General features: G+C 71.6%; 42 protein-coding genes and 1 tRNA gene. 16 read left to right on the top strand and 27 right to left on the bottom strand.

What is annotated here, in order from left to right; all coding sequences use genetic code 11:
* Positions 1-481 precede the first annotated feature (481 nt).
* Both AB0I21_RS49830 and AB0I21_RS49835 read left to right on the top strand, forming a co-directional pair.
* A complete protein-coding gene (locus AB0I21_RS49830; RefSeq protein ID WP_360571886.1) occupies positions 482-1,600 on the top strand; it encodes a hypothetical protein in 1,119 nt (372 codons plus the stop codon).
* Between the two features lie 268 nt (positions 1,601-1,868).
* A complete protein-coding gene (locus AB0I21_RS49835; RefSeq protein ID WP_360571888.1) occupies positions 1,869-2,096 on the top strand; it encodes a helix-turn-helix domain-containing protein in 228 nt (75 codons plus the stop codon).
* Here the strand turns inward: AB0I21_RS49835 and AB0I21_RS49840 are convergent.
* The 4 genes from AB0I21_RS49840 to AB0I21_RS49855 all read right to left on the bottom strand — a co-directional run bounded on the left by AB0I21_RS49840 (position 2,005) and on the right by AB0I21_RS49855 (position 5,616).
* On the bottom strand, positions 2,005-2,730 hold the full coding sequence (locus AB0I21_RS49840) for a hypothetical protein (protein ID WP_360571890.1): 726 nt from the start codon (positions 2,728-2,730) through the stop codon (positions 2,005-2,007). The two genes, AB0I21_RS49835 and AB0I21_RS49840, sit on opposite strands and share 92 nt — an antisense overlap.
* Positions 2,731-3,039: 309 nt before the next feature.
* On the bottom strand, positions 3,040-3,963 hold the full coding sequence (locus AB0I21_RS49845) for a tyrosine-type recombinase/integrase (protein WP_360571892.1): 924 nt from the start codon (positions 3,961-3,963) through the stop codon (positions 3,040-3,042).
* Positions 3,964-4,468: 505 nt separating this feature from the next.
* Complete coding sequence (locus AB0I21_RS49850; protein ID WP_360571893.1) at positions 4,469-5,428, bottom strand: tyrosine-type recombinase/integrase; 960 nt, start codon at positions 5,426-5,428, stop codon at positions 4,469-4,471.
* Positions 5,429-5,542: 114 nt separating this feature from the next.
* Positions 5,543-5,616 (bottom strand) — tRNA-Pro (locus AB0I21_RS49855).
* Positions 5,617-5,710: 94 nt separating this feature from the next.
* On the opposite strand from AB0I21_RS49855, the gene AB0I21_RS49860 reads away from it, so the two are divergent.
* From AB0I21_RS49860 to AB0I21_RS49870, 3 genes are all read left to right on the top strand, one after another.
* On the top strand, positions 5,711-6,118 hold the full coding sequence (locus AB0I21_RS49860; protein WP_360571895.1) for a VOC family protein: 408 nt from the start codon (positions 5,711-5,713) through the stop codon (positions 6,116-6,118).
* 95 nt (positions 6,119-6,213) lie between these two features.
* Positions 6,214-6,666 carry a response regulator gene (locus tag AB0I21_RS49865; protein WP_360571897.1) on the top strand — a complete coding sequence of 151 codons (453 nt, stop codon included), beginning with the start codon at positions 6,214-6,216 and terminating at the stop codon, positions 6,664-6,666.
* Positions 6,667-6,752: 86 nt separating this feature from the next.
* Positions 6,753-7,559 (top strand): hypothetical protein, encoded by an 807-nt coding sequence (locus AB0I21_RS49870; protein WP_360571899.1) that lies wholly within the window; start codon positions 6,753-6,755, stop codon positions 7,557-7,559.
* Positions 7,560-7,694: 135 nt separating this feature from the next.
* Here AB0I21_RS49870 and der read toward each other — a convergent pair whose 3' ends face one another.
* From der to AB0I21_RS49885, 3 genes are all read right to left on the bottom strand, one after another.
* Positions 7,695-9,080 carry a ribosome biogenesis GTPase Der gene (der, locus tag AB0I21_RS49875; protein WP_360571901.1) on the bottom strand — a complete coding sequence of 462 codons (1,386 nt, stop codon included), beginning with the start codon at positions 9,078-9,080 and terminating at the stop codon, positions 7,695-7,697.
* A 39-nt stretch (positions 9,081-9,119) separates the two neighbouring features.
* Positions 9,120-9,791: a (d)CMP kinase gene (gene cmk / locus AB0I21_RS49880; RefSeq protein WP_360571903.1), complete on the bottom strand. Its 672-nt coding sequence runs from the start codon at positions 9,789-9,791 to the stop codon at positions 9,120-9,122.
* Between the two features lie 77 nt (positions 9,792-9,868).
* A complete protein-coding gene (locus tag AB0I21_RS49885; RefSeq protein ID WP_360571905.1) occupies positions 9,869-10,417 on the bottom strand; it encodes a MarR family winged helix-turn-helix transcriptional regulator in 549 nt (182 codons plus the stop codon).
* Between the two features lie 121 nt (positions 10,418-10,538).
* On the opposite strand from AB0I21_RS49885, the gene AB0I21_RS49890 reads away from it, so the two are divergent.
* A complete protein-coding gene (locus AB0I21_RS49890) occupies positions 10,539-11,099 on the top strand; it encodes an NAD(P)H-dependent oxidoreductase (RefSeq protein ID WP_360571907.1) in 561 nt (186 codons plus the stop codon).
* A 43-nt stretch (positions 11,100-11,142) separates the two neighbouring features.
* On the opposite strand, the gene AB0I21_RS49895 is transcribed toward AB0I21_RS49890, so the two are convergent.
* Positions 11,143-12,117, bottom strand: a complete 975-nt coding sequence (locus tag AB0I21_RS49895) for a WYL domain-containing protein (RefSeq protein WP_360571909.1) — start codon at positions 12,115-12,117, stop codon at positions 11,143-11,145.
* A gap of 63 nt (positions 12,118-12,180) precedes the next feature.
* Here AB0I21_RS49895 and AB0I21_RS49900 point away from each other — a divergent pair, with 63 nt between their 5' ends.
* On the top strand, positions 12,181-13,116 hold the full coding sequence (locus AB0I21_RS49900; protein ID WP_360571910.1) for an ATP-binding cassette domain-containing protein: 936 nt from the start codon (positions 12,181-12,183) through the stop codon (positions 13,114-13,116).
* A gap of 83 nt (positions 13,117-13,199) precedes the next feature.
* A complete protein-coding gene (locus tag AB0I21_RS49905; RefSeq protein ID WP_354903962.1) occupies positions 13,200-13,970 on the top strand; it encodes an ABC transporter permease in 771 nt (256 codons plus the stop codon).
* Between the two features lie 6 nt (positions 13,971-13,976).
* Here the strand turns inward: AB0I21_RS49905 and AB0I21_RS49910 are convergent, their stop codons facing one another.
* From AB0I21_RS49910 to AB0I21_RS49925, 4 genes are read right to left on the bottom strand one after another with little or no spacing between them, the layout of a single operon-like run.
* Positions 13,977-14,777 (bottom strand): pseudouridine synthase, encoded by an 801-nt coding sequence (locus AB0I21_RS49910; protein WP_360571912.1) that lies wholly within the window; start codon positions 14,775-14,777, stop codon positions 13,977-13,979.
* On the bottom strand, positions 14,764-15,912 hold the full coding sequence (gene scpB, locus AB0I21_RS49915) for an SMC-Scp complex subunit ScpB (RefSeq protein ID WP_360571914.1): 1,149 nt from the start codon (positions 15,910-15,912) through the stop codon (positions 14,764-14,766). The genes AB0I21_RS49910 and scpB overlap by 14 nt, the downstream gene beginning before the upstream one ends.
* A complete protein-coding gene (locus tag AB0I21_RS49920) occupies positions 15,909-16,928 on the bottom strand; it encodes a ScpA family protein (RefSeq protein ID WP_360571952.1) in 1,020 nt (339 codons plus the stop codon). Before AB0I21_RS49920 ends, scpB begins: the two co-directional genes overlap by 4 nt.
* A gap of 52 nt (positions 16,929-16,980) precedes the next feature.
* Positions 16,981-17,916, bottom strand: a complete 936-nt coding sequence (locus tag AB0I21_RS49925) for a ParA family protein (RefSeq protein ID WP_203853951.1) — start codon at positions 17,914-17,916, stop codon at positions 16,981-16,983.
* 169 nt (positions 17,917-18,085) lie between these two features.
* Between AB0I21_RS49925 and AB0I21_RS49930 the strand changes: the two genes are divergently transcribed.
* From AB0I21_RS49930 to AB0I21_RS49940, 3 genes are all read left to right on the top strand, one after another.
* The gene (locus AB0I21_RS49930) at positions 18,086-19,375 is read left to right on the top strand and encodes a protein kinase (protein ID WP_360571916.1); all 1,290 of its coding nucleotides are present in this window, start codon (positions 18,086-18,088) and stop codon (positions 19,373-19,375) included.
* A 103-nt stretch (positions 19,376-19,478) separates the two neighbouring features.
* A complete protein-coding gene (locus tag AB0I21_RS49935) occupies positions 19,479-20,132 on the top strand; it encodes a SigE family RNA polymerase sigma factor (protein WP_360571918.1) in 654 nt (217 codons plus the stop codon).
* A complete protein-coding gene (locus AB0I21_RS49940; protein WP_360571920.1) occupies positions 20,062-21,261 on the top strand; it encodes a hypothetical protein in 1,200 nt (399 codons plus the stop codon). The genes AB0I21_RS49935 and AB0I21_RS49940 overlap by 71 nt, the downstream gene beginning before the upstream one ends.
* A 965-nt stretch (positions 21,262-22,226) precedes the next feature.
* Here the strand turns inward: AB0I21_RS49940 and AB0I21_RS49945 are convergent.
* Entirely contained in the window at positions 22,227-22,472 is a 246-nt protein-coding gene (locus AB0I21_RS49945) for a hypothetical protein (protein WP_360571922.1), read from the bottom strand.
* A 224-nt stretch (positions 22,473-22,696) separates the two neighbouring features.
* Positions 22,697-23,278: a TetR family transcriptional regulator gene (locus tag AB0I21_RS49950; RefSeq protein ID WP_354903968.1), complete on the bottom strand. Its 582-nt coding sequence runs from the start codon at positions 23,276-23,278 to the stop codon at positions 22,697-22,699.
* Positions 23,279-23,338: 60 nt separating this feature from the next.
* Here AB0I21_RS49950 and AB0I21_RS49955 point away from each other — a divergent pair, with 60 nt between their 5' ends.
* Positions 23,339-24,586, top strand: a complete 1,248-nt coding sequence (locus AB0I21_RS49955) for an NAD(P)/FAD-dependent oxidoreductase (protein WP_360571924.1) — start codon at positions 23,339-23,341, stop codon at positions 24,584-24,586.
* Here AB0I21_RS49955 and AB0I21_RS49960 read toward each other — a convergent pair.
* Complete coding sequence (locus AB0I21_RS49960; protein WP_360571953.1) at positions 24,556-25,497, bottom strand: site-specific tyrosine recombinase XerD; 942 nt, start codon at positions 25,495-25,497, stop codon at positions 24,556-24,558. The genes AB0I21_RS49955 and AB0I21_RS49960 overlap by 31 nt on opposite strands.
* A 234-nt stretch (positions 25,498-25,731) precedes the next feature.
* Positions 25,732-26,847 carry an alanine dehydrogenase gene (ald, locus tag AB0I21_RS49965; protein WP_360571926.1) on the bottom strand — a complete coding sequence of 372 codons (1,116 nt, stop codon included), beginning with the start codon at positions 26,845-26,847 and terminating at the stop codon, positions 25,732-25,734.
* A 188-nt stretch (positions 26,848-27,035) separates the two neighbouring features.
* Here ald and AB0I21_RS49970 point away from each other — a divergent pair, with 188 nt between their 5' ends.
* Positions 27,036-27,773 (top strand): RICIN domain-containing protein, encoded by a 738-nt coding sequence (locus AB0I21_RS49970; protein WP_360571928.1) that lies wholly within the window; start codon positions 27,036-27,038, stop codon positions 27,771-27,773.
* A 5-nt stretch (positions 27,774-27,778) separates the two neighbouring features.
* On the opposite strand, the gene AB0I21_RS49975 is transcribed toward AB0I21_RS49970, so the two are convergent.
* From AB0I21_RS49975 to arfB, 3 genes are read right to left on the bottom strand one after another with little or no spacing between them, the layout of a single operon-like run.
* Positions 27,779-28,414: an epimerase gene (locus AB0I21_RS49975; protein ID WP_360571930.1), complete on the bottom strand. Its 636-nt coding sequence runs from the start codon at positions 28,412-28,414 to the stop codon at positions 27,779-27,781.
* 16 nt (positions 28,415-28,430) lie between these two features.
* Positions 28,431-29,144 (bottom strand): hypothetical protein, encoded by a 714-nt coding sequence (locus AB0I21_RS49980; protein ID WP_360571932.1) that lies wholly within the window; start codon positions 29,142-29,144, stop codon positions 28,431-28,433.
* Positions 29,145-29,155: 11 nt separating this feature from the next.
* Positions 29,156-29,581 (bottom strand): alternative ribosome rescue aminoacyl-tRNA hydrolase ArfB, encoded by a 426-nt coding sequence (gene arfB, locus AB0I21_RS49985; RefSeq protein WP_344513280.1) that lies wholly within the window; start codon positions 29,579-29,581, stop codon positions 29,156-29,158.
* A gap of 119 nt (positions 29,582-29,700) precedes the next feature.
* Here arfB and AB0I21_RS49990 point away from each other — a divergent pair, with 119 nt between their 5' ends.
* Together AB0I21_RS49990 and AB0I21_RS49995 are read left to right on the top strand one after the other, a co-directional pair.
* Positions 29,701-30,105, top strand: coding sequence for an ATP-binding protein (locus tag AB0I21_RS49990; protein ID WP_360571934.1), 405 nt, complete (start codon positions 29,701-29,703; stop codon positions 30,103-30,105).
* Between the two features lie 10 nt (positions 30,106-30,115).
* Entirely contained in the window at positions 30,116-30,673 is a 558-nt protein-coding gene (locus tag AB0I21_RS49995) for a GNAT family N-acetyltransferase (RefSeq protein ID WP_360571936.1), read from the top strand.
* A 38-nt stretch (positions 30,674-30,711) separates the two neighbouring features.
* On the opposite strand, the gene AB0I21_RS50000 is transcribed toward AB0I21_RS49995, so the two are convergent.
* Both AB0I21_RS50000 and AB0I21_RS50005 read right to left on the bottom strand, forming a co-directional pair.
* A complete protein-coding gene (locus AB0I21_RS50000) occupies positions 30,712-31,086 on the bottom strand; it encodes a YchJ family metal-binding protein (RefSeq protein WP_344513285.1) in 375 nt (124 codons plus the stop codon).
* 1 nt (position 31,087) lies between these two features.
* Complete coding sequence (locus AB0I21_RS50005) at positions 31,088-32,011, bottom strand: AraC family transcriptional regulator (RefSeq protein ID WP_360571938.1); 924 nt, start codon at positions 32,009-32,011, stop codon at positions 31,088-31,090.
* Between the two features lie 76 nt (positions 32,012-32,087).
* On the opposite strand from AB0I21_RS50005, the gene AB0I21_RS50010 reads away from it, so the two are divergent.
* Positions 32,088-32,561, top strand: a complete 474-nt coding sequence (locus AB0I21_RS50010; protein WP_360571940.1) for an anthrone oxygenase family protein — start codon at positions 32,088-32,090, stop codon at positions 32,559-32,561.
* A 74-nt stretch (positions 32,562-32,635) separates the two neighbouring features.
* On the opposite strand, the gene AB0I21_RS50015 is transcribed toward AB0I21_RS50010, so the two are convergent.
* The 6 genes from AB0I21_RS50015 to AB0I21_RS50040 all read right to left on the bottom strand — a co-directional run bounded on the left by AB0I21_RS50015 (position 32,636) and on the right by AB0I21_RS50040 (position 40,792).
* The gene (locus AB0I21_RS50015) at positions 32,636-33,220 is read right to left on the bottom strand and encodes an NUDIX hydrolase (RefSeq protein WP_360571942.1); all 585 of its coding nucleotides are present in this window, start codon (positions 33,218-33,220) and stop codon (positions 32,636-32,638) included.
* Between the two features lie 85 nt (positions 33,221-33,305).
* Positions 33,306-35,015, bottom strand: a complete 1,710-nt coding sequence (locus AB0I21_RS50020) for a CTP synthase (RefSeq protein WP_360571944.1) — start codon at positions 35,013-35,015, stop codon at positions 33,306-33,308.
* Between the two features lie 68 nt (positions 35,016-35,083).
* Entirely contained in the window at positions 35,084-37,180 is a 2,097-nt protein-coding gene (locus AB0I21_RS50025; protein ID WP_360571946.1) for a hypothetical protein, read from the bottom strand.
* A complete protein-coding gene (locus AB0I21_RS50030) occupies positions 37,180-38,265 on the bottom strand; it encodes a glycosyltransferase family 4 protein (protein ID WP_360571948.1) in 1,086 nt (361 codons plus the stop codon). Before AB0I21_RS50030 ends, AB0I21_RS50025 begins: the two co-directional genes overlap by 1 nt.
* Before the next feature lie 2 nt (positions 38,266-38,267).
* Positions 38,268-39,761 carry a lipid II flippase MurJ gene (locus AB0I21_RS50035; RefSeq protein WP_360571950.1) on the bottom strand — a complete coding sequence of 498 codons (1,494 nt, stop codon included), beginning with the start codon at positions 39,759-39,761 and terminating at the stop codon, positions 38,268-38,270.
* 83 nt (positions 39,762-39,844) lie between these two features.
* Positions 39,845-40,792 (bottom strand): hypothetical protein, encoded by a 948-nt coding sequence (locus AB0I21_RS50040; protein WP_360571955.1) that lies wholly within the window; start codon positions 40,790-40,792, stop codon positions 39,845-39,847.
* Between the last annotated feature and the right edge of the window lie 71 nt (positions 40,793-40,863).

The following is a 40,863-nucleotide window of genomic DNA, read 5'->3' on the forward strand; positions in this document are numbered from 1 at the left end:
GGCTTGCTGTGGAACCTCCTCACCCGATGTGGGCTGTCCCAGCCGCGTAGATCGCCCCTGTCGCCTTGAGTCCGACTACGCCATGAAGATCCTTAAAACGACCATCGCCCACATCAGGGCATCGCCAACGCCCGACCGCTGCACCCACTACCCACACCGATCGCTGATCCGGACCAGATCACTAGGCTCCGCGTCCGACGACACGACCGACTTGGCGGCATCCTCCACGAATACAAACACGCCGCTTGACCTGCCCGGATGAGGTTTTCGGCAAGTACAACCCCGTGCGAGTCCGACCTCTACCAGAGCATCCTCGCCCTCCGCCACCCGAGGCCGGCCGTGGCACTCTGTGGCACCCCTTGTCACCCCTGGTACCTCGTCCCCCGCTCCAGCAAGTGGAACCATCAAGGGACATGCCCGGTTTCGGCACGCCGCTGCCGAGGCCGTACACGCAGGTTCCCTATCGCTTCTGGGGGAACACTTGACGCACTACGCGGTCGATGAAACGCACGGCAAGCTGATTGCCGTCTGGAGTGTCGGGCACGGCGAGACGGCTCGCGTCGTAGCATCCCTGCCCGCCGCCGCCGTAGCTCCCGAACAGTCCTTCGCCTTGGCGGTTACGCTGACCGGCCTCTCGCAGGTGCTGTGGCGGTGCTACACACATCCGGCGTCCGCAACCAGCAGCCATGAGGTCGACTCCGAAGGTTGGCGGCGCGCAGAATCCCGCAAGTCGTTCGAGCTCGTCGTATCGTCGCTCCGCAACCCGAACCTTCCCGATGGCGACACACTTCTGACCTCCTACGACCCGGTCGAGGAGTCCGCACATCGCATCGGGCGCGCCCTGCACGCGATCGGCGACGCCGACCTCAGCAACGCGATCACCGACGACGTCCAGAGCGAGATCGCCGCCGTCGAGGACGCCGAACGCGGAGACCTCAACGGCCGAGCTCGGCAAGCGGTCATGCTCAGCCGAGCGGATGCCTCGCCAGTGCAGGTCGCCGCAGCTGACCACCTGCTGCGACAGAACCCTCTCGGCAGCGACGACCTGTTCTTGACCATGGACCCGACCGCCGCGTCAGTGGCCGCCGCGCATTGGCTCCGAGCCGCCGCCGACGTCGTCGCAGACCTGTCGGGCATCGACCCCACGAGCGTCGTCGAAGAAGCCGACAACATCGAGGCCCTCCCCCACGCCACGCCCACCAAGGTCCTCGAAATGCTGGACCTCGGGCTGTCGCCGCGCAATGTCGTCATTGAACTCATCACCGACGCCATGCGCGTCGCCGAAGGCGAAATGCCGGACCTCGACGAGGCACGCGACGCCATCGACGATGCAGAGCAACTCGCAGATCACGATGCAGACGGCGCCGAGGTCATGCCCGTCCGCCTGACCCCGTTCGACCCCCAACGGCCGGCCCGGGATCTCCTCGAGGATTTGCTGGCCGGGATCCGGGGGTGCTGGCTGCTGTACACCGAGCACTACATCCTCAGCACCGAGCGAGCAGACGACGCATCCGACGAGTACCGCGACGACGAGATCGACACGTCGTTCATCCAGGCCGTTCGCAAACGAGCGAGCGAAGACCGGAAACGGCTGGAGTAGGCCACGTCAGCGTACGAGACCTTGTCAAAGCCTTCGAGGAGGTGGGTGAAGGGAATCGAACCCTCACTCCGGGAACCGCGACCTTGCCTGGGAGGTAACCCTGAGTCATTGCGGGCGCAGCTCCAAGTGGCGGAGTTGCGCCTCCGGTTGAGGGGACTCGAACCCCTGACCCATGGGAGGCAGCTCGTAACGCACTCGTCGCCGATCACCGGAAACGACTCCCGCCGACCTTACGCTGTGCAACGACGTTGAGGGAAGTGGGGAAGTTATGGAAGTTGGCGGCGAGATCTTCTACACCTATGCGGAGGCAGCCGAGCGTCTACGTGTGTCCGATTCATCGTTGCGCAAGTGGGTTGCCCAGAGGTTGATTCGGCACCATGTGATGGGCGGTCGTCTGATCCGGTTCACCGAGGAGGATCTTCGCTCGGCGTTCCGTGTGGTCGAGCCGGTCCCGGTAGTCCCTGCTGTTCGTCGGCGTCGCGCACGACGGAGATGAGCGAGCGTTTGCCGTTCGTGGCCACTGTCATACGCTCGAACCATCGATCTGGCGACGCGCGAAGCGCGAGGTACGCCTTGTGCAGATCCGCCACGCTTACGTCGATGGTCATTGATGCGGTTGGTGGATCGCCGAGCGGCGTGGAGTACGGCAGAAGGTCCCAGGCGTAGTCGTCCAGATGCGTTGGCAGGCCGTGGCTGGGATGGCTCGGATCGAACAGGGCGTCGTCGACCTCTTCCTCTGCTCGGTCGACGGCGAGGTGCAGGATCAGGTAGTCGATGACGCAGTCGGCGGCGAGACCGCCGCCGGTTTCGAGCTGCTGGATCAGCAGTCGACCGTGGGCCGCGGCATGCCGTCGCCATGCCTCCGGCTGCCGCCAGGTGGCGTGAGGCAGCTGGTCCAGGACTCGCCATGATCCCGTGTCGGCGCTGATGACCGGCTCGCTGCCATGGTCGTCAGTGTCGAGGGCGATGCCGTCGGTCACAAGACAGAGTCCGGTGTACAGCGCTGAGGCGGTGCGAGGTGTGAACTCGGGGTCGACTCCGTACAGGGCGGCGAAGTCTGGTCTGACCCAAGTTGCTTCGTCGTCGCCTGGCGCATCGACGGGCGTGTGACGGGGTTGGCGTCTGTCCACGGTTCCTCCTGTTGGGTTGATGGTCAGCTGTTCTCGGAGGTGCGGCGTCTAGAGCGAGCGGAGCGTTCCGCGAGTTGCAGCATGTAGGCGCGTCGTGCGTGGGCAGCCATGGCGGTCCGGGTCTCCGCAGGTAGGACGCCGAGCGGGTCCACCTGCCGTTCGAACCGGGCGAGGAAGGCGTTGGTGGCCGGGGTCGTGCGGGCGGTCCGGTCGCTGGTGTTCGCCCAGGAGGCATGCGCGGCGATCCGAGCTCGGCGAACACGCTGCTGCGGGCTCAGGCTTTCGCGACGCGGCTCCGGGGTGTCGTGGTCAGACACGTTCGCCGATGCCGATCCGGGACTGGATCTGCTGTGCGCGTTCGGCAGCGGCGCTCGCGCCGTAGTGCCGTGGCATGTCCTCCGACGTCCAGCCAAGCAGCAGCATCAGGTCGCCGGTGTCCCCGCCGGCGAGCTTCCATTCGTGGGCGTAGTTGTGCCGCCATCGATGCGCGTGGACGCCGGACACTCCGCCCTGCACACCACGGCGGCGCAGCATCAGCTTCACGCCGTTCGCTGAGAGCGAGTGGCCGCCCCGCTCGGCGAGCCACAGCGCCGGTAGCGAGAACCCGGTGTGCCGGGCGCGGGCGCGGAGGTAGCGGCTCAGCGCCCGCCCGGTTCTCGGCCCGAACCGCACCCGCCGGTCCTTGCTGCCCTTTCCCCGGTAGTGGATCGTGTCGGCGTCCATGTTGACGTCATAGATGCGCAGGTTCGCCACCTCCGACAGCCGGGCGCCGGTGTTGTACAGCATCCGGACGATGGCCTCGTCGCGCAGGTTGACGAACTGGGTTCCTTTGCACGCCTCGAGGACCCGCTTGGTGTCGTCGTCACGGATGATCGGGATCAGCTTGGTCGGGGTCTTCGGCTGCCGTACCCGTTCCATCGGCGAACGGGCGATCTCCTCGTCCTCGGCAAGCCACTTGAAGAACTGCTGCAGCCCCTTGTGCTTGTTCAGCGCGGTCGCCGCCGACCGCGTCTGCACCATCCAAGCCTGAAACTCCTCGACAGCCGCCCGTTCGACAACGGTCGGATCATCCGCCGCACCTGCAGTGCCGTCCTGCTCACCGAGGTACCGCGCCAACTGGACGGCGGCCAGGAGGTAGTTGTAGCGGGTCGTATCCGGGTGGTTCGCCGCGCGCAGGGTGCGGTCCCAATCGCGCAGATAGCTCGACCAGACCAGCGGTAGGCCGGCGGTCAACTTCTGCAGATCTATGGTCACCGTCCACTCCCCCGTCCGACGCGGTGATCCTCGCCGGTCCGAGCATCACCCACGCGCCGCTGCAAACGGAACGTGTCACCGGGTGTCACCTGTTGCCAAGGTGGCCCACGGGACCGGCGCCCGCGCAAGGCGCAGGTACGGCAGCTGCAACTCATTGCGAGGCTGCGCCATGTTCAGCACCCCGTCCACTACACGCCGCAACGGAGCGCTTCACGGCGGCATGACCCGCCAGGTCCATTGACCATCGCGGCCTACAGGTCTCCCACTGACTGACCGACCGGCTGCGATGGCACACGGGCATCCCGAGGCCCACAGTCACCAGCCACTCGCATGAGCCACCGCACCCGACTCCTCCGGGGATCGCCGGCCTGCCGACCGAGATCGGCGAGGCGAGACCCACGTTCTCAACGTTGAACCGACTGTGAGTGAACGGAGGCGGCCCCTGGCCGACTGTGTCGGCGAGGGGCCGCCTCCGCTGGAACTGTCAGACGCGTTCGCCGATGCCGAACTGCGCCTGGATCTCCTGCGCCCGCTCGGCGGCGGCGCTGGCGCCGTAGTGACGCGGCATATCCTCCGACGTCCAACCCAGCAGCAACATCAGATCGCCGGTGTTGCCACCGGCACGGTGCCACTCGTGGGCGAAGTTGTGACGCCACCGGTGCGCATGGACACCCTCGATACCGGCAGCGAGGCCGAGCCGCTTCAGCCGGATCTTGATGCCGTTCGGCAGCAGCGGCCAGGCACCGCGCTCGGCCAGCCACAGGTTCGGGACCTGATCGACGTCGCGGCGCTTCGCCCGGGCCCGCAGGTACTTGCTCAAGGCCCGGGCGGTCTTCGGGCCGAATCGCACCCGCCGGTCCTTTGCGCCCTTGCCGTGGAACCGCACGGATTCGGTGTTCATGTCGAGATCGGTCAGCAGCAGGTTGCCGACTTCGGACAGGCGGGCGCCGGTGTTGTAGTACAGCCGGATCAGCGCCTCGTCGCGCAGGTTCACGAACGACTTGCCCTTGCACGCGTCGAGGAGCTTCTTCGTGTCGTCGTCGCGCATCACGGGAATGAGCTTCTTCGGCGTCTTCGGCTGCTTCACCCGGTCCATCGGCGAGCGGTCCATCTCGTCCTCGTCGACGAGGTACTTGAAGAACTGCTGCAGACCCTTGTGCTTGTTCAAGGCGGTCGCGGCCGAGCGGGTCTCGATCACCCACGCCTGGAAATGCTCGACGTGCGCCTTCGTCACGTCGGTCGGGTCCTCGGCCGCGTCCTCCGCGTCGGGGTCCGGAGAATGCTCGCCGAGATACCGGCCCAACTGTGCCGCGGCGAGCAGGTAGTTGTAGCGGGTGGTCTCCGGATGGTTGGCGGCGCGCAGGGTCCGGTCCCAGTCGCGCAGGTGTCCGGGCCAGTCACCGGCGAGACCTTCGGTGAGCTTTTCGATCTTGAGCAGGGGCATCTCGTCACCCGTCGAGTCAAGGGGTCCAACAGCGGCGTGCTCGACCTGGACACCTTGCTCAAGAACGAAAAAAGGGCCTCCGCAGGCTTGTGACCTGCGAAAACCCTTGCGCTGTCGGGACGGCGGGATTCGAACCCACGACCCCTTGACCCCCAGTCAAGTGCGCTACCAAGCTGCGCTACGTCCCGTGCAACCGGACTCGTCCGGAGCAGCCGCTACAGACTAGCGCATAGGGTTACCGCCGCGCGCAGGAGTATCCCCTGTCCCAACTACGGTGGGGGGATGCGGCTGGATCTGGTGACGGTGGTGGTGGAGGAGTACGACCCTGCGATCGTGTTCTTCACCGAGGTGCTGGGGTTTGAGCTGGTGGAGGACTCGCCGGCGACGACGACCGACGGGGCGGCGAAGCGGTGGGTCGTGGTGCGGCCGCCGGGTGGGGGGACGGGGTTGCTGCTGGCGCGGGCTGATGGGGAGCGGCAGCGGGAGGCGGTCGGGGACCAGGTGAAGGGCAGGGTGGGGTTCTTCCTGCGGGTGGACGACTTCCGGGCGACGTTCGAGCGGCTGGAGGCGGCCGGTGTCACGATCGTGCGGCCGCCGCGGGACGAGGTGTACGGGCAGGTCGCGGTCTTCGAGGACGTCGCCGGCAATCTGTGGGATCTGCTGGGGCCGCCGGTGGGGGAAGCGCAGTGACGTAGCGCACACAACCGGTCGGCAACGGAAAGGCCGCTGAAGCACAGCCGGGTGCGGTGAACCTGATGGTCTCAACCCGTTGCAGGAGGTTCCCGATGAACACGGCCATCGCGTCCGAAGCGCAGACCGCCCGGATTCTCGTCGTCGACGACGACCCGGATCTGCGGGGCATGGTGGCGTACAAGCTGGTGAAGGCGGGCTTCGAGGTCATCGAGACCGACAACGGGCTGGCCGCGGTCGACGCCGCGGTCGCCTGCCTGCCCAACCTGGTGATCCTCGACATCATGATGCCGGGGCAGGACGGGCTCACCGCGTGCGAGCAGCTGCGGGCGGATCCGGAGACGGCGCAGATCCCGGTGATGCTGCTGTCCGCGCTGTCGCAGCCGGACGTCGTACGCAGCGGCGTGATGGCGGGGGCGGTGCACCACATGGTCAAACCGTTCAGCCCAGAGGCACTGCTGCGCAGCGTGCAGTCGCTGCTGCGGGTGCACCCGACGCCGGTGGACCCCAACACAGGCCACGATCTGGGCCGCAGCTATCAGTGGTGACCGGACATGTCTGTCGTATAGGCGCAGTCAACGTATCGACAGCGTGATCACGTGCTCTCTTCAGGTAACCACACTTGGAGGGCACCATGGGATACCTCACCCCACCGGTGGACGCTCCGCAGCGTCCCGGCAAACCGCAGGATCAGGCCGACGAGAACCTGAAGGCCAGGATCCTCTACCTGCGCTCCTTCCTGCTGATGCGCACCCTGATCGGCGTCATGGGCATTCTGCTGCCGGTGACGCTCCTGCTCGGCGACGGCTTCCTGTTCGAGGGAGGGAAGCCGCGGGGGTCGCTGAGCGCGTACTACTACTCCGGCATGCGCGACATCTTCGTCAGCTGCCTGTGCGTGACCGCGTTCTTCCTGATCTTCTACAAGTTCTTCGAGCGGAACCTGGAGAACACGCTCAGCATCGTCGCCGGCGTGACGGCGGTGGGTGTGGCGCTGTTCCCGACCGGGCGGCCGGGCGGCGGGACGGTGCCGCTGTCGCCGTTGCAGGAGAAGCTCGGCGAGCAGACGGTGCAGAGCGTGCACTACGTGTGCGCGGCGACGTTCATCCTCTGCCTGGGCGTGATCAGCTACTTCTTCGGACGCCGCGAGGGTGCCAGGTCGCAGCACCGCGACGGGCACCTGGCGCGGTTCTCCCCCGCGTTCTGGCGGTCGTTCCACTACGCGTGCGCGGCGGGGATCGCCCTTGCCGTGGTGTACATCGCGGTGACCCAGGTGTCCCACACGCTCGACGCGTACAGCCTGATCATCGGCGAGACGGCCTCGGTGCTGTGCTTCGGCGCGTCGTGGCTGGCGAAGGGCTTGGAGCTCGACATCCTGACCAGCGCCTCGGCGGCACAGGACCAGATCGAGGCGGGCACGACCGAGGAAACGGCAGCAGCCTAGGTGCGTAACGGTGCGCCGCTCAGCTGAGCGGCGCACCTGTCGAAGTCGCGGGCATGGGACTCATGATCTTCGCCGGGCTGGTCGTCGTGGCGGTGGCCGCCGAAGCGTTGCTGCCGCGGCGTGAGCCGGCGAGAACTACTTCTTCCCGCGCGGGCTGTTCTTCTTGCGGGGCTTCACGCTGATGTGGATCGGGGTGCCGAGGAAGTCGAACTCCTCGCGCAGCTTGCGCTCCACGAACCGGACGTAGCCGGGGTCGAGCGCGCCCGTGGTGAAGAGCACGAACTTCGGCGGCGACACGCCGGCCTGGGTGGCGAACAGCACGCGCGGGGCGCGCCCGCCGCGGACCGGGTGCGGGGTCTGCTGCACGAGCGCCGTGAGCCACTGGTTGAGCTGCCCCGTGGGCACGCGACGCTCCCAGTTCTCCAAGGCGGTGCGCAGCGCGGGCGCGAGCTTGTCGACGGCGCGGCCGGTGAGCGCCGAGACGTTGTGCCTGATCGCCCACGGCACGCGGCGCAGCTCCCGCTCGATCTCCTTGCCGAGCTGGTGGCGCCGGTCCTCGTCGACGAGGTCCCACTTGTTGAAGGCGATGACGAGCGCCCGGCCGGACTCGATGACCATGGTGATGATCCGCTGGTCCTGCTCGGAGATGACCTCGCTCGCGTCGAGGAGCACGATCGCGACCTCGGCCGCCTCGATCGCCGCGTTGGTGCGCAGCGAGGCGTAGTACTCGGTGCCGCTGGCGTGCGCGACCCGCTTGCGCAGGCCGGCGGTGTCGACGAGGTGCCAGGTCTCGCCGCCGAAGTCGACGAGGCTGTCGACCGGGTCGACGGTGGTGCCGGCGACGGAGTCGACGACCGCCCGCTCCTCCTTGGCCAGCTTGTTGAGCAGGCTGGACTTGCCGACGTTGGGCCGGCCGACGAGCGCGATGCGGCGCGGCCCGGCCTCGCGGGGCGGGGCGACACGAGCGGCCGGCAGCGCCTCGAGGATCTTGTCGAGCAGGTCGCCGGAGCCGCGGCCGTGCAGGGCCGAGACGGGGAACGGCTCGCCGAGGCCGAGGCCCCAGAGGCTGGAGATCTCGCCCTCGATGCGCGCGTTGTCGACCTTGTTGGCGACGAGGATCACGGGCCGGCCGCTGCGGCGCAGCATCCTGACCGCGGCCTCGTCGTCGGAGGTCGGCGGGATCGTGGCGTCGACCACGAACAGCACCACGTCGGCGGTCTGGGTGGCGATCTCGGCCTGGGTGGCGATGGCCTTGGCCCGCTCCTTGGCGTCGGGCAGCCAGCCGCCGGTGTCCACGACGGTGAAGTGCCGCCCGGTCCACTCGGCGTCATAGGCGACCCGGTCGCGGGTGACGCCGGCAACATCCTCGACGACCGCCTGACGGCGGCCCAGGATCCGGTTGACGAGGGTCGACTTGCCGACGTTGGGTCGGCCGACGACGGCGACGATCGGCACACTCAGCTCGACGTCATCGACAACGTCGACGTCGACCTCGGCACCTGCGGATGCCTCAGCGCTCACGGGGGTCCTTTGCTCAACGGCCGGGGGGCCGGCGCTCGCCTATGCGGTGACCTTGTCCAGCATCCGCTGGAGTCGCTCGACCACCTCGTCGATGCCGAGCGCGGTGGTGTCGAGCACGACGGCGTCGTCGGCTTGGCGAAGCGGATCGGCGGCGCGCGTCGAGTCAAGTCTGTCACGACGGGCCAGGTCGGCTGCGGTCGCGGCCTGGTTGGTCGCATTCTCGGTGCTCCGGCGCCTGGCCCGCTCGTCCGCGGAGGCGGTGAGGTAGACCTTCAGGTCGGCGTCGGGGGCGACGACGGTGCCGATGTCGCGGCCCTCGACCACGATCCGGCCCGCCTCGGCGATGATGTCCCGCTGGAGCGCGACGAGCAGCGCCCGCACGGCCGGGACCGCGGACACGGCCGACACCGCCTGGGTGACCTCGGTGCCGCGGATCTCACTGTCGACGCCGACGCCGTCGACGCTGATGTGCGGCTCGGCCGGGTCGGTGCCGATGCGCAGCGCCGCCGACGCCGCGACGGCGTGGATCTTCTCCGCGTCGGCGAGGTCGACGTTGTCGCGCAGCACGGCCCAGGTCACCGCCCGGTACATGGCGCCGGTGTCCAGGTAGCGGGCGTCGAGGGCCTGTGCCACCCGGCGCGAGATCGTGGACTTGCCGGACCCGGAGGGCCCGTCGATGGCAACCACCAACTGGCCGCTGTGTCCTGCCACGCCCGATCCTCCACAACACGATGAATCCCCGATGACACCTGCTGTTCGACAGTACTTGACCCGCCGGTGGCCCTACCTCACGGGAGCACGTCGTCGCAGGAGGATGGCACATCGCCCGGTGCGCCCGGTGAGGTCGGTGCGCACGGCGAGCACGGGGCGCACGGGTCGCTCACCGTGAGCAGGTGCCGGGTCACCGTCTCGTTGACCTCGATGAGGGCGTCGACGTGCTCGGGGCCGAGCGCGTCGAAGAACCAGTGCCGCACGTGCTCGACGTGGCGGGGCGCGGCGGCGGTGATCGCGTCCCAGCCGGCCTCGGTGAGCACGACGAACGCGCCGCGGGGGTCGTCGGCGCACGGCTCGCGGGCGACCAGGCCGCGTGCGGTCATCCGGGTGATCTGGTGCGTGAGGCGGGTCTTCTCCCAGTCGGCGGCGACGCGGAGCTGGAAGACGCGCAGCCGCCCGCCGGGTGCCTCGGAGAGGCTGACGAGGACCGCGTAGTCGGCGCTGGACAGCCCCGTCTCCTGCTGCAGCTGGCGGGCGATGCGACCCCTGACCGCGGCGTTGACGGCGAGGAACCCGCGCCAGGCGCGCTGCTCCCGCTCGTCGAGCCAATTGGGATCCGTCACACCCGAAGTCTACGTCCATGGGTGACACATCACCGTGGGACGAGCTAGCGTGACGGTGACGCGTCACCCATGCCAGTCACAGGCAGAGCACCCAAACGTCGCACGAGCAGAGAGTTGGACCATGACCAAGATCGGGATCATCCTCGGCAGCACCCGCCCCGGCAGGAACGGCGAGGCGGTCGCCAAGTGGGTGTACGACATCGCGAGCCGCCGCTCCGACGCGGAGTTCGAGCTGGTCGACCTGCTCGACTACAACCTGCCGCACCTCGACGAGGCGGTGCCGCCGTCCATGGGGCAGTACGCGCACGAGCACACCCGGCAGTGGGCCGCGAAGATCGCCGAGCTGGACGGCTTCGTGTTCGTGACGCCGGAGTACAACCACTCGACCAGCGGCGCGCTGAAGAACGCGATCGACTTCGTCTACTCCGAGTGGAACAACAAGGCGGCCGGGTTCGTCAGCTACGGCTCCGCCGGCGGCACCCGCGCGGTCGAGCACCTCCGGCTGATCATGGGCGAGCTGCAGATCGCGGACGTCCGGGCGCAGGTGGCGCTGTCGCTCTTCACCGACTTCGAGAACTTCTCGACGTTCAAGCCGGGCCCGCAGCACGAGGGCACGCTCGGCGTGGTGCTCGACCAGACGGTGAGCTGGACCAAGGCCCTCGAAGCGGTCCGCAAGCAGTAGCCGGCGGTCCGCGAGCAGCAGACGGCGGTCCGCGAGCAGCAGATCAGGAAGCGGCGGCCGCCCGTGCGAAGCGGGCGGCCAGTGCCGCCGTGGCCGACCGCAGCTCCGGCGGCCCGACCAGCTCCACCTCGACGTCGAACATGCCGAACCACGCCGCGAGACCTGTCCACGACCACGAGCCGGCGCTGACCCGGCACCGGTCCGGGCCCAGCTCCTCGACGATGGCCTGGCCCCGGGTCCACTCGGTGATCGCCGCCGCCGGCGCGTGCAGGATCGCCTCGCCGCGGCACGGCAGCGGGTCGTGGCCCTCGAACCGCTCCGCCACGAACGCCGCCACGTCCGCCGCCGGCAGCGGCCGGGGCGTGAACCGGGGACCGCTGGGTGTGCGCAGCGTCATGCGGTCCACCCGGTACGTGCGCCAATCCACCCGATCGAGGTCGAAGCCGATGAGGTACCACCGGCCGCCCCACGTCACCACGTGGCACGGCTCGACCCGGCGCCGGTCGCCGGCGTGCCCGGCCGCGATCTCCCGCACGCCCGCGTAGTCGAAGCGCAGCACCTCCCGCGCCCGGACGGCCTGGCCGATCGCCAGCAGGACCGCCGTGTCGACCCGCGACGGCTGCCAGCCGGCCTTCGCCACCCGGGTCACCTGCAACGCGTCGACCCGCTGGCGCAGCCGGGCCGGCATCACCTGCCGCACCGTCGCCAGGGCGCGCAGCGCCGCCTCCTCGACGCCCTCGACCGACATCGTCGCCGTCTGCAGCGCCACCGCCACCGCGACGGCCTGGTCGTCGTCGAACAGCAGCGGCGGCAGCTCCGACCCGGCGTCGAGCCGGTAGCCGCCGTCCGGCCCGCGGGTCGCCTGCACCGGATAGCCGAGCTCGCGCAGCCGGTCGACGTCGCGCCGGACGGTCCGCGGGCTCACCTCGAGGCGGTCGGCGAGGGTCTGCCCCGGCCAGTCGCGGCGGGCCTGCAGCAGGGACAGCAACGCCAGGAGGCGGGCCGAGGTCTCCAACATGCGTCCAGTATCGCCCGCACTTGAGGACAGAAGCTGTCCGCATCTACCGGCAATCTCAGCGGCATGATTCAGACGAGAGCGCTGACGAAGGACTTCGTCGTCAACCGCAAGACCACGGTGCACGCGGTCCGTGGCATCAGCCTGGACATCGCGCCGGGCGAGCTCGTCGCGGTGCTCGGCCCGAACGGTGCCGGCAAGACCACGACGCTGCGGATGCTGACCACGCTCATCGCGCCGACCAGCGGCACCGCGACCGTCGCCGGGCACGACGTGGCGACGCGGGCGGCGGCGGTACGGCGGGAGATCGGCTACGTGGGGCAGGGCAACGGCGCCGGCCACATCCACCGCGTCGCCGACGAGCTGCGCACCCAGGGCCTCATCTACGGCCTGGACCGCAAGGCCGCCGCCCGGCGCACCGACGAGCTGCTGGAGGCGCTCGACCTCGCCGAGCAGCGCGACCGCAAGGTTTCGGACCTGTCCGGCGGCCAGCGGCGGCGCCTCGACGTGGCGATCGGGCTGGTGCACGCGCCCCGGCTGCTGTTCCTCGACGAGCCGTCGACGGGGCTCGACCCGCAGAACCGCGCGAACCTGTGGCAGCACATCCTGCGGATGCGCGAGGAGCACGGCATGACGATCGTGCTGACCACGCACTACCTCGACGAGGCCGACACCATGGCCGAGCGGGTCGTGGTCGTCGACCACGGCGAGGTGATCGCCGACGACACGGCGTCGGCGCTGAAGGCCAAGCTGACCGGCGACAAGCTGCTGCTGACCGGCGACCTCCCGCTCATCGCCAAGGCGGCCGGCGGGCTCGCCGGCATGCGCGACATGACCGAGATCTCGGACACGCTGACGTTCCGGGTCAACGACGGACCCGCCGCGCTGCCCGAGCTCATCGCGGCGGTGCCGGGCGCCGTCCGTACCGCCGAGATCCAACGCCCCACGCTCGACGACGTCTTCCTGTCCCTGACCGGCCGCAACCTCCGGGAGAACGCATGAGCGGGCCGGAGCGGAGCGGAGAGAGCACTCATCATGTCGCGGTCATGGTCAGGCCGACGCCGGAGCGAAGCGGAGGTGGCGGAATGACCACCCTCGCACTGCGCGACGTCCGCATCGTCGCGGCCCGGGAGCTGCGGCCGCTGCTGCGCTCGCCGTTCTCGCTGATCTTCGGCATGATCCAGCCGCTGGTGTTCCTGGCGCTGTTCGGGCCGCTGCTCGCCGGCTCCCTGAAAGGCCAGGAAGGCGGCCTCGGCAGCGACGTGTGGCAGTGGTTCGTGCCGGCGATCCTCGTCATGACCACGCTCTTCGGCACGTCGACCGTCGGGGCGAACCTGCTCAGCGAGTTCGTCACCGGCGCGCACGAGCGCATGCTCGTCACGCCCCTCGCCCGGCACGCGCTGCTGGTCGGCCGCGCGCTCAAGGAGATGGTGCCGCTCGCCGGGCAGGCCCTGATCATCGTCGTGGTGATGCTGCCGTTCGGCTTCGAGCTGCACCCGGCCGGCGCGCTGCTCGGCCTGGCGCTGCTCGCTCTCTTCGGCGTCGGGCTCGGCTCCTTCAGCTACGCCCTGGCGGTCGCGGTCCGCCGCACCGACTGGATGTTCTGGGTCGTGCACCAGACGCTGCTGTTCCCCCTGATGATCCTCTCCGGGATGCTGCTGCCCCTGGAGACCGGGCCGGGCTGGATGCGGGCGCTGGCGCAGTTCAACCCGCTGGCGCACATGGTGACCGCCGAGCGTCTGCTCTTCGCCGGTACGGTCAGCGACCGCGCCGTCTGGTGGGGCTTCGCCGCGGCGGCCGCGACCGCCCTCGCCGGGCTCACGGTCGGCATCCGCGCGATGCGCCGCTCCACCTGACGGCGGCTACTCGCCGACGGCCTTGAAGAGTGCGCCGATCTCCGCCTGGGACAGGTGTCGCGTCCTGCCCGGGCGGAGATCGCCGAGCCGGATCGGGCCGATCTGGGTGCGGATCAGCCGCTGCACCGGGTAGCCGACCGCGTCGAACATCCGCCGCACGATGTGGTTGCGCCCCTCGTGCAGCACGACCTCGACGAGCGCGACCTTCCCGTACGCGTCGACGACCCTGAACGAGTCGACCTTCGCCGGCCCGTCCTCGAGCTGCACGCCGGCCTTCAGCTCCCGGCCCATCGCCCGCGGCACCGGCCCGGCGATCTCCACCTGGTAGGTCTTCGCCACCTCGTACGAGGGGTGCATCAGCTTGTGGGCAAGGCCGCCGTCGTTCATCAGCAGCAGCAGGCCCTCGCTGTCGAGGTCCAGGCGCCCGACGTGGAAGACGCGGGTCGAGAGGTTGGGCACGTAGTCGGCGAGCGCCTCGCGGCCCTTCTCGTCGTCCATCGTGGACACCACGCCGCGCGGCTTGTTCAGCGCGAGGTACACCAGCCGCGTGTCGGTGATCAGGCGCGAGCCGTCGACGTGGATGGCGTCCCGCGTCGCGTCGGCCTTGTCGCCGAGGGTCGCCTCCTTGCCGTTGACGGTGACGCGGCCCTCGTCGATCATCCGCTCGCAGTTCCGGCGGGACCCGAGGCCGGCCGCGGCCAGGATCTTCTGCAGCCGCTCCTCGTTGCGCGGCAGCTCGGCGTCCGGTGGCGCGTCGAACGCGGAACCCTCGAAGTCGGCTTCTGTGGACTTGTCAGCGCTGGGCATCGGCGATCTCATCAATGTCGTCGGGAAGGAACGGGGCGAGCGGCGGCAGCTGGTCGACGCTGTCCAGGCCGAGTTTCTCCAGGAACAGCGACGTCGTCCGGTACAGGAACGCCCCGCTTTCGGGCTCACTGCCGGTCTCCTCGATCAGACCCCGCGTCACCAGCGTACGGACAACGCCGTCGCAGTTCACACCGCGGATGGCCGAGATACGCGACCTGGTGACAGGCTGCTTGTAGGCGACCACGGCGAGTGTCTCCAGGGCGGCCTGGGTGAGCCGGATCTGCTGCCCGTCGAGCACGAACTTCTCCACGTAGGGCGCGAACTCCGCCCGCGTGTACAACCGCCACCCACCCGCGACGCGCCGCAGGTCGAAGCCGAGGCCGAGCTGGGTGTACTGCCGGGCGATGTCCTCCAGGACCCCACGGATCCGGTCGACGGGCTGGTCGAGCACCTGCGCGAGGGTGATCTCGGTGGCGGGCTCGTCGACGATGAGGAGGATCGCCTCGATCGCGCCGCGCAGCTCGCTCTCCGACATGACCGGCACCGGCTCCGGCTCGGGTTCCGGTTTCGGCTCTGGTACGGCGGCAGCGGGCACCTCGAACAGCGCACCGCTGTCGACCGCCGGCTCGTCGGCTTCCCCGGCGGGCGCGTCCTCGGCTGCGGCCTCGACCACCTCCTCGGCGGCGGCCTCCTCGACGACCGCGACCTCCGGCTCAGCGACAGGCGCTTCCTCGGTGGCGGCCTCCTCGACGACCCCGGCCTCCGGCTCGGCGACGGGCGCTTCCTCGGCAGCCGACTCCGCGACGACAGACTCGATCACGTCCTCGGGAGCAGCCTCCTCGACGACCGCGACCTCAGGCTCGGCGACAGGCGCTTCCTCCGCGGGCGGCTCTTCGACGACCTCGGGCTCTGGCTCGGGCTCGGTGGCGGCCTCCGCGACCGACGCTTCGCCGGACACCGCGTCCCCGGCGGCGGGCTCCTCCGCGACCTCTTCAGCGGCGGGTTCCTCGACGGCCTCGACGGCGGCGGGCTCCTCGACGGGCAGCTGCTCGGCGGGGGGCTGGGGGCGAGCCCAGGGCGGGACCCAGTTCGCTGCCTGGTCGGCGAGCGACCTCGACTGGTCGTCCTGACTCACTGGTCCACCTCGCTGTTCACTGCTTCCGCATCATCCGCCACTGGTTCGTCCTCTGCCGGGCCTTCAGCCGGGCCCTCGGCCGGTGGGGTCTCGGGCGGGGCGGGGCTGCCCTCGTACTCCTCGACCTCGATCGTGGCGGCCGCCGCATCGTCCGGGCCCGTCCAGCGGACGAGCAGCTCCCCCAGGGCCTGGACCTGCTCGAAGGAGACGAGGTCCTCGCGGTACAGCTCCAGCAGCGCCAGGAAGCGGGCGACGACCTCCAGGGTCGACTCGCAGTCGATGCACAGCGCGCTGAACGTCGCCTCGCGTTGTGCGATGAGACGGTCGCGGACGATGTTGGCGTGTTCGCGGACGCTGACGCGGACCATGTGGATGTGCGCGATCGAGACGACCGGAGGGCCCGACTTCGGGGTGAACGCCTTCAGCGCCAGCTTCAGCAGCCTCGCCGGGCCGACGCCGAGGACGAGGTCGGGCAGCGCCTCGGCGTACTGCGGCTCCAGGGACACCGAGCGCGGGTAGCGGCGGGACCCGACGGCCTCCAGGCCCGCGATGTGCGCCGCCGCCTCCTTGAACGCCTTGTACTGCAGCAGCCGCGCGAAGAGCAGGTCACGCGCTTCCAGCAGCGCCAGGTCCTCCTCGTTCTCGACGGTGGCCGACGGCAGGAGGCGGGCGGCCTTCAGGTCGAGCAGGGTGGCGGCGACGACCAGGAACTCCGACGCCTCGTCGAGGTCCCAGTCGTCGCCCATGCCGCGGATGTACGCGATGAAGTCGTCGGTGACGGTGTGCAGCGCCACCTCGGTGACGTCGAGCTTGTGCTTGCCGATGAGCTGCAGCAGCAGGTCGAACGGACCGGTGAAGTTCGCCAGGCGCACCTGGAAGCCCGAGGGGGCGGCGTCGGCACCCGGCAGTGCGGGCACATCCGGTACAGGAGCCGCAACGTCCACGACGTCCGCCACGGCGGCATCGGAAAGCGCGTCCACGGTGGAGGGATCCGGCGAGGGGTTCGCGGAGTCCATCGTGGCTGGGTCGGTCACCGGAAGACCGTAGCGCAAAGGGTCGCGAAAACCGCTACAACCGCCGCTCGGCCTGCTGGGCGATGACCTCGCGGGCGAGCTGCCGGTAGTTGCGGGCACCCGAGGACGACGGATCGAGCGTGGTGATGGGCGCGCCGGCGACCGTCGACTCGGGGAACTTGACGGTCTTGGTGATGACCGTCTGGTACACCTTGTCGCCGAACGCCTCCACGACCCGCTGCAGCACCTGGCGGCAGTGGGTGGTGCGGCTGTCGTACATGGTGGCGAGGATGCCTTCGAGCTCCAGGTCGAAGTTGAGCCGCTCGCGGACCTTGTCGATCGTGTCGAGCAGCAGCGCCACACCGCGAAGTGAGAAGAACTCACATTCCAGCGGGATCATGACGCCGTGCGCGACGGTCAGCGCGTTGATCGCGAGCAGGCCCAGCGACGGCTGGCAGTCGATCAGGATGTAGTCGTACTCCTTCAGGACCGGACGCAGCACCCGGGCCAGGGCCATCTCGCGGGCGACCTCGGTGACCAGCTGGATCTCGGCCGCCGACAGGTCGATGTTGGCCGGCAGCAGGTGCAGGCCGGCGATGTCGGTCTTGATCCGGATGTCCTCGACGGTCACGTCGGAGTCCATCAGGATGTTGTAGATCGTCAGGTCGAGGTTGTGCGGGTTGACGCCGAGGCCGACCGACAGGGCACCCTGCGGGTCGAAGTCGACGAGCAGGACCCGCCGCCCGTACTCGGCGAGCGCCGCGCCCAGGTTGATGGTCGACGTGGTCTTGCCCACGCCGCCCTTCTGGTTGGCCATCGCGATGATCCGCGCCGGGCCGTGCCGATCCATCGGCATCGGCTCGGGGATCGGCTTGCGCATCGTGTACGCCGTCGGATCCGCCGGCCCGAGCTCGGCGCCGAGGTCAAGCGATGCCTGCTCGGCGCGCATCTGCGTCGTCCAAGACTCCGCTTGGTCACCCATGCCTGTCATCGAACCTCTTCGCCCCTCCCGGCGGCTCATCTCCACCCGGGGCCGATTCGTCGTCGGCGATCTGGGGAAGCGGGACGGCCGTTGCCCGACTCTACGTCACTGCAGGGTACATACCCCACTCCGCGCGCCCGGCGTGTCGCGACCGGCTTCGTTGGGTACGGTCATCGACGTGTTGGGACCAGGAGACGTGCTCGGCGACAGGTACCGCCTCGATGAGTTCGTCGCCAGCGGCGGCATGGGGCAGGTGTTCCGCGCGACCGACAAGACGCTGAACCGGACGGTCGCCGTAAAGGTGCTGCTGCCGGGCCTGACCAGGGACGCCGAGTTCGGCGTCCGGTTCCGGGCCGAGGCGCGGATCATGGCCTCCGTCGGACACAAGGGCGTGGTCGGCGTCTATGACTACGGCGAGACACCCGAAGGCACCATGTTCCTCGTCATGGCGTTCGTCGAGGGCCGCCCCCTCGGCGAGCGGATCACCCGCGAGGGTGCACTCCCGGCCGACGAGACCATGGCGATCGTGGCGCAGGCGGCCGACGCGCTGCACGCCGCGCACAGCAACGGCATCATCCACCGCGACGTGAAGCCCAACAATCTCCTGGTCGGCCACAACGGGGCGGTGACGCTCGTCGATTTCGGTGTGGCCCGCTCGGCAGACGTGACATCCGTCACCAAGGTGAACGCGGTGATCGGCACGGCGCTGTACATGTCGCCCGAACAGGCATCCGGGAAGCCGATCTCCCCCGCAACGGACATCTACGCGCTGGGCGCGGTCGCGTACCACTGCCTGACGGGCGCGCCGCCGTTCACCGGCAACTCGCCGCTCGAGATCGCGATCAAGCACCTGCAGGACGATCCGGCGCCGCTGCCGGAGACCGTGCCGGCCGGCGTCCGGGCCGTGGTCGAGCGCGCCATGGCGAAGGACCCCGAGGACCGCTTCCCGACCGCGGCCGCCTTCGCCGCCGCCGCCCGCGACGCGCAGGTGGCGACCCTTCAGGATCAAGATCTGGCGTTCGTGCCGGCGGCGGCCACGCGACGGTCGGCGACGGTGGCCGCGAACGGCCGGCCGGGATCGTCCGGCGCGAGGCCGGACCGGCCCGCCTGGATCCCGGTCGCCATCGGCCTGGCGCTGCTCGTCATGGCCGGCGGCGTGGTCCTCGCCGCGATCGCGCTCAGCCGGGGCGACAAGAAGGGCGACGCCCCCAGCGGCGTGCCCGGCATGTCGCAGTCCCCCGTGGTCGCCACGTCGGGTCCGGCACCCGCTGGGGGCGGCGCCACCCGCACCTCGGCGGCTCCACCCACCAGCGCACCGGCGTCCGCCTCGCCGACCCCCGCCACCAGCAGCGCCGCTCCCCCGCCGGCGACGAGCGAGCCCCCGCCGCCGCCCGCCACGACGACGCAGCCCCAGCCGACGACCGGCGGCACGACACCTCCTGTCGACGGCTCGGTCCCGCCCGCGTAGCCGGTCGGCCAGATCTGGGGTCGGCCGGGATTTTCTGTCGTACCTTCGTGCAACCCTTCGTGGCGGGGCTTCGTCTACCCCGCGACGAAGGGAGCCCGAACGGGTGAACGAAGACGACGAAGCGCAGTTCCGGGAGTTCGTCGCCGCACGGTTCGACGGCCTGCGTTCGCTCGCCTACCTGACGTGCGGGGACTGGCACACGGCGGAGGACGCCGTCGCCTCGTCCCTGGCGAAGCTCTACGTGCACTGGCACCGCGTCGACACGCCCCTCGCCTATGTGCGCAGGGCGGTTGTGCACGCCCTGGTGGACGAGAGCCGCCGGCCGTGGCGGCGCAGGGAGCGCTCGGTGGGCTACAGCCTGCCCGAGCTGCCCGGCCCCGACCACGCCGAGCAGGTCGACGAGCGGATCCGGATCCGCGCCGCACTCGCCCGGATGGCCCCCGGCCAGCGCGCCGTGCTGGTCCTGCGGTACTACGAGGGGCTGAGCGTTGAGGAGACCGCCGAGGTGCTCGGCCGCCAGCCGGGGACCGTCAAGAGCCAGACCGCCCGCGGGCTCACCGCCCTCCGTGCCCTGCTCGACGCGGAGCCTCGTGACGACCCCGGTGCCCGGCCCCCCGGCGCGCGAGCGTCCGCTCCCCCACCGCAGGCGACACCCACTCACGAGATGGAGAACAGGAGGGAAGAGCATGGAGCACGACCTGCCCAGTCTGCTGGCAGCGGCCAGGGACGACGCGCCGCCACCGCGACTCAGCATTGACGACATCACCACCGCCGGCCGCCGGCTCGCCCGGCGTCGCCGCCGCCGCACCCTCCTCGCCTCCGTCGCCGGCGGCCTGGCCGCGGTGATCACCGGCGCCACCGCCGCGATCGCGCTCTTCAACCCGCCGGTCACCGCGCCCACCGCGGACCCCAACGGCACGCCCGGGCTGGTCGTCGACGCCACCCCGTCCTCCGCCCGCCCGGCCGGCTTCGCGTCCGCCGGCCCGTTCCAGACCAACTACAGCGGCTACACCTCAGGGCGGTATGCCGTCAGCGACCCCTACCTGGTCACCGCCCACTACCAGCTGTCCACGATCGACCTCAACGCCGCCCCGTCCGCCGCCCCGTCCGTCTCGCCCTCCCCGACCGTCAACGCCAAACCGGCCCGCACCACGTCGCCGGGCAGCATCGTGCCCCGCGAGGGCCGCCTCGTCGTCTTCGACACCGGCGCCTTCGAGCCCCGCGAGTTCAACGGCGGCACCAAGCTCAGCATCGGCGGCCGGCAGGCCCTGCTGATGCACGCCGGCGGGTCGGTCTCACCGACCGTCGCCGACAAGTACGGCTGCTGCACCGACCCGGTCATCCCGGCCATGGCCTGGCAGTACATGCCGGGCAGCTGGGCGGCCGTCTACTGGTCCCGGGCCGAGACCATGCCCACCCGCGACGAGCTGGTCGCCCTCGCCGAGGCCCTGCCCGCCGCCGTCCCGGCCCCCTTCCCCGTCGGCATCCAGGTCCGCGACCTGCCGAAGGGGTACCGCCTCATCGCCGCCGGCACCCGCACGTCCTCCTACGACAACACCAGCCTGTCGGTGGTCCGCCTGGGCCTGAAACCCATGGCGCCCCCGCTCACCGGCGCCACCGACCTCGACGCGTACTCGTCGCTCATCCTCACCCTCGGCATCGCCGACCACGTGACCGGCGAGGCGATCAACAAGACCACCTGCCCGCCCGCCACCAACCGCTGCGCCATCCTCATCGAGGACGGCCAGTTCTTCCTGCAGGCGGAGACCCTGGGCGACCGCGCGATGAGCACCAGCGAGCTGTCGCAGATCCTGAAGACGATGACCGCCGAGGACCCGTTCGACCCCACCTCCTGGCCCGCCGCCACCGCCGCGTACACCTCCTGACCCGTCGCCGCCCGCGATCCGGTGGACGCTCCCGCCCCACCGGATCACAGCCCGCACCCGGCCACCCAGCCAGATCAACACCGCGCGATCTTCACGGCTCCTTGCGCCCGGGGTGCATTCGGGCCTCTCGCCAACCAACCCGCATATCGGGCATTGACCAACGTCTCATCCACACGCTCCGACCCCTCCATCCGCACGAAGCCGCGGACCCGAGCCGACCCGGCCGTCGCTTTTCGGCATGCCGCGCCCCTCTCGACAGACACCCACCGACCACCGGACCGCAACGACCGACAACCCACCCCGCGGCGCCCGCTCCCACACACCCACCGCAGAGCCGGCCCAGCACGGCGGAACACCTGACCCCCGCGCCCCGCAACACTTCGCGCCCATGACGTGATCAAAGGACAGCCCCGGCCACCATCACGACCACAGCCGTCCTCCGATCATCACGCCGCCGACCCACCCGATAGACGGCGCGCGATCCACCCTGCCTCAGAAGATCGCGTGCGGTGGCTCGCGCACCGCCCGATACACAAAGCCACGAACCCTGGCATCGACCAATGCTTACGGCAGCCCGGGAACGCACCGTCCCGGACAGGGCGCGAACACACCGCCGCCCCAGCCAGAACCGGACGCACCGCGCCCGACACGGCGGCAAACTCGGTCCACTCGGCCACGCGCCCCGCAACGCTTCTCGCCCACGACATGATCGAAGGACAGCCCTGGCCGCGATCACAACCACAGCCATCCTTCGATCATCGCGCCGCCGACCCGCCCGATAGACGGTGCGCGATCCACCCCCTGTTCCAGATCAACTTGGGGGGTGGATCGCGCAAGGTTTATGGGACGAAAGCCGCGAACGCGGGCATTGATCAATGTCTAAGGCGGGCAGGGAGCATGTCGCCCGCCCTGGGCAGGCAGGGAAACGCACGCTGCCTGCCCGGGGCCGACGCCAACAGCGTGGGTTACTTGTGGCGGTTGTACATGCGGGGGGACTTCGACTTGGCGCCCTTGCCGCCGGAGCTCTTGCCGCCGCCGTGCTGCTGGACGCCGGGCGGGAGGGAGCGGTTGGCCTGGGCGCGGCGGATCGCTTCGAGCGGGTTGCGCGGAGGCGCTTCCTCGGACTCGGCGGCGGCAGCGGTGGTGGCAGCAGTGGTGGCAGCGGTGGTCGTGGTGTTGTCGGGCTGGTTGTCTGCGGTACCGGCAGGCATGGCGTCTCCTTCGCGGATGACTGACGCGGAAGTACCTTCCGCGGGAAGGTGAACGGGGACGTGGACAGGCGTCAGCCGCGCAGCAGACGAAGCGGGAGCCGAGCGAAACCCCACCACAACAGCAGGGGTCGTGCGAGAACCCACAACGGGGGCCGCCAAAGCAGACCAGTCACAACGGGTCGCGGCGGCACGCGCGGCGTCAGTGGGCTCAGAAACGCATGCGCCTACGGTAACACGGCTCCAAGCTCCCCGGTGAGGTACCGCTGCACGGTCGCACCCACCTGGACCACCAGTGAAGAGGGGGTGGCGGCGACGACGGGCGGCAGGCGCAGGATCTGCCGGCAGAAGGCGAGGCCCAGCATCTGGGTGGCGACCAGGCCGGCCCGGACCGTGGCCTCGGCGGGGTCGGGGCAGACGGCGAGCGCCACCGGAGCGACCTGCGAGGCGAAGATGTCCCGCAGCCGCGAGGCGGCCGCCTCGTCGGTGGCGGCGGAGCGCAGCAGGGTCAGCAGCGCGTCGTCGGACGGGTCGCCCTCCCAGCGCTTGATGAAGTGCGCGACGAGCGTCTCGCCGAGCCGGTCGCGCGGGATGCCGGCCACGTCGGGCAGCCGCAGGTGCACGTCGACGGCGGCGGCGAAGAGCTGGGCCTTGTTGCCGTAGTAGCGCATGACCATCGAGGGGTCGATGGCGGCGTCGGCGGCGATCGCCCGGATGGTGGCCCGCTGGTAGCCGTCGGCGGCGAACCGTTCCCTGGCCGCGCGGAGGATCGCCGCGCGGGTGGCGTCGGATCTGCGCTCGGGCTGCATGCCCACAACCGTAGGCCAACAAGCGTTGACAGGAAAGTCAACACGTGTTGGCATTGGCTGGTGTACGACGTCATCGTGGTCGGCGCGAGGCCGGCCGGAGCGGCGACCGCCATGCTGCTGGCCCGGCGCGGGCTCAGGGTGCTCGCGGTCGACCGGGCCAGGTTCCCCAGCGACACGCTGTCGACGCACCAGATCCAGCCGTCCGGGACCGAACGGCTGCGGCGCTGGGGGTTGCTCGACCGGCTGCTCGCCGCCGGTACACCGGCGACCGAACGCGTGCGGTTCGACCTCGGCGGCACCGTCCTGCAGGGCAGGTTCCCGGAGGGCGTCCTGTACAGCCCGCGGCGCACCGTCCTCGACGCGATCCTGGTCGGCGCGGCCAGGGAGGCGGGGGCCGAGGTGCGGGAGGGGTTCCACGTCGCCGGCTTGGTCTGGGACGACAGAGGCGTCGCGGGCATCCGGGGACGCGACGGCACCGAGCTCCGCGCGCCGGTCGTCGTCGGCGCCGACGGCAAGCACTCGCTCGTCGCGAAGGAGGTCGCCGCGCCGGTACAGCGCAACGTGGCCCCCAGGACGGTCGCCAGCTACGCCTACTGGGAAGGCGTCGAGCCCTGGAAGGGCAGCGAGCCCTGGAAGGGCAGCGAGCCCTGGAAGGGCAGCGAGCCCTGGAAGGGCGGCGAGCACCGGGCGGGCGGCGAGCAGCGACACGGCGAGCTCTACCACCGCCCCGGCCGGGCGGTCGCCGCGTTCCCGACCAACGACGGCCTCACCATGGTGTACGCCGCCGCGCCGATCGACAAGTTCAGCACCTGGCGCACCGACGTCGAGGGGCACCTCCTGGCGACGCTGGACCGCTGCGGCGACCTGGGCGAGCGGGTCCGGGCCGGCCGGCGGGTCGAACGCCTGCGGACCACCGTCGACCTGCCCAACGTGGTGCGCCGGGCACAGGGCCCCGGCTGGTTCCTCGCCGGCGACGCGGGGCTCGTCATGGACCCGGTGACCGCGCAGGGCATCGGCAACGCCCTCGCCGACGCGGAGCTGCTCGCCGAGACGATCGCCGAGGGCCGGACGGACTACCAGCGCCGGCGCGACGCGGCGCGGCTGCCGATCTTCGGCCTGACCACGGGGCTGGCCGCGCTGCGGCCCGCGAAGGGTCTCAACGCGGTGCTGCTCAAGGCCATCGCGCGGCGGGAGGCGAGCACGGAGCAGTTCCTCGGGGTGTTCGCGGGCACCGTGCCGGTGAGGACGTTCCGCCGGAGCATCCCGCGGATGCTGGTTCAGCGCGCCCGGGGGTGGGCGGTCGCGTAGACCTCGCGGAGCTTGTCGACGGTGACCAGCGTGTACACCTGCGTCGTGGTCACCGAGGCGTGCCCGAGCAGCTCCTGCACCACGCGGATGTCGGCGCCGCCGTCGAGCAGGTGCGTGGCGAACGAGTGGCGCAGCGTGTGCGGCGACACCCCGTGCGGCCCGTCGACCGGCAGCCCCGCCCGGACGGCGGCCTTGCGCAGGATCGTCCACGCGCTCTGCCGCGACAGGGCGCCGCCGCGGGCGTTGAGGAAGACGGTGGGCGTGCCGGTGCCGTTGGCGACGAGCGACGGCCGGGCGCGGACCAGAAACACATCCATGGCGGTCCGCGCGTAGCTGCCCATCGGCACGAGGCGGGTCTTGCCGCCCTTGCCGCGCAGCGTGACGAGGCCGTGGGCGCCGGTCAGGTCGAGGTCGTCGACGGCGATGCCGACGGCCTCGGAGATGCGGGCGCCGGTGCCGTACAGGAACTCCAGCAGCGCCTGGTCGCGCAGCCCGAGCGGCCCGGCGTCGGCAGCGGTGGCGAGCAGCCGCGACACCTGGTCGACGTCCAGGGCCTTCGGCAGCCGCTTCGGCAGCGACGGCGGCTTCACGTCCCGCGACGGGTCGGTCGGTGCGAGCCCCTCCAGCAGCAGGAACCGGTGCAGCCCCCGCACCGCGCTCGCGGCCCGCGCCGCCGACGACGCCGACAGCGGCGGGTGCTCGCCGCCTTCCTGGAGGTCGCCGGTCCGTAGCGCCGCGACGTGCCCGGCGATGTCCCGCGCCCCGACGTCGGCGAGGTCGCCGATCCCGCACGCGGCGAGCCAGTCCACGTACCGGTCGAGGTCGCGCCGGTACGACGCCAGGGTGTTCTCCGCGAGCGCCCGCTCGACCGTGAGGTGGTCCAGGTACACGTCGACGGCCTTGCGCAGCACGGACGCGTCAGCGGGCGCGGGCCCGCCGACGGGAGCAGCGGACGCATCGGCGGACGGGAGCCCGCCGACGGAAGCAGCGGACGCATCGGCGGACGGGAGCCCGCCGACGGAAGCAGCGGACGCGTCGGCGGACGCGGGCCCGCCGACGACCGAAGCAGCGGACGCGGGCACGCCGGCGGCCGCCGCGACCGGAGCGTGGGTCGCGGCGGCGTCCGCCGGCTCGAGCGTCACCGTCTAGGCCAGCACTTCCGCCAGCGCGAGGTGGTCCATCCCGTGCGCGTCGGCGACCGGGCCGTAGGTCACGTGGCCGTCGTGCGTGTTCAGCCCGAGCGCCAGGGCCGGGTCGCGACGCAGCGCGTCCCGCCAGCCCCGGTTCGCCAGCTCCAGCGCGTACGGCAGGGTCACGTTCGTCAGCGCGTACGTGCTGGTGTGCGGCACCGCGCCGGGCATGTTCGCGACGCAGTAGAAGATCGAGTCGTGGACCCGGTAGGTCGGCTCGGCGTGCGTGGTCGGGCGGGAGTCCTCGAAACAGCCGCCCTGGTCGATCGAGATGTCGACGAGGACGCTGCCGGGCTTCATCCGCTTCACGAGGTCGTTGGTGATGAGCTTCGGGGCCTTCGCGCCCGGCACGAGGACCGCGCCGATGACGAGGTCCGCGTCGAGGACGGCCCGCTCGATCTCGTAGCTGTTGGACGCGACGGTCTGCAGGTGTCCCTGGTAGATCGCGTCGGCGCCGCGCAGCCGCGAGATGTTCTTGTCCAGCAGCAGGACCTCGGCCTGCATGCCGAGCGCGATCGCGGCCGCGTTGAGGCCGGAGACGCCCGCGCCGATGACGACGACCTTCGCCGCGTACACGCCGGACACCCCGCCGAGCAGCACGCCGCGCCCGCCGCCGGCGCGCATCAGGTGGTACGCCCCGACCTGGGGCGCCAGCCGCCCGGCGACCTCCGACATGGGGGCGAGCAGCGGCAGCGAACGGTCGGTGAGCTCGACGGTCTCATACGCGATGCCGGTGACCTTCCGGTCGACCAGCGCGTCGGTGCACGCCTTGGAGGCGGCCAGGTGCAGGTAGGTGAAGAGGACCTGCCCCTCGCGCATGCGGTGGTACTCCTCGGCGATCGGCTCCTTGACCTTCAGGACGAGGTCGCCGGCGGCCCAGGTGTCGTCCGCGGTCGGCAGGATCTGCGCGCCCGCCTCGCGGAACTCCTGGTCGGTGATCGAGGAGCCGTCGCCGGCACCGGCCTCGATGAAGACCTCGTGCCCGTTCGCGGCGAGCTCGTGGACTCCTGCCGGGGTGATCGCCACCCGGTACTCGTGGTTCTTGACCTCGCGTGGGACTGCGACCTTCACGTCTCGTGACCCCTCTCCACCAGCGACGACGGTGACGCTGCGTGTACCAGCGGCAGTCTATGGCGCGCTGACCGTCCGCGAAGGCAGCACAGTGTGAACTCCTCCGCGAACGGATTGACACACTGTCGCCTTCTCCGGTACTGCCGCCGCCGAAACGCACCCAGGAGGCTGATCTATGCTGTGCGGCCATGACCGTCTACGGCGGGCCCCGCCCGACCTCGCCCGCGGCGCCCGGTGGCCCTGAGGGCCGCAGTGGCTCTGGCGGGCCGCCGCGTGTCAAGCCGGACCCGCTGCTCTTCGGCGCGTTCGGCTTCCTGGTCGTGGCCGTCATCGTCGGGCTGGTCCTCGCGTTCCAGGGCGGTGGTGGCGGCGGCGGTGAGCCGAGCGCCGCCGAGCGGGCCAGCGGCGCGCCCGCCGAGCAGGTCCCGTCGCAGGCCGCGCCGACCTCCGCGCCGCCCCCGCCGCCGTCGAGCGCCGCCCCGTCGCCGACCCCGCCGCAGGCGCTGATCCCGGCGAAGCCGACCCTGCTGCGCGCGTCGCACTCCAGCCTGTGCATGCAGGCCCAGGAGGGCAACGGCGGCGTCGCCACCCAGATGCCCTGCGACAACAACCCGACGCAGGTCTGGATGCCGCAGTCGGTCGCCGGCACGCGGGACGTGTTCGCGTTCGTCAACACGAAGGACAACCGCTGCCTCGACGTCAACGGCGGCTCCAAGGACAACGGCGCGCAGATCCTGCAGTGGGACTGCCACGGCGGCCCCAACCAGCAGTGGCGCCTGCAGCGCGACGGCGACGGCTTCCGGTTCGTCAGCATGAACAGCAACCGCTGCATCGGCGTCGACTCCGGCAGCCCCGCCCCGGGCGCCGCCGTCCGCCAGTGGGACTGCGACAACTCCCCCAACCAGCGCTGGCAGCTGCCGACCTGACGCCGTCACAGCGCCGCGATGTCGCGGGACTCCAGGATCTGCTTGGGCGCGCCGGACCGGGCGACGTGCAGCATCGCCCGGCCGATCTGCTGGGTGCTGGTGGCGATGCCCGGGGCGAAGCGGACCAGGGCCGCGCTCAGCGGGGTCAGGACCGTGTAGATCACGCGGAACAGGCGGACCTTGGACACCGCGCCGTGCATCGGCCGGATGAACCCGGGCCGGAACATGTAGGCCCGCAGGTCCATGGCGAGCAGCGCCTGCTCGGCGGTGCCCTTCACCTGCGCCCACTTCGCGCGGCGGTCGCCGCCCGTGCCTGCGCCGGACACGTAGACGAACGTGGAGCCCGGTGACACCGCCCTGGCGGCGGCGAGCGTGTAGTCGACGGTGATCCGCCAGTACACCTCCTCGGACATGCCGACGGAGGAGACGCCGAGGCAGAAGAAGCAGGCGTCGTAGCCGGCGAGGGGGACGCCGGTGAAGTCGGTGAAGTCGGTGTGCAGGGTCTCCCGCAGCTTCGGGTGGCGCCGGCCGGTCAGGGTGCGGCCGACGACCAGGACCTCGGTGACGTCGTCGGCGAGGAGGCACTCGCGGAGCACGCCCTTGCCGACCATGCCGGTGGCGCCGAAGACGATGACCCTCATGCCGACATCATCCCCCTCATGCCCGCAGGACGGACAGCGTGGCGCCTTTCAGCGTGGTGTACAGGTCGGAGTCGGTGAAATCCGGGCCGGTCTCCTCGCCGATGTAGACGTCGACGTGCTTCGAGCCGCCCATGCCGGGTGTGAACTCGTCGACGATCGTCCACGTCGGCGACTTGAGCCTCGCGCACACGTCGGCGGTGACCTCGGCGTCGCCGCAGCGCAGCACGCTGAAGCGGGCGCCGGCGCGCAGCACGTCACCGTCGGCGGCCGCCGACACCCACGGGACGAGCGGGCGGCCGGCGGTGTCCCGCGGGGCGGTGTCCATCCAGTACCCGGTGTCGTAGGACCAGTTGAGGTACCGCCCGTCGGCGGTGCGGCCGGTCCCCTCGTCCTTGACGGCCTTCACGAACGACGCCGGGAACGTGCCCAGGTCCCGCTGGTCGTGCCCCTTCCGGCAGTCGATCGTGGGGCAGCCGGTGACCCGCTGCGACGCGCCGCCGTGCAGGGTCGCGACGGCCGTGTAGTACACGGTGACCTCCCAGCCCGCCGAGGTCACCGGGCTCGCGCCAGGAGCAGGAGTCGGCAGCGCCGACATGTCGGAGATTCCGGGTAGCGCGCCGGTCTGCGGCGGGTGTCCGGGCGTCTCGGAGACGGATGCCACAGGGGCGTCGCCGGACGAGCACGCCGCCAGCGCCAGCACACACAGCAACAGCGCGTTGACCCGGACCACATCCTGATCTTCTAATCCTGAGGGCGGCGCCGCTCCTGTTTCCGCAGCGAGGTGAAGCGCTTGTCGGTCAGCCGCCGCTCGATCGCGCCCTTCGAGGGCTTTGTCCGCTTACGCGGCCGAGGCGGGGGCGCGATGGCCTGCGCGATCACCGTCACCAGGCGCTCCTCGGCCGCGCGCCGGTTCTGCAGCTGCGAACGGTGCTCCGAGGCGACGATCGACAGCACCCCGTCGACGAGCCGGCCGGCGAGCCGCAGCAGGGCGCGCTCCTTCAGCGGCTCGGGCAGCGCCTGGGTCCCGGCCAGGTCGAACCTGAGCTCGACCCGGGAGTCGGTGGTGTTCACCGACTGCCCGCCCGGCCCTCCGGAGCGGCTGAACCGCCACGCCAGCTCGGCGCGCGGCAGTGCAATGTCGTCGGTGACCCGCAAGTCGTCGTCCACGCCGTCAAGAATGCGGGTTCCGGACTGCATCTTGCACTCCAGGGTGACTTCGGCGGTTGTTTAGGATCGGCTCGGGGTACTCTCGGCTCGCAGCGGGGACGCAGCGGAAAGGTGACACTGTGGCTGATGCCGTCGAGACGGCGCTGCTGGTCGAGGAGTTCGACGCTGAACAGATCACCCCGGTGCGGCACGCCGTGAGCCGGTCGGCCGCCGCCGTCGGCCTGCTCGGGCAGCGCCTGGAGGACTTCGTCCTGGCCGTCAACGAGATCGTCACCAATGCCGTGCGCCATGCCGGCGGGCGCGGCGCGGTGCGGCTGTGGACGCTCGACGGCATCCTGCTGTGCGAGGTCGCCGACAAGGGCTCCGGCATCCCCGCGGAGCGGCTGGACGGTCAGACGCTCCCGCCGAGCAACGCGGTCAGCGGCCGCGGCCTGTGGCTGGCCAGGCATCTCGTCGACGAGGTCACGGTCCTGTCGACGCCGGCGGGCACAATTGTCACGCTTCGCAGCGCTCTGGCGGGTTAGCATCCTGATCGTGCTCCGCCCCTCCTACCCCATCCGGACCGAACGGCTGACCCTGCGCCCGTTCGCCGAACGTGACTTCGCCGACCTGCACGCCCTCACCGGCGACCCGGAGGTCGTGCGGTACCTGTACTGGGACGTCCACGACGAGGAGATGACCCGGGCCTCGCTGAAGAACCGGATGGCCCAGGACGCGCTCACCGAGGAGGGCCAGTGGCTGGTCCTCGCGATGGACCTCGACGGGCGCGTGATCGGCCAGGTGGTGCTCAAGTGGGAGAGCGCGCTGAGCCGCCAGGGCGAGCTCGGCTTCGTGCTGCACCCCGACTTCCAGGGCCGCGGCTACGCCCGCGAGGCGTCCGAGGCGATGCTGCGGCTCGGCTTCGAGGAGCTCGGCCTGCACCGCATCTGCGGCAAGTGCGACACCCGCAACCTGCCGTCGTGGCAGCTGCTCTCGCGGCTCGGGATGCGCCGCGAGGCGCACTTCGTCGAGGACGAGCTGTTCAAGGGCGAGTTCGGCGACCAGTACGTCTACGCCATGCTCGACCGCGAGTGGCGGGCCCGCCGGACCTGAGCGTCAGACCTCGTCGGCGGGCGCGCCGGACCTGAGCGTCAGACCTCGTCGACGTAGACCCACGTCCCGTCGGCGGTCTTCACGAACCGGCTGGTGTCGTGCATCACGCCGGGCTTGCCGTCGGCCTCGTACCGCGCCTTGAACTCGACCGTGCCCTCGGTGTCGAAGAGCCCGCCGCCGGTGCGGTTCAGGATGTACAGGCCCTTCCAGTGCTGCCCGTCCTCGACCGTCAGCAGCCGCGGCCGGGTCTTCTCGTGCCAGGTGCGCAGCAGGAAGTCGCGGTCGCCGACGACATACGCGCTGTACCGGGCGCGCATGAGCAGCTCGGCGCTCGGCGGCGCGTCGGTGCCCCGGTGGAAGCGGCCGCAGCAGTCGTCGTAAGGCTCGCCGAGCCCACACGGACAGAGTGACATGTCAAGATTGTCCACGATGCTGCTGCGGGCTCACGCCGCGGACACGCTTGAACGCGGCGCTCAACGCGAAAGCACCCCCGTAGCCCACCCTCCTCGCCACGGCGCCGAGGGTCGCGCCGGGCTCCAGGAGCAGGTCGGCGGCGAGCGCCAGGCGCCACCCGGTCAGGTACGCCATCGGCGGCTCCCCCACGACCTCCGTGAACCGCCGCGCGAGCAGCGCCCGCGACACGCCCACCTTCTCCGCGAGGACCGCGACGGTCCACGGGTGCGCCGGGTTGTGGTGCAGCAGCGTCAGGGCTGGCCCGACGACCGGGTCGGCCTGCGCCCGGTACCACCCCGGCGCGCCCTCTCCGGCCCGGTCCAGCCAGCCGCGCAGCGCCGAGATGAGCATCAGGTCCAGCAGCCGGTCCAGGACCGCCTCCTGCCCGGCCCGGTCCTTGGCGATCTCCTGCGCCAGCAGCTGGACCAGCGGCCCCTCCTCGCTCACCACGATGGCGTCCGGCAGGGCGCCGAGCAGCCGCCGGCCGACCTCGCCGGCCAGCTCGTAGGCGCCGGTGATGACGAGTGTCGGGCCGTCGGCGTCGGTACCCCAGGTGCGCACCCCCAGGTGCATGACGTCGGCGAGGTCCCGGCCGTCGGGGGTGGTGCACCGCTGCCCCGGGTGGATGACGATCTGCGGGTCGGTGCCGGGCGGGTCGGCGACGGTGTAGTGCCCCGGCCCGCGGATGACCATCACGTCCCCCGGCCCGATCGTCCGCGTCGTGCCGTCGTCGGGGATGTACGTGGCCTCGCCGCGCACCATCGCGACCAACGCGAGGGGCGCCTCGTCCCGGACCCGCAGCGACCACGGCGGCGTCAGGACCGACCGCAGCAGGAACGCCCCGCGGGCCCTCGGCCCGTCGAGCAGTGCCGTCAACGCGTCCACACCGTAGACGATGACACATGCATCGGCGATGCTCGGCCATGGCGCGTCTGCGGGTGGACCGGATTGACTGATCCGCATGGAACAGTTGCGCAGCGTCGTCCTCGCCACCGCCACCCTGCTCGTCGGCCTGTCCGCGGGCGTCTTCTTCGCCTACTCCACGTCGGTCATGCCCGCCCTCGGCCGCGTCGAGGACCGCACGTTCGTCGAGGTCATGCAGAAGATCAACACCGCGATCCTCAACGGCTGGTTCCTGACCGCCTACGTCGGTGCCCTGCTCGCCGCGATCGCCGCCGTGCTGCTCCACCTCGGCGGCCCGCACCGCCCGATGCTGCCCTGGCTGATCGCGGCCACGCTGCTGTACGCCGTGGTCTTCATCGTCACGGCGGCGGTCAACGTGCCGCTCAACGACCAGCTGGACGCGGCCGGCCTGACCGACCCCACCTCGGCCCGGGCCGCCTTCGAGGCCTCGTGGAACCGCTGGAACACGGTCCGCACGGTCTCCTCGGCCGGCGCCCTGCTGACCCTGGCGATCGCCCTCCTGAAGCACTGACCGCCCGTTCCCATGATCCGGAAGAGTTGTGGTCGCCAGGGCGACAAGATCTCTTCCGGATCATGAGAACCAGGTCAGGTGGCGGTCGCGGCCGGGCGCAGCGGCTTCCAGCCGCGGTCGCGGGCGTGGGCGGCGCCGAGGATGCCCACCATGCAGGCGGCGTTGGTGACCTCGCCGCTCAGGGCCATCCCGACCGCCGTGTCGAGGTCGACCCAGTGCAGCTCCAGCTCCGCCTCCTCGTGGGTGCGGGCGTGCCGGTCGGCCTCCGGTACCGGCGAGATGTCCCGGGCGAGGAAGAGCCGGATCTTCTCGTTGGAGCAGCCGGGTGACGGGTGCACCTCGGCGAGGAGGTCCCACGTCGCGGCGGCGAGGTCGACCTCCTCGGCGAGCTCCCGGGCGGCCGCGTCGACGAGGGGCTCGCCCTCCACGTCGACGAGGCCCGCGGGCAGCTCCCACAGGACCTGCCGGACCGCCGGCCGGTACTGGCGGACCAGCGCCACCCGCCCGTCCGTGTCCACGGCGACGACCCCGACGGCGCCGACGTGCACCATGTAGTCGCGCAGCGCGGTCCCGCCGCCGGGCATGACGACGTCGTCGGTGAAGATCGCGAAGACCTTGTTGCGCAGCCGCTCCGTGTGCGACAGCACCTCATAGGTCATGCCGTCACCTCCGCTGCGCTCCGGCGCCGGCCTGACCAGAGGGCTGCGCTCATGGTTCGCAGCCCTCCGCTGCGCTCCAGGCCGCTCACGCGTCCACTGTCTCGAGCTCGACGGGGAGGCGGTCGGCGGCGTTGTAGGCGACCGCCGCGCCGACGAACGCGGCGAACAGCGGGTGCGCGCGGGTCGGGCGGCTCTTGAGCTCCGGGTGGGCCTGGGTGGCGACGAAGAACGGGTGCCGCTCCCGGTCCAGCTCGACGAACTCGACCAGCCGGCCGTCCGGCGACGTGCCGGAGATGCGCAGACCGGCGGAGGTCATGGCGTCGCGGTAGGCGTTGTTCACCTCGTACCGGTGGCGGTGCCGCTCCGACACCTCGGGGGCGCCGTACGCGTCGGCGGTGAGCGTGCCGGGGGCGAGGACCGCCGGGTAGGCGCCGAGGCGCATCGTGCCGCCCAGGTCGCCCTTGCCGGCGACGATGTCCGTCTGGTCCGCCATGGTGGAGATGACCGGGTCGGTGGCGTCGCCGTCGAACTCGACGGAGTTGGCGCCGGCGATGCCGCCGACGTTGCGCAGGACCTCGATCGTCATGCACTGCAGGCCGAGGCACAGGCCGAGGGTCGGGATGCCGTGCTCGCGGGTGTACTGCGCGGCGCCGATCTTGCCCTCGATGCCGCGGACGCCGAAGCCGCCGGGGATGACGACGCCGTCGACGCCGGCGAGGGCCTGGGCGGCACCGGCCGGGGTGGTGCAGGTGTCGCTGGGCACCCAGCGGATCTCGACCCGGGCGCGGTGCGCGAAGCCGGCGGCGCGGACGGCCTCGGTGACCGACAGGTACGCGTCGGGCAGGTCGACGTACTTGCCGACGATCGCGACGGTGACGGTCTGCCGCGGGTGGTGAACGCGCTCGAGGAGGTCGTCCCACTTCTTCCACGCCACGTCGCGGAAGGACAGGCCGAGGCGGCGCACGACGTACGCGTCGAGGCCCTCCTCGTGCAGGACCCGGGGGATGTCGTAGATGCTCGGCGCGTCGGGCGCGGACACGACCGCCTCGGCGTCGACGTCGCAGTACAGGGCTAGCTTGTTCTTCGTCTTCTCCGGGATCTGCCGGTCGGAGCGGCAGACGAGCGCGTCGGGCTGGATGCCGATGCTGCGCAGCGCGGCGACGGAGTGCTGGGTCGGCTTGGTCTTCAGCTCGCCGCTCGGCGCGAGGTACGGCACCAGCGACACGTGCAGGAAGAAGCAGTTGTCCCGGCCGATGTCGTGGCGGACCTGGCGGATCGCCTCGAGGAACGGCAGCGACTCGATGTCGCCGACGGTGCCGCCGACCTCGGTGATGACGACGTCGGGGGCGACGCCGTCGGCGTCGGGCGCCGACATCGCCCGGATGCGGGCCTTGATCTCGTTGGTGACGTGCGGGATGACCTGGACGGTGTCGCCGAGGTACTCGCCGCGCCGCTCCTTGGCGATGACCGCCGAGTAGATCTGGCCGGTCGTGACGTTGGCGTTGCGGGACAGGTCCTGGTCCAGGAACCGCTCGTAGTGACCGATGTCGAGGTCGGTCTCGGCGCCGTCCTCGGTGACGAACACCTCACCGTGCTGGAACGGGTTCATGGTGCCGGGGTCGACGTTGAGGTAGGGGTCCAGCTTCTGCATGACGACCCGCAGACCGCGGGCGCTGAGGAGACTGCCGAGGCTGGAGCCGGTCAGACCCTTGCCGAGTGAGGAGGCGACGCCCCCGGTGACGAAGATGTGCTTAGCCTGCCGGCTCGCACCGGTCCGTGTCGAAGAGCGATCCACGGGAGTTCAGCCTAACAGCAGGTGAACGGGGCCGCTTCGGACACACCGGGCCGCCCAGCCTGCGGGAATCACCGGGTGCGGTCGTCGGCGTGGTCGAGGACGCGCAGGCACGCGAGGACGGTCAATGGCGCGGCGGTGGCGAGGGCCGCCCCGAGGACGTTGAGCGACACCCCTTCGATGACCCCGGCGAGCAGGCTGGCCAGCACCAACCCGGCCAGAGCGCCCCGGACCGGCGGGAACACGCCGAGCAGCCGGCGGAACCCGCCCCAGTCGCGCAGCAGCACGAACGTCACGTAGAGAACGGTGCCGATGACGAGGATGGTGAGCGGGCTGGTGACGGTTGTCACCACGTTGGCCTCGGCGATGCGCCGGGCGATGTAACCGACGGTGCCGTCCTGGGTGCGCAGGAGGAGCCGCCCGACGCTGCTGCGCTGCGCCTCGGGGCGGAAGAGGTCGAGGACGCCGATGCCGGCGGTGACGGTGAGCGCGGCGACGGCCGCCCAGACCAGGCGGGTCATCGTGAGCCAGCCGCCGACGGCGAGGGCGGCGGCCGCGCACACCCCGGCGGTCAGCGCGACCGCTCCCGAGGCGTCGGCGCCGAGGTACGGGCTGCCGATGACGACGAGCCCGGCCCCGCCGACGACGGCCATGACGAACGGGCGCCACCGCCGCTCGAAGCGCTGCGCGAGGCTGGCGCCGCCGAGCAGCACGCCGGTGACGAGCAGCCCGAGGCCGATGACGCCGACGCCCGCGTAGCGCCCGCCGGCCGCGGCGGAGTAGCCGGCGACGCCGTTGAGCTGCAGCCGCGCCCCGGTGAGCACGTCGAGGGCGACGGCGAGCGCGCCGACGGCGGCGACCCCGCCGAGCGGGGCGTTGGCGCGGCTGCGCGAGGAGGTGAGCGCGATGACGGCGGTGGCGACGGCGAGCGCGGCGAGGGTGACGCCGCCGAACCCGAGGCCGGGCGACGACCACCGCCACCAGGGCAGCAGGTCGGCGACGAGCGCGGCGGGGACGGCGAGCGACGCGGCGATGAGCAGCACCTCGGCGGCGCGCACGACGACCCGCGGGGCGGGTGGGTGGGCGACCGGCCCGGCCGGCCGGCGGGCCCACCGCAGCAGCGGCACGACGAGCAGGAACAGGGCCAGCTCGGCGATGACGAGGAGCAGGAAGAAGTTGGATCCGACCCGCTGCTGGACGCTGGCTTCGCGGTCGGCGTCGGCGAGGCGTTCGACGGCCTGCTCGACGGACGCGGGCCGGCCGTCGCTCCTGGTGGCGGCGCCGCCGGCGAAGAGCTTGCCGGGGATCGGCCGGTCCAGCGCCGAGAGGGCGGTCGGGGCGAGGTCGACGACCTGCACGTACCCGGGCCGGGACGTGGACGGCGAGGTGAGCCAGCCGCCGGTGTAGCCGGGGCCCTGCGCGATCGCGACGTGCAGGCGGCTGCTGGCGTCGAGGTCGGAGAGGCCGGCGAGCACGACGACGGCACGGTCGGGGCGGTTGGCGATGACGGCGGCGAGCCCGGCGTCGGCGCGGCGGGCGTCGGAGGCGCGGGAGGCGGCGTCGGTGCCGGCGATCTGGCCGAGGTCGACGATGGACAGCGCGCACGCGGACAGGAGGTTCTCGTCGACGGCGTCGGCGTAGCGGTCGACCCGCCCGTACGGCCTGGCGGCGGCGACGGCGGCACCCGGGCCGACGGCTGTGGTGCAGCGGACGCCTTCGGCGAGCGCGCCCGGCTGGGCACCCCAGTGCAGGGCGCGGTTCTTGGCGACGACCCCGCCGAGGTCGGGCAGCGACGCGCCGGTCCTGGTCTGGTCGGCGGAGATCGACACCTGCAGCGGCGGGCACGTGGACGTGATGGGGCCGGTGGTGAACGTGGCGTAGTTGCCGGCGCCGAGGGTGAGCCAGCCGTCGCCGGCGCAGGTGACCCGCCGCGCTGAGCGCACGGACAGCGCGCCGATGGCGCCGTTCTCGGCCAGCTGCCACATGGTGGGGGTGTCGGTCGGGTTGACGTCGTCCCAGCGCAGCCCGGCGACCCCGACGATGATCACGTAGTCGGCGGACGGCGGGACGGCTTCGGCGGCCGGCCGCGGGATGAGGGCGAGCAGCGCGACGAACCCGACGAGCAGGGACAGCAGCGCCGGGGTGAAACGGTGCAGCCGGTGCCGCATCAACGGTCCCCGCCGGCGCGTACCTGTGCGTACACCGCCTCGACCTGGTCCAGGGTGTCGCGCTCGGTCGGCCAGGTGGCGGCGCGGGCCTGGCCGCGCTTGCCGAGCGCCGCCAGCTCCTGCGGGTCGGCGAGCAGCGCCTCGGCGGCGGCGGTGAAGCCTTCGACGTCGTGCGGCTCGACCAGCCGGGCGCCGTCGCCGACGACCTCCGGGATGCCGCCGACGGAGGTCGCGAGCAGCGGTACACCGGCGGCGAGCGTCTCCTGGACGAACAGCGGCTGCCCCTCCCACACGCTGGTGACCACGACCAGGTCGGCCGCGGCGAGCAGGTCCGGGACGTCCTCGCGGTAGCCGAGCAGGTGCACGGGCGCGTGCTCGGCGGAGATCCGCTGTGCGAGGGTCATGTAGGACGGGCCGCTGCCGGCGATCGCCACGTACGGCTGCGGCTCCGACCAGCGCGCGGCGACCAGGTTCTCGAACCCCTTCTGCGGGTGCAGGCGGCCGACGGCGAGGACGAGCGGCCGGCCCTCCTCGACGCCGAGCTCCTCGCGGACCTCGTCGCGGGTGCGCGCGGGCGGCGGCAGGACGGGCGCGGGCACGAGCGCGAGCCGGACGTCGCGGCCGCCGAGCTCCCGGATCCGCTCGACGAGGTCGGTGGAGACGCCGAGGGCGACGTCGGCGCTGCGGGCGACCCGCCGCTCGAGGGGGCCGTAGAGCCTCGCCCGGAGGCCGCGGGCGAGGACGAGGTTGTGCCAGGTGACGACGAGCGGGGTGCCGGCCGGCCTGGCGAGCGCGGCGACGAACCCGGCGCGCAGCCCGTGCGCGTGGATGACGTCGACGTTCTTCAGCGACCGGCGCAGCGCCCGGACGGCGAGGACGTCGCCCGGCTGGGGGCTGGCGGGGATCTCGACGGGCACGAACCGCGCGCCGCGCCGGGCGAACCCGAACTGCTCGTCGGTGGCGGCCGGGCCGTGCACGCTGACGTCGGCGCCGCGCCCGGCGAGCCCGTCGACGAGCATGCCGACGTGCCGCCCGACGCCACCGGTGCTCGACGCCAGGACCAACGCGATGCGGGCGGCTCCCACCCTCAGCCCCTTCTGTGTCTGAGTCGCTGCAGGGTCCGCCGGTCCATGACCGCCACCCCGGCGAGGAACACCACCGCCACCGCGACTCCGCACAGCATGCCCTGTGCGACGGCGGCGGGCACACCTGGGGTCTCGCCACCCCAGACGGCATCTCTGAGTATCAATGCCACGGTCGTGGCGGCGGCCGCCGACGTGGCGGCGGCGGCGGTGGTGCGGCCGGCACCCGTGACCGCTTCGGCGCCGGCCCGGGCGCGGACGGCCAGCCAGAGCGCGGCCGCGAGCACGAGCATGCCGATCGAGTTGGCCGCCGCGAGGGCGGCGACGCGCCGGTCGAGCGGCAGCGCCACCGCGAGCGGCACGGCGGTGGCGGCGACGACGGCCCAGCCGACGCCGGTCGCCCAGGCGGCGGGGTACGCGTTCCCGCCCGCGTACAGGGCCCTTGACAGCAGCGCGAACAGCCCGTAGCCGACCAGCCCGGGGGCGAACCAGGTGATGCCGCCGGCGAGCTGGCCGATGTCCGGCGGCTTCGACGACAGCTCGGCGAGCACGACCGCGACCGGCTCGGCGAGCACGACCAGCGCGGCCGCGCCGAGGAACGTGACGACGACCACGGTCCGCAGGGCCGGCGCGAGCGCCTCCGCGAACCCGCGCCGGTCCTTCGCCTCGCCGGCCTCCGCCAGCCCCGGGTACGCGGTCGTCGCCACCGGCACGGCGAGCACCGCCCACGGCAGCAGGTAGATCGTCTGGGCGAGGCTGTAGACGACGACGGCGCCCTTGCCGGCGTAGCCGCTGAGCGCGATCGCGAGGCCGAGCACCAGTTGCTGGCTGCCGACGGTGACGATCCCGGCGACGACCAGCGGCTTCAGGGTGCGCACCTCGCCGACGTCGAACCGCAGCGTCGGGCGGAGCCTCAGGTCGAGCCGGCGCAGCGGGACGAGCAGGCTGAGCGTCAGGACCGCGACCGCGAGGGTGGTGCCGCCGGACAGCAGCCACAGGTCTGCGGTGTCCACCTGGCCGAGGTCCGCGCCGCGCCCGGCGAGCCGCCCGAACGTCACGTATACCGTCATCACCGTCACGCTGGACAGCAGCGGCGCGATGACCGGCCACGCGAACCGCCGGTAGGTCTGCAGGGTGCCCGTCAGCACGATGCCGATCCCGTACAGCGGCAGCTGCGGCGCGAACACCCGCAGCATGTCCGTCCCGGCGTCGACGGCCCCGGCCGGCTGCCCGGGCATCAGCAGCCCGACGAGCGGCCGGGCGAGGAGCGCGACGAGGACCGACATCGGCACGAGCAGCAGCAGCACCCAGCCGAGCAACGCCGACACCGTCCGGGCCACGGCCTGCCGGTCCTGGCGGGCCACCGACCCCGCGAGCAGCGGCACCACGAGACTGGCGAGGGCACCGCCGGCGACGAGCTCGAAGATGATGTTCGGGATGGTGTTCGCCGCGGTGTACGCGTTGCCGAGGTACGTCGGCCCGACGGACCAGTTGAACACCAGAATGCGCGCAAATCCGGCAATCCGGCTCAGCATGGTGAGGCCCGCGACCAACGCCGCGGCTCCGACCAGCCGCTTCCCCGTCACCCGTCGCGACGCGGTCTCGGCGAAGGCTTCGGCTTCTGCTGCTGCTTCTCCGGTACGGCCATCCGGGCCGCTTCCTCGGCCCTGTCGTCCACCTCGGGCTCTTCGACGTCGGGCGCGGCGGGTCGGGTGGCCATGGCGGGCGGGACGGTGGGCTTCAGCCGCCCGAGGTGGTCGAGCGCGCGCAGCGCCGGGGTCCTCTCGATGACCTGCGTGAAGCTGACCTTCTCGCTCGCCGCCGTCAGCGCGACCAGCCCCGCGAGCGCGGCGAGCCGGCCGAACGTGCCGGTGCGGGCCACGTACGCGGTGCCGAGCACGGCGCCGAGCGCGTTGGCCCCGGCGTCGCCGAGCATGATCTCCTCGCCGAGGTCGTCGGCGATCAGCGCCCCGGCGGCCCCGAGCGCCCCGGCCGCGACGCCGCCGCCCTTGCCGGCCGCGAGCGGCGCGCCGACCAGCAGGCCGGCCTTGATCGCCCGCCCGGGGCGCAGGTCGAGCAGGTTGAACAGGTTCGCCGTGCCGGCGATGACGCCCGCGCCGAGCAGCACGTCGACGGCCCGCCGCCGGGGCAGCAGCGCCGCCGCCACCAGTCCCGCCGCGCCGACCCCGGCGATCTTCACGAGGCCGCTGGTCACCCGGCCTTCCTTCAGCGCCCCGAGGTGGCCCCGGAACCCCTTGGCCGAATGCTCGGGCCGCCCGCCGACGAGGTCGTCGTAGAGCCCGACCGCGCCCGCACCGAGCCCGGCGACCGCCGCGGCGCCCATCACGGCCGGTCCGCGCCCGGTCAGGGACGCTCCGGCGCCCCGGCGCTGCCGAGGGGGTGTCGCACTGCGCCCGGCGGACCGCACATCGGCCTCCCGGCCGCGCTCCGCGGCGCCGCTTCCGGCCCCACGGCCAGTGTCGCGGTCGGTCGCACGTCTTGTGTCGCTTCCGGCACCGCGGCCGGTCACGTGCCCACCGGCGCCGCGCCCAGCGGCGCTTCCGGTGTCGCCGCCTCCGGCTCCGTGGCGGGCGGTGCGTG

The organism is Dactylosporangium sp. NPDC050588, from assembly GCF_040654975.1.
Classification (GTDB): Bacteria; Actinomycetota; Actinomycetes; order Mycobacteriales; family Micromonosporaceae; genus Dactylosporangium; species Dactylosporangium maewongense.

Excerpts from the sequence above, each read along its gene's own strand:
- AB0I21_RS49835 (WP_360571888.1), top strand. The coding sequence starts at position 1,869 with ATGGAAGTTGGCGGCGAGATCTTCTACACCTATGCGGAGGCAGCCGAG.
- AB0I21_RS49850 (WP_360571893.1), bottom strand. The coding sequence starts at position 5,428 with ATGCCCCTGCTCAAGATCGAAAAGCTCACCGAAGGTCTCGCCGGTGAC.
- AB0I21_RS49860 (WP_360571895.1), top strand. The coding sequence starts at position 5,711 with ATGCGGCTGGATCTGGTGACGGTGGTGGTGGAGGAGTACGACCCTGCG.
- AB0I21_RS49865 (WP_360571897.1), top strand. The coding sequence starts at position 6,214 with ATGAACACGGCCATCGCGTCCGAAGCGCAGACCGCCCGGATTCTCGTC.
- AB0I21_RS49870 (WP_360571899.1), top strand. The coding sequence starts at position 6,753 with ATGGGATACCTCACCCCACCGGTGGACGCTCCGCAGCGTCCCGGCAAA.
- AB0I21_RS49890 (WP_360571907.1), top strand. The coding sequence starts at position 10,539 with ATGACCAAGATCGGGATCATCCTCGGCAGCACCCGCCCCGGCAGGAAC.
- AB0I21_RS49895 (WP_360571909.1), bottom strand. The coding sequence starts at position 12,117 with ATGTTGGAGACCTCGGCCCGCCTCCTGGCGTTGCTGTCCCTGCTGCAG.
- AB0I21_RS49900 (WP_360571910.1), top strand. The coding sequence starts at position 12,181 with ATGATTCAGACGAGAGCGCTGACGAAGGACTTCGTCGTCAACCGCAAG.
- AB0I21_RS49905 (WP_354903962.1), top strand. The coding sequence starts at position 13,200 with ATGACCACCCTCGCACTGCGCGACGTCCGCATCGTCGCGGCCCGGGAG.
- AB0I21_RS49910 (WP_360571912.1), bottom strand. The coding sequence starts at position 14,777 with ATGCCCAGCGCTGACAAGTCCACAGAAGCCGACTTCGAGGGTTCCGCG.
- AB0I21_RS49920 (WP_360571952.1), bottom strand. The coding sequence starts at position 16,928 with ATGGACTCCGCGAACCCCTCGCCGGATCCCTCCACCGTGGACGCGCTT.
- AB0I21_RS49925 (WP_203853951.1), bottom strand. The coding sequence starts at position 17,916 with ATGACAGGCATGGGTGACCAAGCGGAGTCTTGGACGACGCAGATGCGC.
- AB0I21_RS49940 (WP_360571920.1), top strand. The coding sequence starts at position 20,062 with ATGGAGCACGACCTGCCCAGTCTGCTGGCAGCGGCCAGGGACGACGCG.
- AB0I21_RS49945 (WP_360571922.1), bottom strand. The coding sequence starts at position 22,472 with ATGCCTGCCGGTACCGCAGACAACCAGCCCGACAACACCACGACCACC.
- AB0I21_RS49950 (WP_354903968.1), bottom strand. The coding sequence starts at position 23,278 with ATGCAGCCCGAGCGCAGATCCGACGCCACCCGCGCGGCGATCCTCCGC.
- AB0I21_RS49970 (WP_360571928.1), top strand. The coding sequence starts at position 27,036 with ATGACCGTCTACGGCGGGCCCCGCCCGACCTCGCCCGCGGCGCCCGGT.
- AB0I21_RS49975 (WP_360571930.1), bottom strand. The coding sequence starts at position 28,414 with ATGAGGGTCATCGTCTTCGGCGCCACCGGCATGGTCGGCAAGGGCGTG.
- AB0I21_RS50000 (WP_344513285.1), bottom strand. The coding sequence starts at position 31,086 with ATGTCACTCTGTCCGTGTGGGCTCGGCGAGCCTTACGACGACTGCTGC.
- AB0I21_RS50010 (WP_360571940.1), top strand. The coding sequence starts at position 32,088 with ATGGAACAGTTGCGCAGCGTCGTCCTCGCCACCGCCACCCTGCTCGTC.
- AB0I21_RS50015 (WP_360571942.1), bottom strand. The coding sequence starts at position 33,220 with ATGACCTATGAGGTGCTGTCGCACACGGAGCGGCTGCGCAACAAGGTC.
- AB0I21_RS50025 (WP_360571946.1), bottom strand. The coding sequence starts at position 37,180 with ATGCGGCACCGGCTGCACCGTTTCACCCCGGCGCTGCTGTCCCTGCTC.